Annotated in this window: 24 protein-coding genes (1 of these 24 running past the window's edge); 8 read left to right on the forward strand and 16 right to left on the reverse strand. The window is 75.3% G+C overall.

Annotated elements, in window-relative coordinates; all coding sequences use genetic code 11:
* Both AB0946_RS24430 and AB0946_RS24435 read left to right on the forward strand, forming a co-directional pair.
* The coding region (locus AB0946_RS24430) for a cbb3-type cytochrome c oxidase subunit I (RefSeq protein WP_366762780.1) at window positions 1-869 on the forward strand (869 nt) is incomplete at its 5' end.
* Window positions 866-1,201, forward strand: a complete 336-nt coding sequence (locus tag AB0946_RS24435; protein WP_366762782.1) for a hypothetical protein — start codon at window positions 866-868, stop codon at window positions 1,199-1,201. The genes AB0946_RS24430 and AB0946_RS24435, both read left to right, overlap by 4 nt.
* A 244-nt stretch (window positions 1,202-1,445) precedes the next feature.
* Here the strand turns inward: AB0946_RS24435 and AB0946_RS24440 are convergent, their stop codons facing one another.
* Window positions 1,446-2,468 carry an alcohol dehydrogenase gene (locus AB0946_RS24440; RefSeq protein WP_366762783.1) on the reverse strand — a complete coding sequence of 341 codons (1,023 nt, stop codon included), beginning with the start codon at window positions 2,466-2,468 and terminating at the stop codon, window positions 1,446-1,448.
* A 120-nt stretch (window positions 2,469-2,588) separates the two neighbouring features.
* Complete coding sequence (locus AB0946_RS24445; RefSeq protein WP_366762784.1) at window positions 2,589-3,251, reverse strand: TetR/AcrR family transcriptional regulator; 663 nt, start codon at window positions 3,249-3,251, stop codon at window positions 2,589-2,591.
* A 140-nt stretch (window positions 3,252-3,391) separates the two neighbouring features.
* Here AB0946_RS24445 and AB0946_RS24450 point away from each other — a divergent pair, with 140 nt between their 5' ends.
* On the forward strand, window positions 3,392-4,645 hold the full coding sequence (locus AB0946_RS24450; protein WP_366762785.1) for a YncE family protein: 1,254 nt from the start codon (window positions 3,392-3,394) through the stop codon (window positions 4,643-4,645).
* 104 nt (window positions 4,646-4,749) lie between these two features.
* Here AB0946_RS24450 and AB0946_RS24455 read toward each other — a convergent pair whose 3' ends face one another.
* The gene (locus AB0946_RS24455) at window positions 4,750-6,840 is read right to left on the reverse strand and encodes a translation factor GTPase family protein (protein ID WP_366762786.1); all 2,091 of its coding nucleotides are present in this window, start codon (window positions 6,838-6,840) and stop codon (window positions 4,750-4,752) included.
* A 182-nt stretch (window positions 6,841-7,022) separates the two neighbouring features.
* On the opposite strand from AB0946_RS24455, the gene AB0946_RS24460 reads away from it, so the two are divergent.
* Both AB0946_RS24460 and AB0946_RS24465 read left to right on the forward strand, forming a co-directional pair.
* Entirely contained in the window at window positions 7,023-8,129 is a 1,107-nt protein-coding gene (locus AB0946_RS24460; protein ID WP_366762787.1) for an XdhC family protein, read from the forward strand.
* A gap of 427 nt (window positions 8,130-8,556) precedes the next feature.
* Complete coding sequence (locus AB0946_RS24465) at window positions 8,557-11,358, forward strand: AAA family ATPase (RefSeq protein ID WP_366762788.1); 2,802 nt, start codon at window positions 8,557-8,559, stop codon at window positions 11,356-11,358.
* A gap of 77 nt (window positions 11,359-11,435) precedes the next feature.
* Here AB0946_RS24465 and AB0946_RS24470 read toward each other — a convergent pair whose 3' ends face one another.
* The 4 genes from AB0946_RS24470 to AB0946_RS24485 form a co-directional block, all read right to left on the reverse strand.
* Window positions 11,436-12,032: a GNAT family N-acetyltransferase gene (locus AB0946_RS24470; RefSeq protein ID WP_366762789.1), complete on the reverse strand. Its 597-nt coding sequence runs from the start codon at window positions 12,030-12,032 to the stop codon at window positions 11,436-11,438.
* 137 nt (window positions 12,033-12,169) lie between these two features.
* Complete coding sequence (locus tag AB0946_RS24475; protein ID WP_189816745.1) at window positions 12,170-12,670, reverse strand: metallophosphoesterase; 501 nt, start codon at window positions 12,668-12,670, stop codon at window positions 12,170-12,172.
* A gap of 9 nt (window positions 12,671-12,679) precedes the next feature.
* Window positions 12,680-13,690: an SDR family oxidoreductase gene (locus tag AB0946_RS24480; RefSeq protein ID WP_366762790.1), complete on the reverse strand. Its 1,011-nt coding sequence runs from the start codon at window positions 13,688-13,690 to the stop codon at window positions 12,680-12,682.
* A gap of 153 nt (window positions 13,691-13,843) precedes the next feature.
* Complete coding sequence (locus AB0946_RS24485; RefSeq protein ID WP_366762791.1) at window positions 13,844-16,879, reverse strand: FAD-linked oxidase C-terminal domain-containing protein; 3,036 nt, start codon at window positions 16,877-16,879, stop codon at window positions 13,844-13,846.
* 142 nt (window positions 16,880-17,021) lie between these two features.
* Between AB0946_RS24485 and AB0946_RS24490 the strand changes: the two genes are divergently transcribed.
* Genes AB0946_RS24490 through AB0946_RS24500 form a run of 3 tightly spaced genes read left to right on the forward strand, consistent with a single transcriptional unit; the run spans window position 17,022 to window position 19,442 of the window.
* Entirely contained in the window at window positions 17,022-17,459 is a 438-nt protein-coding gene (locus AB0946_RS24490) for a MarR family transcriptional regulator (protein WP_366762792.1), read from the forward strand.
* Window positions 17,456-18,850: an MFS transporter gene (locus AB0946_RS24495; protein ID WP_366762793.1), complete on the forward strand. Its 1,395-nt coding sequence runs from the start codon at window positions 17,456-17,458 to the stop codon at window positions 18,848-18,850. Before AB0946_RS24490 ends, AB0946_RS24495 begins: the two co-directional genes overlap by 4 nt.
* A 7-nt stretch (window positions 18,851-18,857) precedes the next feature.
* Complete coding sequence (locus AB0946_RS24500; protein WP_366762794.1) at window positions 18,858-19,442, forward strand: hydrolase; 585 nt, start codon at window positions 18,858-18,860, stop codon at window positions 19,440-19,442.
* Between the two features lie 76 nt (window positions 19,443-19,518).
* On the opposite strand, the gene rfbB is transcribed toward AB0946_RS24500, so the two are convergent.
* The 9 genes from rfbB to AB0946_RS24545 form a co-directional block, all read right to left on the reverse strand.
* Window positions 19,519-20,490, reverse strand: coding sequence for a dTDP-glucose 4,6-dehydratase (gene rfbB, locus AB0946_RS24505; RefSeq protein ID WP_366762795.1), 972 nt, complete (start codon window positions 20,488-20,490; stop codon window positions 19,519-19,521).
* Between the two features lie 50 nt (window positions 20,491-20,540).
* The gene (locus tag AB0946_RS24510) at window positions 20,541-20,726 is read right to left on the reverse strand and encodes a hypothetical protein (protein WP_366762796.1); all 186 of its coding nucleotides are present in this window, start codon (window positions 20,724-20,726) and stop codon (window positions 20,541-20,543) included.
* Between the two features lie 144 nt (window positions 20,727-20,870).
* Window positions 20,871-21,227, reverse strand: coding sequence for a DUF6479 family protein (locus AB0946_RS24515; RefSeq protein WP_366762951.1), 357 nt, complete (start codon window positions 21,225-21,227; stop codon window positions 20,871-20,873).
* A gap of 814 nt (window positions 21,228-22,041) precedes the next feature.
* Window positions 22,042-22,314: a hypothetical protein gene (locus AB0946_RS24520; RefSeq protein WP_171150451.1), complete on the reverse strand. Its 273-nt coding sequence runs from the start codon at window positions 22,312-22,314 to the stop codon at window positions 22,042-22,044.
* A gap of 81 nt (window positions 22,315-22,395) precedes the next feature.
* Window positions 22,396-24,843, reverse strand: a complete 2,448-nt coding sequence (locus tag AB0946_RS24525; RefSeq protein WP_366762797.1) for a SpoIIE family protein phosphatase — start codon at window positions 24,841-24,843, stop codon at window positions 22,396-22,398.
* Window positions 24,844-25,059: 216 nt separating this feature from the next.
* Window positions 25,060-25,635: a GNAT family N-acetyltransferase gene (locus AB0946_RS24530; RefSeq protein WP_366762798.1), complete on the reverse strand. Its 576-nt coding sequence runs from the start codon at window positions 25,633-25,635 to the stop codon at window positions 25,060-25,062.
* 128 nt (window positions 25,636-25,763) lie between these two features.
* Window positions 25,764-25,967, reverse strand: a complete 204-nt coding sequence (locus tag AB0946_RS24535; protein ID WP_171150454.1) for an MbtH family NRPS accessory protein — start codon at window positions 25,965-25,967, stop codon at window positions 25,764-25,766.
* Window positions 25,968-26,098: 131 nt separating this feature from the next.
* Window positions 26,099-46,012, reverse strand: coding sequence for a non-ribosomal peptide synthase/polyketide synthase (locus AB0946_RS24540; protein ID WP_366762799.1), 19,914 nt, complete (start codon window positions 46,010-46,012; stop codon window positions 26,099-26,101).
* 13 nt (window positions 46,013-46,025) lie between these two features.
* Window positions 46,026-57,671: the 3' portion of a non-ribosomal peptide synthase/polyketide synthase gene (locus AB0946_RS24545; RefSeq protein ID WP_366762800.1), read on the reverse strand. Its footprint extends 7,017 nt past the window's final position; the window shows 11,646 of its 18,663 coding nt (coding positions 7,018-18,663); its start codon lies off the right edge, out of view; it ends in the stop codon at window positions 46,026-46,028.

Raw genomic sequence — 57,671 nt, forward strand, 5'->3', positions numbered from 1 at the left:
TGCCCTTCTTCGGCATCATCAGCGAAGTGATCCCGGTGTTCTCCCGCAAGCCGATGTTCGGCTACATGGGCCTGATCGCCGCGACCATCGCCATCACCGGCCTGTCCGTGACCGTGTGGGCCCACCACATGTACGTCACCGGCGGTGTGCTGCTGCCGTTCTTCTCCTTCATGACGTTCCTGATCGCGGTGCCGACCGGGGTGAAGTTCTTCAACTGGATCGGCACGATGTGGAAGGGAAGTCTGTCCTTCGAGACGCCCATGCTGTGGGTGATGGGCTTTCTCGTCACCTTCGTCTTCGGCGGGCTGACCGGGGTCATGCTCGCCTCCCCGCCGATCGACCTCCACGTCTCCGACTCGTACTTCGTGGTGGCCCACTTCCACTACGTGGTCTTCGGCACGGTCGTCTTCGCGATGTTCTCCGGCTTCCACTTCTGGTGGCCGAAGTGGACCGGCAAGATGCTCGACGAGCGTCTCGGCAAGATCACCTTCTGGACGCTGTTCATCGGCTTCCACGGCACCTTCCTGGTCCAGCACTGGCTGGGAGCGGAGGGCATGCAGCGGCGGATCCCGGACTACCTCGCGGCCGAGGGGCTCACCACGCTCAACACGGTGTCCTCGGTCTTCTCGTTCCTGCTCGGCTCCTCCTTGCTGCCGTTCTTCTACAACGTCTGGAAGACGGCCAGGTACGGCAAGCCGGTCGAGACCGACGACCCGTGGGGCTACGGACGCTCGCTGGAGTGGGCGACCTCCTGCCCGCCGCCCCGGCACAACTTCGTCACGCTGCCGCGGATCCGCAGCGAGTCCCCGGCGTTCGACCTGCACCACCCCGGCGTCCCGTCCCCGGAGCGGGAGTTGACCGCGCGGTGACGGCGCACGACGAGCGGGACCTCGTCCGGCAGATCGAGGGCCATCTGCTGCTGGCCGCCGCACGGGAGGAGGGCCGTACCGCCGCCGTACGCCTCGGTTCCCGGCTCGGCTGGCTCACCGACAGCCAACGCGAAGACGTGCAGCGGCAGTTCGAGGACGCGTACCTGGCGCTGGCCCGGCTCTCGTGGCACCGCACGGCCGAGCGGGCGCAGGAGCTGCGGCAGGCGTACGAGTCACGCTACCGGGCGCTGCGCCGTCGGCTGCTGGCCTGCTGCGTGCTGGGCTGCGCGGTGCTCGCGGCGGCCCTGCTGGTGGTGTCCGCCGCCGTGTAGCACCGGCCGTCGGGGGTTCGGGCGCCGGCCGGGCCGGGGCTGCGCGCCGGGGTGCCGGCGGTGCGGGTCCCGGTCCGGTTCGACGCGGGCTTCCGGTGCGCCCGGCTGGTCTCCCCGGCCTTCGTACCGCCGCGCCGCCTGTCCGCGGGCCGCCCGGGCGCACGAGGTCCGGGACGCGGACGGCGCCGCGCCCGTGTTCGCCGCGCTGGACGGGCTGACCGGGTGACGGGCTGACGCCGGCCCGTCAGGCGGTGAGCACCATCCGGAAGCGGGCTTTGCCGGACAGCATCTTCTGGTACGCCTCGTCCGCGTCGTCCAGCGGCACGTTCTCGGTCATGGGGCGGATGCCGTGCAGCGCGCTGAAGGCCATGGTGTCCTCCACGTCCTGCGAGGTGCCGGACGGGTGGCCGCGCACCACGCGGCCGGCCATGAGCAGCTGGGTCGGGCTGATGCCGAGGGGTGCGGTGTCCGCGCCGATGACCACCAGTTCGCCGCGGTGGGCCAGGCCGTCCACGGTGGCCGTGATGGCATCGGAGTGCCCCGCGGTGGCCAGGACGACCTTGGCGCCGCCGAGGGATTGCAGCGCCTCGGCGACCGGGGTGCCGGAGGTGCTGTCGACGTAGTGGTGGGCGCCCAGTTGCGCGGCGAAGTCGGCTTTCGCCGCGCCCCGGGCGATCGCCACGGTCTCGAAGCCCATGGCCACGGCGTACTGCACGCCGAGGTGGCCGAGGCCGCCGATCCCGAGCACCGCGACCAGGTCACCGGGCCGTGCCGAGCTGCGCCGCAGCCCGTTGTACGTGGTCACGCCCGCGCAGGCCATCGGTCCGGCGTCGCTCGCGGAGAGCGCTTCGGGGATGCGGGCCAGGGCGTCGACGGGTGCGATCACCTTCTCGCCGAAGCCGCCGTCGTAGGCCCAGCCGGGAACCTTCAGGTTCGGGCACACGATGAAGTCGCCCTCGCGGCAGGGCCGGCAGTGGCCGCAGCTGCCGCCGAACCAGCCGACGGCCACCCGGTCGCCCTCCTGCCAGCCCCGCTCCCGCACGCCCTCGCCGAGTTCCTCCAGGCGCCCGGCGATCTCGTGCCCGGGGACTTCCGGGAACGACACGCCCGGTAGCCCGCCGCTCACGAAGAGGGCGTCGCTGTGGCAGACCCCGCACGCTTCCACGGCGATCCTGACCTGGCCGGGTCCGGGTGGCCGGACCTCGCGTTCGACCAGCTCGAAGGTGCCGTTCGGAGCGGTGACCTGTGCGGCTCGATAGGTACTCATGGCTCTCTCCGGGAACGGGTACGGCGTGTCCTCAGACCCAGCAGAGCAGCTCCGGCCCGATCCCGCGCGCCGAACGGACCGGCCCCGCCTCCTTGCGCCACGGCCCGGGGCGCCCGTGGCTCAGGGGCTCCCGGGGCGCCAGCCCTCCGGGCGGAGCATGCCGAGCAGCAGCCGGACCAGTTCGTCCACCACCTCGTCCAGTGTGGCGTCCACCCAGCCGGCGCTCCAGTCGTGCAGCAGGCCGTTGACGCTGCCGATGAAGGCCGTGGCCGCGAGGCGGTAGTCGCGCGGCGCCGCCTCCCCGCGGACGACGGCCGCGTCCGCCTCGGCGCGGATGAGGTCGATCCAGCGGGCCCGGCGGGCCAGGCGCTGCTCCTCCAGCCGGGGACTGACGCCGACGATCTCCACGAAGGCGATGCGGATGCGGCGCGGGTCACGGGTGACGCCGTGGGCGTAGGCCCGGAAGAGCACGGTGGCGCGCTCGGCGAGCGGCAGCCCGTCCGCGTCGGCGAGGGCGTCCAGGACGGCCTGTTCGGCCCAGCCGTTGACCTGGAGGTGGAGGGCGGCGAGGACGTCCTCCAGGGTGCGGAACTCCTCGTAGAACTGGCGTGTGGACAGGCCGGCGGCCTGGCTCAGCGCGGCGACCGTGGTGCCCCGGTAGCCGGGGGTGTCGCCGAACAGCCCCAGTGCCGCGTCCAGGAAGCGGCGGCGGCGCTCGGCCTGCCGTTCCTCGGCGGAGCGTCCGCCGTAGCGTCCCGTCGGCGCCCTGAGCCTGCCTTCCACGCGTCCCCCTCGGTCATTCCGCCGCTCCCCCAATCTTGTCGTGCACACATCTTGTCGAGAAGGCCATCCCTTCCTTACTTTTCAGTAAGTTCACTGTGAAAGCACCCGTGTTCAGATTCCCCCGAGGAAAGAGAGCCGTCATGGCTGCCTCCAGAACCAGGCACCTGTGCTCCGTGGCCGCCGCCCTCGTCCTGACCGTCGCCGCCCCGGCGACCGCCGCCTCCGCAAGCTCCGCCGCCCCCGCCGGGCTGCGCGAGGTGCTGTTCGTCGGCAACAACTGGGACGGCACGGCCGATGTCATCCGCTCCTCCGGCGACTTCGCGAAGATCGGCCGGATCAACGTCGTCCCGGACAAGGCCGCGCGGATGGCCGAGATCAACGCGGACCCGATCAAGTGGATCTACTTCCAGGCGATCCGCAACAGCGTCGGCGAGGGCCACGACCAGTTCGCCGACGACATGTACTCCACGCCCGACGGCAGGTCGGTGGTGGTGTCCCGGCCCAGTTTCGCGGACGTCGTCTCCCTGGACCTCGCCACCGGGAAGGTCAACTGGCGTTTCCCGGTGGCCGGTTACCGCGCCGACCACATGGCGGTCTCCCCGGACGGCACCCGGGTGGCGGTCTCCGCCTCGACCGCGAACACCGTGCACGTGCTGGACATCGACACCGGCAGGCAGCTCGGGTCCTTCGCGACCGGTGACAAGCCGCACGAGAACATCTTCACCAAGGACGGCAAGTACATCTGGAACATGTCCATCGGTGACGTCAACACCGACCTGGACAGCCCGGGCTGGGACTGGACCAAGGGCGACCGGCACATCACCGTCGTGGACGCGACGACGTACAAGCAGGTCAAGGTCATCGACATGCGGCAGCGGCTGGACGCGTTCGGGCTGAAGGACTTCTCCGACGCGGTCCGCCCGGCCGTGTTCTCCGCCGACGAGTCCAAGCTGTACTTCCAGGTGTCGTTCTTCAACGGCTTCCTGGAGTACGACGTCGCCACCGACAAGATCACCCGGATGAAGACCCTGCCGAAGAACCCGGCGACCAGCGAGGACCGCACCACCTGGGTCAACGACTCGCGTCACCACGGCATCTCGATGAACCCCGAGGGCACGAAGCTCTGCGTCGCGGGCACCATGGACGACTACGCGACCGTGGTCGACCGCGCCTCGCTCCAGGAGGGTCCGCTCGTCACGACGTCCAAGCCGTACTGGGCGACGGTCAGCGGCGACGGCAAGGACTGCATCGTCTCCGAGAGCGGCGCCGACCAGGTGACGGCGATCGACTTCGCCACCGGCAGGAAGGTGACGTCGGTCCCGGTCGGCGACCATCCGCAGCGCGTCCGGCTGGGGCACGTCCAGGCGGACTGGACCGGCCCCAGCGGGGGGTGACGCCGCACCGAGCCGTGGCCTCCGGGGCGTCCCCACTCACCTCGGAGGCCACACCCCTGCCGTCGGAAGCGCGCCGCCGCCCGTGCGGCGCGCGGTGCCAGGACTCACGAGCAGGTCGCCTGTGGGTCGGCCGACGGCCGGTCGGGGCGTTCCCCGGCCCTGCGCGTCACGTTGAGCAGGTACTCCTTCCGGTTCAACGGGTTGTGGTCGGTGCGCGGACGTTCGGGGACCGTGCCCCGGGTGACCGGCGCGTAGTGGTCGAAGGCCGTCTCCAGCTCGCCCTCGCCCCGGGTCAGTCCCGGCAGCCGCTGCTCCAGCGCGTGCACCCGGGCGGCCGGCACGGTTCCCTCCAGGACACAGGTGGTCCCGTGCGTACCGGTGGCCTCGGGCACGGCACCGAGCCGGGCCAGCACCGGCAGCAGCGCGCCGAGGGTGTCGGCCGGCGCCTCCAGGCGGAAGCGGTGCGCCGGCTCGTGCACCAGGGTGCCGGCCCGGCGCAGCGCCTCGGTCAGGACCAGCGGGGTCAGGCCCCGGAAGTCGTAGCCCGTGCTCGACATGCTCTTGTCGAAGCCCTGGTGCGCGTGACTCTGCCGGGGCGAGTAGCCGCAGTGGGTCATGGTGACCGTGCAGTCGACGACCTGCCAGCCGTGCAGTCCCTGGCCGAGCGTCTCCCGGACGGTGTCCTCGACCGCCTTGAAGAAGGCGTACGGCATCGAACCCAGCTCCACCTCCAGCCGGAACGCCACGCCCGTGCCGGGCGGGGCGGGGTCGACGCGCAGGCCGACCGTGGCGAGGAAGGGGTTGGCGTCCTTCTTGTTGAACTCGACGGCGTGCCCGGTGCCGGCCGGCCGCTCGACGCACAGGGTCGTCGTCTCGCGGAAGGTGACGGCCAGGCCGTACTCGTCGGCGAGGGTGGCCTGGACGACCTCCTTCTGCACCTCGCCGTAGAGCGACACGGAGGTCTCCCCGCGCAGCCCGTCGTGGCGGACGCCGATGAGCGGGTCCTGTTCGGCGAGCTGGGTGAGCGCGAGGTGCAGGGAGCGGCGGTCCGTGCCGGCGCCGGGTACGACGACCGTCTCCAGGGTGGGCGGCGCGAAGTGGTGCTCATACGACCGTCCCGGCGTGCCCAGCGCGTCACCGATCCGGATGCCGTCGAGGCCCCACACCTTCACGATCCGGCCCGCACCGGCGCTGTCCGCGCGCTTGTCCGTGCCGTGGTCGAAGACGGCGAGCGCGGTGACGCGGCCCTCGGTGGCACGGGCGCCTGCGGGGCGGGCTTCGCGGTCGGTGGTGGTCTCCCGGCGGCCGTTCGCTCCCCTGCCCGGGTCCTTGCCGCCGTCGCCGAAGGGGATGCGGTCACGGACGCGCAGGGTGCCGGAGAAGAGCCGGGCATAGGCCACCTTCTCCCCCGCCGGGCCCCGCTCCACCTTGAAGACGGTGCCCGAGAGGGGGCCGTCCGGGTCACCGGCGGCGGCGGGCAGCAGCCCCTGGATGCCGTCGACCAGCTCGGTCACACCGGCGCCCGTGATCGCGGAGCCGAAGTACACCGGGTGGACGGAGCCGTCCCGGGTCTGTGCCGCGAGCGCGCCGCGCAGCCGGGCCTCGGGGACCGCGCCGTCGAGGAGGGCGGCGAGCAGCACGTCGTCCCGGTCCGCCAGGGCCTCGTGCGCTGCCGGGCCGAGGCCGGGCAGGAAGCGGGCGGCACGCGTGCCGAGTCCCGCGGCGGTCCCCATGGGGACGAGCGGTACGGCGAGCCGTCGGGCCAGTTGGCGGAGCACCGCCGTGTCCCGGGCGCCGCGGCGGTCGATCTTGTTGACGAAGACCAGGGTGGGGATGCGCAGCCGGCGCAGGGTGCGCATCAGCACACGGGTCTGCGCCTGGACGCCTTCGACGGCGGAGACGACCAGGACGGCTCCGTCCAGCACGCCGAGCACCCGTTCCACCTCGGCGATGAAGTCCGGGTGACCGGGGGTGTCGATGAGGTTGACGGTGACGCGGTCGAGCGGGAAGGAGACGACGGCGGACTTGATGGTGATGCCGCGCCGCCGCTCCAGCGCGAGGGTGTCGGTGGTGGTGCTGCCGGCGTCGACGCTGCCGATCTCGTCGATCACTCCGGCGGTGTGCAGGAGCCGTTCGGTCAGGCTCGTCTTACCCGCGTCGACATGGGCGAGGATTCCCAGATTGAGCAATGGCACGAAGCGTCATGTCCTTGAGAGAGTGGGCGATTCCTTCCGGGCCGGACATGAACGGTGCGCGCATGATCGCTCCTGGTTCTCTCGGGAACTCGACCGGTGCAGTGCAGCAGAACGGCGGCCTCACCGCCAACGGATTAACGTTCAACCAGGTGCCGTGCCCGGTGCGAGCCGAGGAGCCGACGATGCGTGAGATTCTCGCCGTGCTGGACCGGTGGTACGCCGCCCGGGTGCCGTTCGGGCTGGCCACCGTCGTCGCGGTCAGCCGCAGCGCGCCGCGCGGGCCCGGCGCCGCGATGGCGGTCGGCCCGGACGGCGAGGTGGTCGGCAGTGTGTCCGGCGGCTGTGTGGAGGGCGCGGTGTTCGAGCTGGCCCAGGAGGCCGTCGAGAGCGGGGCGGCACGGCTGGAGACGTTCGGCTACAGCGACGAGGACGCCTTCGCGGTGGGGCTCACCTGCGGCGGCGAGATCACCGTGCTGGTACGGCCGGTGACCCCGGCCCGGGACCCGGCGTTCGGCGCGGTCGCCGCGTCCGTCGCGGGCGGCGAGCCGGTCACCGTGGCCACCGTGGTCGACGGGCCGGCGCCGTGCGGGTCGACGCTCGCGGTGTGGCCCCGCACGGCCGCCGGCACCCTGGGGACCCCGGGGCTCGACGCGGCCGTCGCCGCCGACGCGCGCGGCGAACTCGCCCTCGGCGTGACCGGCCTGCGGCACTACGGCCCGCACGGGGAGCGCCGCGAGGACACCGTCACGGTGTTCCTCCAGTCCTTCGCGCCGCCGCCGCGCATGCTGGTGTTCGGGGCCATCGACTACGCCGCCGCCGTGGCCCGGATCGGGGACTTCCTCGGTTACCGGGTCACCGTGTGCGACGCCCGGCCGGTGTTCGCCACCCCCCGCCGGTTCCCGGAAGGGTCGGAAGTCGTCGTGGACTGGCCGCACCGTTATCTGCGCGGCACGCACACCGACGAGCGGACGGTGATCTGCGTCCTGACCCATGACCCGAAGTTCGACGTGCCGGTGCTGCTGGAGGCGTTGCGGCGGCCGGCGGCGTACATCGGGGCGATGGGCAGCCGGCGCACCCACGACGACCGGCTCCGCCGCCTGATCGAGTCGGGCCTCACCGACCGGGAACTGTCCCGCCTGCGCTCCCCCCTCGGCCTGGACCTCGGCGCCCGTACGCCGGAGGAGGTGGCGGTGTCGGTGGCGGCGGAGATCGTGGCCCTGAGGTGGGGCGGCACCGGGTCACCGCTGAGCGCGACGAGGGGGGCGATCCATCCCCGGCGAGTGGGGTGACCGTTCCTGCCGGGGGGCACGCACTGGGCATGCCGCTCGCCCTGCGGCAGGGCCGCCGTCTGCTGACGTACAGCTCGGTGCCGGTGACGAAGCCGCTCTCGGCGAGGAGCAGGCCGCCGCAGCTCGGCGGCCTGCTCCTCGCCGGGCGCCAGTCCCCAGGTACGCGCCAGGGCGCGGACGGCCGCCTTGGAAATCGGCCCGGGACTCGGCTTCTGAGTCGGCTCGGCCGGCGGGCGGGCCCCGGCGCGCGATGGGGGCGGAAGGGATCGGCACCAGCGGAACGGGCGCGTCGCATTTGTTACCCTCAACCTGATCCACCAGCACGTATGCGCATTGATAACGTCATCAAACGGGGGAAGCGGATGGCGCTCGCCGCGAGGTTTTTGACACCGAGGGACCCGCTCCGGTCGACGGGGGAGGACACTCGGTGAGCTTCGACGACCTGCCGCTGACGAGTGCCGCCGGGCCCTTGGTGGGACGGGACCGGGACCTGGAACTCGTCTCGGGCTTCCTGGCTCACACGGGCTTCGGCGGGGCCCTGCTGCTGCGCGGGGACCCGGGCGTGGGCAAGACCGTGGTCCTGGACGCCCTCGCGCGGTCCGCGGCGGACACCGGCACCTGCGTCCTGCGTATCGCCGGCGTCCAGTTCGAGGCGGACGTCAGCTACGCGGCACTCAACCAGGCGTTCCTTCCGCTCCGGCACGTCCTCGACACCCTCGACGGCACACACCGGGAAGCCCTCCGGGTCGCGCTCGGCTTCGGTGCCGGTCAGCCCCCGGAACGCCTGGTCGTCCTCAACGCCGCGCTGGCCCTGTTGCAGGCCGCGGCCTCCAGGAGCCCGGTGCTGATCATCGTCGACGATCTCCCCTGGGTCGACCGGGCCAGCGCCGCGGTCTTCGGCTTCGTCGCCCGGCGGCTTTCCGGTACCCGCATCAGGTTCCTCGCCGCGATGCGCCCCGGCGCCGACAGCTTCTTCGAGAGCGGCGGCCTGCCGACGTACGAGCTGTCGCCGCTGGACACGCAATCGGCGACCCGTCTGATCGACGCGCGCTTCCCCCACCTGGCCCGCCAGGTCCGGCGGCGCGTGCTGCACACCGCGCAGGGCAATCCCCTGGCCCTGCTGGAACTCCCCCGTGCCCTGCGGGCGAGCCAGCGCGCGGCGCTCGAAACCCTGCCGTCCGTCCTGCCGCTCGGCCAACGCCTGCAGTCCCTGTTCATGTCCCGGGTCCGCGGCCTCCCCACCGCCACGCGCAGGCTGCTGCTGCTGGCCGCCCTGGAAGGCAGCGGTGAGATCGGTGTCCTGTGCGGTGCGGCGCGGGAATGGGACGGCAACGCCGACCTGGAAGACCTCGCGCCCGCCGAGCAGGACCAGCTCGTGCGCCTGCACGAGGACAGCCGCCGGCTGGTGTTCCACCATCCGCTGATCCGGTCGGCCGTGGTCGAGGCCGCCACCAGCAGCAGCCGGCGCTCGGCCCACCGCGCTCTGGCGCAGGTGCTGGGCGGCCGGCCCGAATCCCAGGCCTGGCACCTGGGAGAGGCGACGATCGAACCCGACGAGCAGGTGGCCGCCCGGCTGGAAGAGGCGGCGCACCGCGTCCTGGACCGCGGGGACGCCGTGGCCGCGATCGCGGCGCTCACCCGGGCCGCGGACCTCAGTCCGCTGGGCGCGGACCGCGCCCGCCGGCTCGCGGAAGCCGCGTACATCGGTGCCGAGGCGACCGGTGCGCTGCGCAGCGCCTCGAAACTGCTGGAGAACGCGCGACGGGCCGACCCGGACCACGGCAGGTCGCTGCACTCCGCCGCCGCCACGGTCCAGCTCCTGTTGAACGGCGACGGTGACGTGACCACGGCTCACCGTCTCCTCGTCGGTGCCATCGAAGAGGGAACGCACGGCTACGACGCCGGCAACGCCGCCCTCATCGACGCGCTGCACCTCCTCTCGCTGCTGTGCATCTACGGGGCCAGGGCGGAACTGTGGGCCCCGTTCCACGCCGCGCTCGCCCGGCTGCGTCCCGCACCACCGGCGCTGCTGTCCATCCTCGGGCAGCTGTACTCGGACCCCGCTCGCACCGGGCCGGCGACGCTGCGGCGGTTCGACCGCATCATCCACGGCATCACGGAAGAAACCGATCCCGCCCGGATCGTGCGCGTCGGAACCGCGGCGGTCTACACGGACCGCCTGTCCGCCCTGCGCGCACCGTCCTGGCGTGTCGTCCAGCAGGGCCGGAACGGCGGTCCGGTACGCCGGCACCTGGGTGTCCTGCTCCACCTCGGCCTCGACGGCTACCACACGGGCAGATGGGACGAGGCCATCGAGCTGGCCGACGAGGGACTCGCGCTGTGCACGGACTCCGGGTACAGCTTCTTCTCCTGGTACTTCCACTTCAGCAAGGGACTGGTGTCGGCGTCCCGCGGCGACATCGACACCGCCCTCATGCTCGCCGACCGGATGACGGACTGGGCGTCCCCGCGCGGCTTGCGGTCGGTCGTCCAGTACGCCCATCACGTCCGCGTCCTCACACACGGCGCGACCGGGGATTTCGAAGCGGTCTTCCGTCACGCCGACGCGATCAGCCCGGCGGGCAGCCTGGAGCCGTACGCGCAGCCCTCGGTGTGGGTGTTCTTCGACCTCGTGGAGTCGGCCCTGCGCACCGGCCGTCAGGCGGAGGCGAGGGCACACGTGCGCGCCGTACGCGCGTCCACCGTCAAGGCGCTGTCCCCCCGGCTGGCGCTGCTGGCGGGCGGCGCGGCGGGCCTCGTGGCGGAGGACGACGAGGTGGCGGAACGATTCTTCAACGAGGCGCTGTCCGCTTCGGGTGTCGACGAGTGGCCCTTCGACCGGGCACGCGTGCAGCTCGCCCGGGGCGCGCGGCTGCGCCGTGCCGGGGCGGTGTCGCAGGCCGAGGGCCCGCTCAGGTCCGCGCACGGCACCTTCCGGCGGCTGGGCGCCCGCCCTTGGGCCGCGCGGGCGGCACAGGAGTTGCGCGCCGTCGGTTCGACGGTGGCGGACACGAACGACCAGCGGGGGACGGACCTCACCCCGCGGGAACGCGAGATCGCGGAGCTGGCCGCGTCCGGGCTGACGAACAAGCAGATCGCCGAGAGGTTCTTCATCTCGCACCGCACCGTCGGCGCCCACCTGTACCAGATCTATCCCAAGCTGGGGGTCACCTCCCGGGCGGCTCTCAGGGACGCGCTCTCCGCGGACCCTGCCCGACACGCGCCCTAGGGTCTTTCATCTGGATCGTGCCGGGCTCGCGGGCCCTGGCACCGCGCCCTGATCCGGCCTGCTCCGGACGAAAGACCCTAGTCGGGGTCCCCGGCCACGCGCGCGTGCAGATGCTGGTCGTGCCAGCCGTCGGCGTGCAGGAGGGCGCTGCGCTGGGTGCCCTCGTAGCCGAATCCGGCCTTCTCGGCGACCCGGCAGGACGCCGGGTTGGCGACGGAGTGGCACAGGATCAGCCGGTGCAGACCGAGGTCGTCCAGGGCCCACCGGCTCAGCCGGCGTGCCGCCCGGACGGCGAGGCCCGTTCCGCGCGCCGCGGGCAGCACCCAGTACAGGAGTTCGGCGGTGCCGGCGGCGAGGTCGACGCCGTTCAGTCCGGCGAGGCCGACGGGCGCGCCGCCTTGCGGGGCGATGGCCCAGACGACTCCGGTCTCGGCCCGCCGGCGCGCGTGCAGGCGCTCGATGCGGGCCCTGGCCTCCGCGCGGTCGGCGACCGAGAAGAGGTTCCACCTGCTGATGTCCGGGTCCCGCCCGGCGGCGAGCAGGGCGTCCGCGTCGGCGTCGGTCAGCTGCCAGGGCCGCAGCTCAAGTCCACCGGCCAGCGGCAGGACGGGCTGGCCGGGCTCGGCGAGGCGGCCCGGGGGCACGACGGCGGGTATGCCTGAGCTGGAGATCATCGACGCATCCTGCCACAGCCGGTGATCACCGGTGGGTCTGCCGGGACGGCGGGCCGAGCGGTGTGCCGCCGCGGCCCGCCGTCCCGGCAGACCCCGACCGGCGCCACCGGCGGAAACCACCGGCTGCCGCCCGGCGGCTACCGTCGCGGCAGCCGGTGCAGGGTCACCTCGGTGAGGGCTCCGTCGGCGACCGTGGCCGTGAGGTACGTGCAGTGGGGCTGGCGGCGGCGGTCCGTCGGGGAGCCGGGGTTGAGCAGCCGCAGGCCGCCGGGGGCGGTGGTGTCCCAGGGGATGTGACTGTGCCCGAAGACCAGGACGTCCAGGTCGGGGAAGCGGGCGGCGCAGCGGGCCTCGCGGCCCTGGGCGGGACCGGTCTCGTGGACGACCCCGAAGCGCAGGCCGCCCAGGTCGGCGTGGGCCACCTCGGGGAGCCGGGCGCGCAGTTCGGGGCCGTCGTTGTTGCCGTACACCCCGACCAGCCGGCGGCTGCGGCTCTCCAGCAGGTCGAGGGTGGCGGTGTCGACCCAGTCCCCGGCGTGGAACACGACGTCCGCGCGCGGGAGTTCGGCGAGCAGCTGCTCCGGCAGCGCCTTGGCGCGCTTGGGCAGGTGCGTGTCGGACATGAGCAGCAGGCGCACCTCGCCAGCTTATGCGGAGGAGGAGGTGAGGCGGCGGATGCCGCGTACGGTGCCCAGCAGCGCGGCGCCCGCGCCGAGGGCGGTGACGGCGGGGTGCCGGACCAGGGTCTCCTGCCAGGAGCGGGCGTGGGCGGTGTCGTCGAAGGAGCCGTGGGCGCCCTGGTCGTCGGCGGGCTCGCGGTCCACCGGCTCGAAGAGGTTGTCCAGGCCGGCGGGCGGGATGCGGTCGGTCTGCTGGGAGTCGAAGCCGGTACGGGCCAGGTAGCGGTCGAGCAGCGCCGGGACGAACCGGTTGGCCCAGATGGTGGCGACGGTGGACGCGCCGACGTAGTACTGCTTGCGGCCCGGATGGCCGGCGGCGTACAGCACGCCCCGCGCGGCCACCTCGGGCTGGTAGATCGGCGGGACCGGCATGGGGTGCTTGGCCAGACGGGAGCGGACCCATTCGAACTGGGGTGTGTTGACGGCGGGCATCTGCACGACGGTGACGCGCACGTTGCTGCCGCGGTGCAGCAGTTCCGTGCGCAGCGAGGAGGTGAAGCCGTTGATGGCGTGCTTGGCTCCGCAGTACGCCGACTGCAGGGGGATCGACCGTTCTCCGAGCGCGGAGCCGACCTGCACGATCGTGCCCTGGTCGCGGGGGAGCATGCGCTTCAGGGCGGACCGGGTGCCGTTGACGAAGCCGAGGTAGGTCACCTCGGTGATCCGCCGGTACTCCTCGGGGGTGATCTCCTCGAACGGCGCGAACACGCTGGCGAAGGCGCAGTTGATCCAGGTGTCGATGGGGCCGAACTCCTTCTCCGCGGCCTCGGCGACGGCCTCCGTCTGGGCCGGGTCGGCGACGTCGGCGGGCTGTACGAGCGGCCGTCCGCCGAGCGCCGCGACCTCGTCGGCCGCCGCCTCCAGGCCGCCCTCGCCGCGCGCGACCAGGACGACGTCGGCGCCGCGCCTGGCGTACAGGCGGGCGGTGGCGCGGCCGATGCCGGCGCTGGCGCCGGTGATGACGACGGTGGGGGGCATGTTCCTCTCCTCCTGCGTACGCGGTGTCTGTCAGTGCGCCCGGCAGGGCGCCGCCCGCTTCTCCACGGGGGCCGGGCCGAGGCCGGGGGTGCCGGCGGGGACGGCGGTGTGCGGGGGCCCTTCGGCCGGCAGGGCGCTCATGGTCACCCGCTGTCACCTCCTCAGCCTGCGCAGTCCGGTCACCGCGCCCAGGGAGAGGGCGGCCAGGGAGGCGGCCGTCGCCCAGCGGGCCGTGCGGGACGGTTCGGCGGGGCGGTCGGCGAGCCGCTCCGGGTGGTCGCCGGGCAGGTTGCCGTCGAGGGCGAGCGCGAGGACCTCGGCGAGGTGCAGGGCGCGGCGGCCGGTGCCGCCCTGCTCGATCTGGGTGCGGCAGCTGAAGCCGTCGGCGAGGACCAGGCTGTCCGGGGCGGCCCCGCGCACGGCGGGCAGGACGCCCAGTTCCGCGACGGCCATGGACACCTCGTGGTGGCCGCGCTCGAAGCCGAAGTTGCCGGCCAGGCCGCAGCAGCCCTCGTCGAGCACCTCGGCGTCGAGGTCGGCGCGGCGCATCAGTTCCCGGTCGGCGTCGAACTTCATGATGGCGTGCTGGTGGCAGTGGGTCTGCACGGTCGCCCGCCGGGCGAGCCGCGGGGGCCGCCAGCCGTCGGGGGCGTGGTGGACGAGCTGTTCGGCGAAGGTGCGCGTCTGGGCGGCGAGCCGTTCCACGTCCTGGTCGCCCGGCATCAGCTCGGGGGCGTCGGCGCGGAAGACGGCCGTGCAGGAGGGCTCCAGGCCGATCACCGGGGTGCCGGCCTCCAGGTAGGGGCGCAGCACGTCGAGGGTGTGGCGCAGCACCCGCTTGGCGGTGGGCAGTTGTCCGGTGGAGATCCAGGTGAGGCCGCAGCACACCGGCTCGGTCGGGACGGCGATCCGGAAGCCGGCGTCCTCCAGGACCCGCACGGCGGAGATCGCGATCGCGGGGTGGAAGTAGGTGCTGAAGGTGTCGGGCCAGAGCACGAGGGTGCGCGGGTCGGCCGGGTCGGGTTCGTCCCGGTCGCGGGCCCGCCACCACTGGAGGAAGGACCGCACGGCGAACACCGGGGCCCGGCGGGCCTCGTCGATCCCGGCGAGCCGTTTGCCCAGGGACGCGAGGCCGGGCGCGTGCAGCGCGGAGTTGACCAGTGAGGGGGCGGTCCGGGAGAGCCGGGCCCACAGCGGCAGCCAGCCCATGGAGTAGTGGGCCATGGGGCGCAGCCGTCCCTCGTAGTGGTGGGACATGAACTCGGCCTTGAGGGTGGCCATGTCGACGCCGGTCGGGCAGTCGGACTTGCAGCCCTTGCAGGCCAGGCAGAGGTCGAGGGCGTCACGTACGGCGGTGGAGCGCCAGCCGTCCTTCACGGCGGAGTCGGCGTGCCCGTCGAGCATCTCGAACAGCAGCCGGGCCCGGCCGCGGGTGGAGTGTTCCTCCTCCCTGGTGGCCCGGTAGGAGGGACACATGACGCCGCCGGAGTGGCCGCGGCAGTTGCCGATGCCGACGCAGCGCATCACGGCGCGGTCGAAGGAGTGGTCGTCCTCGGGGTAGCCGAAGTGGGTCTCCGGGGTTGCGGGCCGCCAGGCGGGGCCGAGCCTCAGCTGCCCGTCGACGGGGTGGGGGTGGACGACCTTGCCGGGGTTCATCCGGTTGCCGGGGTCGAAGAGGGCCTTCAGTTCGCCGAACGCGGTGACGAGCCGTTCGCCGAACATCCGGGTGAGCAGTTCGCCCCGGGACTGGCCGTCGCCGTGCTCGCCGGAGAGGGAGCCGCCGTAGGAGGCGACGAGATCGGCGGCCCGCTCCACGAACCGCCGGAAGTCTGCCACGCCCTGGGCGTCGCGCAGTCCGAAGGGGACGCGGGTGTGCACGCACCCCTGGCCGAAGTGCCCGTACAGGGACGGGTGGTCGTAGTCGAACTCGGTGAACAGGTCCTTCAGGTCGCGCAGGTAGTCGCCGAGCCGTTCGGGCGGTACGGCGGAGTCCTCCCAGCCCTCCCAGGTCTCCCGGTCGTCCGGCGGGCGCGCGGTCACGCCGAGTCCCGCCTCGCGGGCCCTGAGCATCTTCTGCTCGCGTTCGGGGTTGTCGGAGAAGGCGACGTTCGCGTCCTTCTCACCGCGGCCGATGGCCCGCAGCAGCGCGTGCGCCTGCTCGTCGACGTCCTCCTGGCTGTCGCCGCTGTACTGCACCATCAGCCAGCTGTCGCCCTCGGGCAGGACGGCGAGCGAGTCCAGGTAGGCGCCCTCCTCGCGCATCAGCTGGGCCATGCGTCCGTCCAGGGCCTCCAGCTGGCTGGGCGAGCAGTGCTCCAGCAGGCGGGAGACGTCGTCGCCGGCGGCGCAGATGTCGTCGTAGCCGAGGACGAGCAGCGACTGGTACGGCGGCACGGGCACGAGGTCGAGTTCGGCGCGCAGGACGGTCACGAGGGTGCCTTCGCTGCCGACGAGCGCCTTGGCGACGTCGAAGCCGTTCTCGGGCAGCAGGGAGTCCAGGTTGTAGCCGGAGACTCGGCGGGGGATTTGGGGGTAGCCGCGGCGGATGTCGGCCAGGTACGCGGTGGCGATGTGTTCGAGGCCGGCGTAGATCTCGCCGAGCCGGCCGCCGCCGGCGATGATCCGGGCGCGTTCGTCGGGCGGGGTGGGACCGACCCAGGCGCGCTGTCCGTCGTAGGTGAGGATCTCCAGGCGCCGGACGTTGTCGACGGTCTTGCCGTAGGCCTGCGCGGAGGCGCCGCAGGAGTTGTTGCCGATCATGCCGCCGATCGCGCAGTGGCTGTGGGTGGACGGTTTGGGGCCGAACTGGAGCCGGTGGCGGGCGAGGTGCCGGTTGAGTTCGTCCAGGACGATGCCCGGCTCCACCACGCAGGTGCGCCGGTCGGGGTCGACGGAGAGCACACCGGTGCAGTACTTGCTCCAGTCGATCACCACGGCGGTGTTGGTGGACTGTCCGGCCAGGCTGGTGCCGCCGCCGCGGGAGAGGACGGGGGCGTCGAAGCGCGCGCACACCGAGACCGCCCGGGCGCCCGCCTCCACGGTGCGGGGTACGACGACGCCCAGCGGGACCTGCCGGTAGTTCGAACCGTCCGTGACGTAGGCGCCGCGGCTGCCCGCGTCGAAGCGGACCTCGCCGTCCACCTCGGCGCTCAGGGCCGCCTCCAGGCCGGACCTGTCCGGAGGGGTCATCTGCGCTCCTCGATTCGCTCCGTGCACGGCGGTGTGCCGGGCTGCCGCGCCGTCCGAGGTCCGTGAGTACCCCGGCAAATAGACAGTCAAAACTGAACAGTCCCAACTGGACAGTCCGTGCTGTCGGTCCTACTCTGACGGCATGGCCGACATCTCCGATTCCGCCGCCCGCGCCGCACGCGACCTGCGCGTGGTGTTCAGCAGACTGCGGCGCCGTATCCGCGAGGTCGCGCGGGACGCCGACCTCAGCCCGTCGCAGGAGTCGGCGCTCACCCTGGTCGGCAAGCACGGCGCGGCCACCGCGAGCGCGCTCGCCGCCGCCGAGGGGGTGCGCCCGCAGTCCATGGCCACCACGCTGGCCGCCCTGGAGCAGCACGGGCTGGTCCGCCGTGCCCCGGACCCCGACGACGGCCGCCGCCAGCTGGTCACCCTGACCGACGCCGGCCGGGCCCGGGTCGAGGGCAACCGGCAGGCGCGCGAGGAGTGGCTGGCCCGCGCCTTCCAGGACCGCTACACCGAGGAGGAGCGGCAGACCGTCCTCGCGGCACTGGAGCTGATGGAACGGCTGTCCCGGCCGTGACACCGAGGCTCACCGCGCGCGGCCGGGCCGCCGGCCCCTCCCCCGCCGGGTTCGACCGCCGGCTCATCCCCCCGATGCTCCTCGGCTCGGTCCTGAACCCCGTCAACTCCTCGATGATCGCCGTGGCGCTCGTGCCGATCGGCGTGGCGTTCGGCGCCCCGCCCGCCGAGACGGTGTGGCTGGTCTCCGCGCTCTATGTGGCCACCGCGGTCGGCCAGCCCGTCATCGGCCGCCTGGTGGACATGTACGGCCCGCGCCGGCTCTACCTCGCCGGTACGGCCCTGGTCGGCGCCGCCGGTCTGCTCGGCGCGCTCGCCCCCTCGCTCGGCGTGCTGATCGCGGCCCGGGTGCTGCTGGGCCTCGGCACGTCGGCGGCGTACCCGGCGGCGATGCGGCTGACCCGCGCCGAGGCCGAACGCACCGGGCAGGACAGCCCGGCGGGCGTGCTGACCGCGCTCGCGGTGGCCAACCAGACGGTGGCCGTCGTCGGGCCCGCGCTCGGCGGGCTGCTGATCCAACTGGGCGGCTGGCGTACCGTGTTCACCGTCAACGTGCCGCTGTCGGCGGCCTGTCTGGTGCTCGGCGCGCTGCGGCTGCCCCGGTCCGTGACCCGGCGGCGCGGCCTGGACGTGCCCGGCATGGCGCTGTTCGCCGTCCTGCTGGTCGCGCTGATGCTGTTCCTGATGGAGCCGCGGGCCGGGCGCTGGTACCTGCCGGTGCTGTCCGCCGCGGCCGCCGCCGGCTTCGCGCTGCGCGAGCTGCGGGTGCCGGACCCGTTCATCGACCTGCGCGTCCTCGGCGGGAACGGCCCGCTCCTCGCCACCTACGTGCGCCAGCTGCTCGGCTACACCACCGCCTACGCCTTCATGTACGGCTACACGCAGTGGCTGGAGCAGGGCCGCGGGCTCGGCGCCTCCACGGCCGGGCTCGCACTGCTGCCGCTGTCGGCGGCGGCGCTCACCGCCTCCGCGCTGACCGGGCGCCGGGAGGCGGTGCGCGCCAAGCTGATCACCGGCTCCGTCCTCCAGCTCGTGGGCTGCGCGGTGCTGCTCGTGATCGGCGACCACAGCCCCCTCTGGCTGCTGCTCGCGGTCGGTGTGCTGCTCGGCGTCCCGCAGGGGCTGATCGGCCTGGCCGCGCAGACCGCGCTGTACCGGCAGGCCGAGCCGGAGCGGATCGCCTCCGCGGCCGGGCTGCTGCGGACCTTCATGTACCTCGGCGCGCTGGGCGCGTCCGCCGCCACCGCGGCGTTCTACCCGCACCGCGCCGACACGGCCGGGCTGCACGGCCTGGCCCTGTTCATGCTCGCCGGCTCCGCACTGCTGCTGGCGACGACCCTGCCCGACCGGTCCCTCGGCCGGCCGGGCACCCGAGACACCCGAAAGGCCTGACCGACCCATGTCGCTCACCACGCTCGACCCCCGTACCGCCCTCGTCGCGATCGACCTCCAGAACGGCATCGTGGCCATGCCCACCCAGCCGTACCCGGGCGCCGAGGTCGTCTCCCGCACGTCCGCGCTCGCCGACGCCTTCCGCTCCCACGGGCTGCCCGTGGTCCTGGTCCGGGTCTCCTTCGCGCCCGACGGGGCGGACGCCGTCCCCGGCCGCACCGAGCGCCAGCCGCGCGGGCTCGCCTTCCCGGAGGGCTGGGACGTCGTCGTCGACGACCTCTCCGGGCACCCCGGCGACATCCGTGTCACCAAGCACAACTGGAGCGCCTTCCACGGCACCGACCTGGACGTCCAGCTCCGCCGCCGGGGCATCACGCAGATCGTGCTGACCGGCATCGCCACCAGCATCGGCGTCGAGTCCACCGCCCGCGACGCCTATGCGCACGGCTACCACGTCACCCTCGCCACGGACGCCATGGCCGACGCGGACGCGGAGGCGCACGCGAACAGCGTCGAGCGCATCTTCCCGCGGCTCGGCGAGAGCGGCACGACGGAGGAGATCCTGGAACTGCTGGCCAAGACCCACGCGTGACCCGCCGGGCCGGGCGCCGTCCCCCGGACCGGGGTCCCCCGCACCGGGGGTGAGGGCCGCGGCGGACTGCGCCCGCTCAGCGGGCGGTGCGCCGCTTGAGCGGCTCCCACCAGGACCGGTGGGCGCGGTACCAGGCCACCGTCTCGGCGAGGCCCGTGGTGAAGTCGCGGCGCGGCCGGTAGCCCAGTTCGTCGCGGGCCTTGCTCCAGTCGAGCGAGTAGCGCAGGTCGTGGCCCTTGCGGTCGGGCACGTGCACCACCTGCTCCCAGCCCGCCCCGCACGCCTCCAGCAGCAGACCGGTCAGCTCCTTGTTGGTCAGCTCCGTGCCGCCGCCGAGGTGGTAGACCTCGCCGGGGCGGCCCTGGGTGCGGACCAGGTCGATGCCGTGGCAGTGGTCGTCGACGTGCAGCCAGTCGCGGACGTGGTTCCCGTCGCCGTACAGCGGGACGGGCAGGCCGTCGAGGAGGTTGGTCACGAAGAGCGGGATCACCTTCTCCGGGAACTGGCGCGGCCCGTAGTTGTTGGAGCAGCGGGTGATCCGGACGTCCAGGCCGTGGGTGCGGTGGTGGGCGAGCGCGACGAGGTCGGCGGAGGCCTTCGACGCGGCGTACGGCGAGTTCGGCGCGAGCGGCTGGGTCTCGGACCAGGACCCGGTCCGCAGGGAGCCGTAGACCTCGTCGGTGGAGACGAGCACGAAGGGGCCGGTGCCGTGCCGCAGGGCCGCGTCCAGCAGGGTCTGGGTGCCGAGCACATTGGTGCGGACGAACTCCCCGGCCTGCTCGATCGACCGGTCGACGTGCGACTCCGCGGCGAAGTGCACCACCTGGTCGGCGTCCGCCATCAGTTCCCCGACCAGGCCGGCGTCGCAGACGTCCCCCTGCACGAAGTCCAGCCGGGGGTGGCCGACGGGAAGGTTGGTGAGCGTGCCCGCGTAGGTGAGCTTGTCGAGCACGGTGACGCGGGGTGCGTCCGGCGCATCGCCGGCGAGGAGCCCGCGGACGTAGTGGGAGCCGATGAAGCCGGCGGCGCCGGTGACGAGCAGGTTCATGACCGGAGTATGACCGCGGAGCGTGACGGCGTCCGCTCTCCCCCGGCGGTTCAGTCCTCGCCGCGCACGATGTTGTCCTCGGGGCCCGGGCCCTGCCGCTGTGCGGAGGCGCGGTCCAGGACGGCGGGCACGCAGGTGCGCACTCCCCGGTTCCGCCGGCGGCGGGCCTCGGCCCAGCCGGTCTCGGTGTCGGGTACGGCCGGTTTCTCGCTGGCATGCGCGGTCACGTCGTTCATCTTCCTTCTGCGTCCCGCTCGCCGCGGGCGCCGTTCGCCGGACCGCCCGGGGCCCGGGGTGAGCTGTGTGCCCGGCCGGGTCCCCGGGCCGGGCGGCCCGCAAACACGGCGGCGCCGCGCACCGGATCGCGTACGGCCGCCGGGTCAGGTACGGCCGCCTCCGCCACCGCCGAAGGACCCGCTGGACCCGGGCGACCAGCGGGGGCGGCGCTGGTCGTCGGCGCGCTTGGTGCCGACGTTGCCGAGCTGGTGGGGGGTCAGGCGCTCGCCCTCGTCGGCGGCCCGGGGCACCTCGTCGGGCTCGCGGACCTCGTGGGTCTCGTACACCGGCCCGGACGGCGGCATCTTCGGCTGCTCCTCGGGTCGCGGCGGTGCCGGCTCCCGCTCGCGCACCTTGAAGCCCAGCCGGAAGGCCCAGATGAGTCCTGCGACGCAGGCCACTCCGGCGATCAGGATCAAGGCGTAACCGAAGACCTGGGCACCGGTGGCCGCTTCGTACATGGCGTTGTCCATGACCACCGGGTACCCGGCGCGGCGCGACGGATGCGCGGGCCCACCCGAACGGGCAGGCCGGCGGCCCAACGGCCCCGTCCGGCCGGGGCCGGGTCACCCGTGAACGGCGGGCAGGCGCGGTCGAGGGTCCGGGCCAGGCGCGGCCCTGGGCCGTGGGAAAGGTACTGCCGGATCCTGGCCCGTGGCGGCGCTCGGTCGTGGGGAGGCGCGGCCGTCGGTCGTGGGGAGGCGCGGCCCCCGAGCCCGGGCAGAGGCGACCGCGCGTCCTGGGCAGGCGCGGACGTGGTTCCCGGCCGGGTGCAGAAGTGGAACCCGGTCAGAGGCGACCGCGGGGTTCCCGGGCAGGTACGGCCGCGGAACCCGGCCGGACGCGGCCCCGGACCCCGGCCAGACGCGTCCGCGGGTTCCCGGGCAGGTACGGACGTGGTTCCCGGCCGGACGCAGGAGTGGAACCCGGTCAGAGGCGACCGCGGGTTCCTGGACGGGTACGGCCGCGGACCCCGGCCAGACGCGGCCCTGGACCCCGGCCAGACGCGTCCGTGGGTCCCGGCAAGGCGCGGACGCGGATCTTGGCCAGGTGCTGCCGTGGACCATGACCGGGCCCGGGCCCCGGCCCAAGGGCACGACCAGGCCCGGCTGCGGCGCACGACGAGGCCCGCGGCCCAGGGGAACGACCAGCTCCCGCCCGGCCTACGACCAGCCCCGACCGCACGGACGACCAACCCTGACCACATGGCACGACCAACCCCAACCACGGCACGACCAGGCCGGGCCGCCACGCACGGCCAGGTCCGGCCGTCGATCAGTCCGTTTCCTCCGTCGCCGCGCGTTCCACCTCCGCCTCGACCTCGGCCCGGGGCCGGCCGGTCTGCCGGGCGTACTCGCTGACCGCCGTCTGCACTTCGCGGGCGAGGTCCCGCCAGGCCCGCAGGGCGGTCTCGTAGGTACCCGACTGGGCGCCGGTCATCCGCCGCTCGGCCGGCGGACCGTAGGCGTCCCGCAGTTCCTGCACCTGCGCGTGGGCGGCGGCGGCCGCGCGCTGCTTGGCGACCAGTTCTTCGAAGGTGTGCGACACGCCAACCGACCCTAGGCAGGTCCGGGCCGCGTGCCCACCGCGACCTGCCGGGATCGCCGCCACCCGCACCCGAGTGGCGGGTCAGCGGCCGGGTACGAGATCCGCCCAGACCTGTTTGCCGCCGCTGACCGGGACCGTGCCCCAGGCCGCCGACACCGCCTCCACCAGCAGGATGCCCCGGCCGCCGGTGGCTTCCCAGCCGATGCTAGTGGGCTTGACGGGGCTGCGCGGGGAGGTGTCGGCGACGGCGAGCCGCAGCCGGTGGTTGACCAGGCTGAGGTCGAGCCGTACCTGGCCGCCGGTGTGCACCAGGGCGTTGGTGACGAGTTCGGACACGACCAGCAGGGCCGCGTCGATCGTGTCCCGGGACAGCCCCCAGGCGCGCAGGGTGCGCCGGGTGAAGCGGCGGGCGTGCCGGACCGCCTCCGGCACCCGCCACACCGTCCAGCTCTCCCGGAGCGGCCGTACGGCCAGTCCGTCGTAGCGCATGAGCAGCAGCGCAACGTCGTCGTCGCGGTGGGCGCCGGTGAGCAGGGCGTCGGCGACCAGGCCGAGGTGGGCGGGGTCGGCGGCGGCCAGTTCGCGGGCCAGCCGGTCCATGCCGGCGTCGAGGTCGGTGTCCGGGGACTCCACCAGGCCGTCGGTGGTCAGCGCGATCACGGTGCCGGGCTGGAGCCGCAGCGGGGTCATCGGGAACTCGGCCTGGGCGAGGACCCCCAGCGGTGGGCCGCCCTCCGCCTGTACGATCTCGGCGGTGCCGTCCGGGTGGCGCAGCACCGGTTGCACGTGCCCGGCGCGGACGCACCAGGCGGTGCCCTGCTCCACGTCGACGTCGACGTAGGCGCAGGTGGCGAAGAGGTCGGTCTCCATGTCCAGCAGCAGCCGGTTGGCGTGCGCGACGACGACGTCCGGGGGGTGGCCCTCGGCGGCGTAGGCGCGCAGCGCGGTGCGCATCTGGCCCATCAGGGTGGCGGCGCCCGCGTTGTGGCCCTGGACGTCGCCGATCACCAGGGCCACGTGGTTGTCCGCCAGCGGGATCACGTCGTACCAGTCGCCGCCCACCTCCAGGCCGGCCGTGGTGGGCAGGTAGCGGGCGACGGCGACCGCGCCGGGCAGCCGGGGCAGCCGGCGGGGCAGCAGGGTGCGCTGGAGCATGCCGACGAGTTCGTGCTCGGCGTCGAAGGCGTGGGCGCGCAGCAGGGCCTGGCCGGTCAGGCCGGCGCAGGCGGTGAGCAGGGCGCGTTCGTCGGGGGCGAAGTCGTGCGGGCGGTCCCAGCCGACCAGGCAGGCGCCGGCCATGCGGCTGCCGGCAGGCAGCGGCAGCACGGCGAGGCCGCCCGGCCCGACCTCGGCGAGGGCGGGCTCCAGCGGTGAGCCGGCGGGCCAGATCCTGGCGCGGCCCTCGCGCAGCGCGGCGGCCAGCGTGGGCATGGCACGCACCGGCGCGTCGGGCCATTCGGTGCGCCACTCGCTGCGCCACACCTCGGGCCAGGCCTCGGGTTCGGGCGGGTCGAGGACGGTGACGACCAGCCGGTCGTTCTCCAGTTCGGCCAGGGCGATCCGGTCGGCCCGCAGCGGCTTGCGCAGGGCGGCCACGACGGCCTGGCCGACGTCCTTGACGGTGCCGGCGGTGGCGAGGGCGGCGGCGAGGCGCTGCACGCGGGCGACGTCGGTGACGTCGGAGCGCATGCTGGAGGCGTCGGCGACGGTGCCGACGAGCCGGGCGGAGCGGCCCTCGCCGCCGGGCAGCAGCCGGCCGCGCAGCCGCAGCCACCTGGGCGGACCGGAGGGCTGAAGAATGCGGAACTCCAGCTCGCGGTCGCCGATGGACATGTGGTCCGCCTCGACCACCGACATCAGCGCGGGCAGGTCCTCCGGCACCGCGCGGCCGAGCAGGGTTTCCACGCGGCCGTCGAAGCCCTCCCGGTCGACGCCGAACAGCCGCAGGATCGCCTCGCCGACCTCCACCCGGCCGGTGTCCATGATCAGGCTGAAGGCGTCCTCGGGCAGCTCGCCGGTGTCCCGGGCGACGGCCGGGGCGGGTACGGCCACGGCACGGGCGATCAGCTCCAGGCTGGTCCGGTCGTCGGTCCCGAAGCCGCCCGGGTGCTCTCCGACGGCCAGCAGACAGCCGCCGCCCGCCGGGCCGAGCGGCAGGACGGCCAGGGAGAAGTCCGGGGACGGGGTACGGCGGGAGTCCGGGCCGGCGGCCAGTTCGGCGGGGCCGAGCCAGCGCGGGAGTCCGGTGCGGTGCGTCTCGGCGACCGGGGAGGTGCCGGCGGCCGGGTAGCAGTCCCGCAGGCCGTACAGGGTGCGGGGCAGACCGGCCGACTCGGCGAGGCAGAGCTCCGTGGCGTCGTGGCCGGGCGTGTACACCCCGGCGAAGGACGCACCGGCGAACACGAGCGCCTGTTCGAGCACCCGGCGGAGCCGGTCGGGGGTGGCCGGCGACGCCATCAGCGACGCGAGGGCGGCTTCGGCACGCTGCGGCGCCGTTCTCGTCCCGCTGATCGCAGCGCCCTCACTCACCACGTCGCCATTACAGCGCGTATGAGCCGCCTGCGCAGCCCCTGTGAACCGCGCCGGACGGACGCCGCCCGGCCGGCCCGGGCGGAGGGGGCGGACGAGGGAGGCCGGTTGCGGTGCCTCCCCCGCCGCCGGGCCCGCCGGTCAGGACGCCGGCCGGGGCGCCCGCGGGCAGCGGTCCGGCGGGAGCGGCGTCGGCCCGTCAGGTGGCGCCGAGGGTCACACGGGATCCTCCACGGCCGTCGCCGCGCCCGCCGCCTCGGGGACCGCCGGCTCCCCCGGCTCCTTGGTGGAGATCACCACCAGCTTGGTCACCGTGCCGTCGTCCCCCACCACGTCGCGGACGTGGCGGAAGCCCAGGCGGCGGCACATGGCGAGGCTGGCGGTGTTGTCGGCGCCGACCATGCCGTACGCCTCGCCGAGTCCGAGATTGTCGGCGGCGTGGCGGAGCAGCCCGCGTACCGCCTCGCCGCCCAGTCCGCGCCCCCAGTGCCCGGGGGCGAGCGCGGTGACGAGTTCGTGGCCGTCGACGTTGCCGGTGGGCTTGACCTCCGCGTGGCCGACGTACACGCCCGCGTGCCACAGGCCCCACACGTCGAAGCGGCGCTGGGGGTAGACGTCGGTGAGGATGGCGCGGAACAGCTCGCGGATCTGCTGTTCGGGCACGCGTTCCTGGCCCATCCAGCGGCACACCTCCTCGTCGCGCAGCAGGGCGACGAAGGCGTCCTCGTGTTCGGGCCGGTAGGGGAGGAACTCCAGGCGTTCGGTGTGCAGGACGGGGGTCACGGACGTCATGACGGACTCCTCGGGAGTGATGCGGTGCGGCGGGTGCCGGGCGACCGGCGACGCGTGGGGGGAGGAGTGGGGGGAGGCGCCGGGCCGCCCTGTGGGGGGCGGCCCGGCGTGTCGGTGGGCGCGCGGCGTCAGGCGCCGGCGTTCTCCATGCGCTCGCGCAGGCTCTTGGGCCGCATGTCGGTCCAGACCTCGTCGACGTACGCGGAGCACTCGGCCTCGGTGCCCTCCTTGCCGACGGGCTCCCAGCCGGCGGGCACCTCGATGTCGGCGGGCCAGAGGGAGTACTGCTCCTCGTCGTTGCGCAGCACCTGGTAGCGGGTGTTCTCGTCCATGTCGGTCTCCTCGGGGATCGGGTCGGGATGGGCCGGGATGGGTCGGGGGCGTGCGGTCGGGGCGCGGGGTGCGCGCGGCCCGTACCGGGGGGTGCTGCGCCGGTACGGGGCCTCGCGGGGCCGGAAGTGCGTCACCGGCCTCCCCTGGCGTGCCGGGCGAGGTGCCGCAGGGCCTCGGCGAACTCCTCGGCCACCCGGCGCACGGTCGCGGTGTCGTGGACGCCGGGCCGGTGGTGCCAGGTGAAGGCGAGCCGGCCGTGCTGCACCGCGCCCACCACCTCCAGCAGGTGGGAGCCGGGGTCCCGGGGGTCGTGGTCCTGCCCGAGGGAGCCGTGCTCGGCGCGGACCAGGCCGCCCGACGCGGTCTCGGGGCGGGCGTCCCACTGACCGAGGTAGTTGAACACCACCTGGCTGTGCGCGCCGGCGCCGAGGCGTTCGCGGACCTCGGGCGGCCCGAAGGTGCGCAGCGCGCCGAAGCCGATGCCGTTGCCGGGTACGGCTCGCAGCTGGCGGCGCACCGACTTCACCAGGGACCGCCAGTCGCGGTCGGGGCCGAGGTCGCCGGGGTCGGGCACCTGGACCGCGACCGGGTACACGGTGGTGAACCAGCCGACGGTGCGGGACAGGTCGACCCCGTCCAGCAGGTCCTCGCGGCCGTGGCCCTCCAGGTCCAGGCGGACCCGGTCGCGTCCGGTCCAGCGGGCCAGCGCCAGGGTGAGGGCGGTGAGCAGCACGTCGTTGACCCGGGTGCGGTAGGCGGTGGGTGCCGAGCGCAGCAGGGCCGTGGTGTCCTCCTCGCCGAGTTCCACGCTGACGGTGGCGGCCGGTCCGGGGGCGGGGGGTGCGGGTGGCGCGGGCTCGGTGTCCACCGCCTGCTCCCAGTACGGCAGTTCGTGGTCGAGTCCGCCTTCGGCGACGTACGCGGCCAGCCCCCTCGACCACGCGCGGAAGCTGGTGCCGCGCTCCCCCAGCGTGACCGTTCCGCCCTGGCGGGCCTGCTGGTAGGCGGTTTCCAGGTCGTCACGCAGGATGCGCCAGGAGACGGCGTCCACCACCAGGTGGTGGGCGACGAGGAGGAGGAACGCGGGCCGGCCGGGCTCCCCGGTGAACAGGGCCGCGCGTAGTTGCGGGCCCCGGGCCAGGTCGAAGCCGGCGTGCAGTTCGTCGGCGGCCTTGGCCATGGCGGCGTCGGCGTCCTCGGCGGACAGCCCGGTCAGGTCGTGGCGGACGAGGATGCCGGGGCCGGCGGCGGGCGGCGGGTTGAACTGGTGCCAGCCGTCGGCGTCCCGGGTGAACCGCATGCGCAGCGCGTCGTGGTGTTCCAGCAGCGCGTCCAGGGCGGTGCGCAGCGCCCGCGGGTCGGGGGTGCCGTCGAGTTCCAGCAGGGCCGACTGGTTGAAGTGGTGGTGCGCGGCGCGCGGGGTGGTCAGGAACCACTCCTGGATCGGGGTCAGCGGCACCTCGCCGGTGACCGGGCCGTCCCCGGACCGCCGGGGCGCGGCGCGGACCACGGTGGCGAGTGCGGCCACGGTCTGGTGCGTGAACAGGTCGCGGGTCGCCACGTGCAGGCCGTCGCGGCGCAGCCGGGAGACGACCTGCATGCTCAGGATGGAGTCGCCGCCGAGCGCGAAGAAGTTGTCGTCGGCGCCGACCTCGTCGATGCCCAGCACATCGGCCCAGATGCGGGCGATCCGGCGTTCGGTGTCGGTACGCGGCGCGGTCTTCGGGCCGTCCGCGTGCCGCGCGGGCCCGGGTGCGGGCAGGGCCCGCCGGTCCGTCTTGCCGTTCGGGGTGAGCGGCAGCCGGTCGAGCGGCACGAAGACGGACGGCACCATGTGCGGGGGCAGCAGCCCGGCTAGGTGCAGCCGCAACTCCCCGACGGGCAGCCGCGGCTCGCCTGCGGCCGGCCGGTCGGCGGCCAGCGCGTCCACCGCGTGCCCGTCCGCCGGAACCACGTAGGCGACCAGCCGGGACGGTGCGTCCGGCGTCTCCCCCGCGCGTACGGCCACGACCGCGTCCCGCACCAGCGGGCTGCGCCGCAGCGCACTCTCGATCTCGCCGGGCTCGATGCGGAAGCCGCGCAGCTTGACCTGGTCGTCGGCGCGTCCGGCGAACCGGAGCCGGCCGTCGGCGGTCCAGCGGACCAGGTCCCCGGTGCGGTACATCCGCTCCCCCGGCGCGCCGAACGGGTCGGGGACGAACCGCTGGGCCGTGAGTCCCGGCCGGCCCAGGTAGCCGCGGGCGAGCCCGGGCCCGGCGAGGTACAGCTCGCCGGTCACACCGGGCGGTACGGGACGCAGGGCGGCGTCGAGCACGCGGACGCCGATGCTTCCGGCGGGGCGCCCGATGGACGGGGCGCCGGTGCCGGGCGTGAGCGGGCCGGTCCAGGTGGCGACGACGGTGGCCTCGGTCGGCCCGTAGGAGTTGATCATCCTCCGGCCGGGGGCCCAGGTGTCGACCAGGTCGGCCGGGCACGCCTCGGCGCCCACGATGAGCGTGCGCAGGTGGGGCAGGGCGGCGGCGGTCTCCGCCGGGATGGTGGCCAGCGCCGCCGGGGGGATCAGGGCGTGGCTGACGCGGCGCTCGGCGAGCACCTCCGCCAGCCGCTCCCCGACCAGCGGTCCCTCCTCGCCGGTGACCAGCGCGGCCCCGCTGAGCAGGGAGACGCACAGCTCCAGCACGGAGGCGTCGAAGCTGGGCGAGGCGAACTGCAGGACCCGGTCGCCGGGGCCGGCCGCGTACTGCTCGGCGGCCGCGGCGGCGAAGGAGGCGAGGCCCCGGTGGGTGACCACCACGCCCTTCGGGGTGCCGGTGGATCCGGAGGTGTAGATGACGTAGGCGGGGTGGGCGGGGGTGAGGGGCGCGGTGCGGTCGGTGTCCGTGGGTGCGGTGTCCGGTCCGTCGGCGGCCCACACCTGGGCCGGGTCGGCGAGGACGAGGTGGGCGCCCGCGTCCCGGGTCATGAACTCCCTGCGCTGCGGCGGGTAGGCGGGGTCGACGGGCAGGAAGGCGCCCCCGGCCTTGGCGACCGCGAGCTGGGCCACGACCGTCGCCGCCGAGCGGGGCAGCGCCAGGGCGACCACGCGCTCCGGTCCGACGCCGTCCCGGACGAGCCGGTGGGCCAGCCGGTTCGCCGCCCGGTCCACCTCCGCGTAGGTCAGCTCCCGGTCGCCGTCGAGCAGCGCGACCGCGTCCGGGGTGCGGGCCGCCTGCCGCTCGAACAGGGCGGGCAGGGTCGTCTCGGGCACCGGGCGGAAGGTGCCGCGGCCCTGGTCCAGCAGGGTCTTCAGCTCGTCGCCTGAGGCCAGCGGCAGGGCGCCGAGCGGACGGTCCGGGTCCTCGGCGACGGCGTGCAGCAGGGTGCCGAGCTGTCCGGCCATCCGGTCGGCGGTGGCCGGGTCGAACAGGTCGGTGTTGTAGGTGAGCAGGCCGTGCAGGGCTCCGTCGCCGGTCTCGGCGAACTCCAGGGTGAGGTCGAACGCGGCCTGCTCGGACTCCGGTTCGACGTCGGTGACGTCCAGGCCGGGCAGGTCGAGGCCGGCGGACGGGGTGTTCTGCAGGACGACCATGACCTGGAAGAGGGGGCTGCGGCTGGTGTCGCGGACCGGGTCCACCGCGTCCACGACCCTTTCGAACGGCACGTCCTGGTGGGCGAAGGCGTCGAGGACGGTCTGCCGTACGGCGGTGAGGAACCCGGTGAACGGCTCCTGCGCGCCGGCCCGGGAGCGCAGCACCAGGGTGTTGACGAAGAACCCGACGAGCCCTTGCGTCTCGGGCCGTTCGCGGCCTGAGGCGACGGTGCCCACGGTGATGTCCTCGGCGCCGGAGAGCCGGGCGAGGTAGGCCTGGGCGGCGGCGACGAGCGTGGTGAACAGGGTGGTGCCGTGGTCGCGGGCGAGCCGGGTCAGCCGCCGGACGGCCTGCGCGGGCACCACCAGCCGGGTGGTCGCGCCGGCGCTGGTGCGTACCGGCGGCCGGGGCCGGTCGGTGGGCAGTTCCAGCGGCTGGGTGTCCGCCAACTGCCGTTTCCAGTAGGCGAGGTGCTCGTCGGCACCGGCGTCCCCGGTGCCGCGCTGCCAGCGCGCGTAGTCGGAGTACTGCACCGGCAGCGCGGGCAACGCGGCGTGTTCGGCGCCTAGTTGTGCGCGGTAGAGGTGGGCGAGGTCGCCGAGCAGGACGGAGGTGGACCAGCCGTCGGTGACGATGTGGTGCAGCGTGAGGGTGAACACGTGGTCCTTCTCGGCGAGCCGGACCAGACCGGTGCGCAGCAGCGGGCCCTGACGCAGGTCGAAGGGGCGGGAGCGTTCCTCGGCGAGCAGTCCCCGCAGGGCGGCCTCGGGGTCGGCGGTGCGTGACAGGTCGCGCACGGGCAGCGGCACCTCCTCGGGCGGGTGGACGCGCTGGACGCCGTGCCCGTCGACGCTGTCGAAGGTGGTGCGCAGCGACTCGTGCCGGGCCGCCAGGGCGGTCAGGGCGGCGCGGAGGGCACCGGTGTCCAGGTCGCCGCGCAGCCGGAGGGCGAGCGCGGTGACGTACTCGGCGCCACCGGGGGCGAACTCCTCCAGGAACCACAGGCGTTGCTGGGCGTACGACATCGGCGCGGCCCCGTCCCGGCCGGCCGGGGTGATGGCCGACCGGCCGGTGCCCCGCCGGGCGTCGAGCAGCCGGGCCAGTCCCGCCGGGGTGGGGTGGGTGAACACCGCGCGCGGGGTGACGTCGGTGTCGAAGGTCTCGGCGAGCCGGGAGGCGAGCCGGATGCTGAGGATGGAGTCGCCGCCGAGCTGGAAGAAGTCGTCCTCCACACCGGGCGGTTCGCTGCCCAGCACCTCGCCGAAGACGGCCGCCGTGCGGCGCTCGGCCTCGGTGCGGGGCTCGACCCGGGTACGGCCCGGCAGCGCATCGGGTGCGGGCAGGGCCGCGCGGTCCACCTTGCCGTTGCGGCTGAGCGGGAGGGCGGCGAGCGGGACGACGGCACCGGGGACGAGGTAGTCGGGCAGGGTGCGGGCGGCGAACTCCCGCAGCTCCTCGGCGTCCCGCCCGGCCGGTCCGACGACGTAGGCCACGAGCCTCCTGGCACCGGGCCGGTCCTCGCGGGCCAGCACGGCCACGTCCACGACGCCCGGGTGGGCGGCGAGGGCGGCCTCGACCTCGCCGGGCTCCACCCGGAAGCCCCGGATCTTCACCTGGTCGTCGGCGCGGCCCAGGAACTCGACGGTGCCGTCCGGCCGTCGCCGGGCCAGGTCGCCGGTGCGGTACATCCGGGTGCCGGGCGGGCCGCAGGGGTCGGCGAGGAAGCGGGCCGCGGTGTCGCCGGGGCGGCCCAGGTAGCCGCGGGCGACGCCCTCCCCGGCCACGTACAGCTCACCGGGGCAGCCCGGCGGTACGGGCCGCAGCCGGGCGTCGAGGACGTGCACCCGCATGTCGTCCAGCGGGTGGCCGATGGGGACGGTGCCGGGCACGGCCGCCGGGTCGGTGAGGGCGCAGGAGGTCGCGAAGGTGGTGGTCTCGGTGGGGCCGTAGCCGTCGACGACGGTCAGGCCGGGGCACGCGGCCAGCACCCGGCGCACGGCCTGGGCGGGGACGACGTCACCGCCGGTCCACACCTGCTCCAGACCCCGGAAGCAGTCGGGGGCGTCCTGCGCGAGCAGCCGGAACAGTCCGGCGGTCAGCCACAGCGCCGTCAGCTCGCCGTCGCCGGCCAGCCGGCGCACCAGGGCCGCGTCGACGCCGCCGGCCGGGGCCACGACGACGCGGCCGCCGTTCAGCAGCGGCGCCCACACCTCGAAGGTCGCGGCGTCGAACGCCACCGGCGAATGCAGCAGCACCCGCGCGCACGCGCCGTCGGCGAAGCGGCTGTCGGTGGCGAGTGCCGCCACGTCCCGGTGCCGTACGGCGACCGCCTTGGGGCGGCCGGTGGAGCCGGAGGTGAACATCACGTACGCCAGCCGGTCGGGGTCGGCGGCCGGTATCCGCTGCGGCTCCGTGCCGCCGCCGGTGCGGGCGGCGGTCACCTCGGCCGGGGTGAGCCGGACGGTCGCGCCCGCCTGGGCGAGCAAGGTGCGGCGGCGCTCCTCGGGCGCCCGCGTGTCGACGGGGACGTAGGCGCCGCCGGCCATGAGCACGGCGAGCTGGGCGACGACGAGTTCGGCGGAGCGGTCCATGAGCAGCGCCACCCGGTCCTCGGCCGCCAGCCCGCCGGCCACCAGCCGGGCGGCCAGTGCGGTCGCCCAGTCCGCCAGTTCACGGTACGTCAGCTCGCGCGCGCCGTCGCGGACCGCGACCGCGTCCGGGGTGCGGCGGGCCTGCTCGGCGAACAGGTCCACCGGGCTGCGCGGCGCGGCCCGGCGGGCGGTGGTGTTCCATGCGGCCAGCAGGTCGCGGTCGCCGGGGGTGAACAGGTCCAGGGCGGCCAGGTCGGTGTCGAACCCGTCGGCGAGGGCGGTGAGCAGGGCCGCCAGCCGGCCGGCGGCGCGCTCGGCGGTCGCGGGGTCGAACAGGGCGGGGTCGTAGGCCAGGTCGAAGGCGAGCCGTTCGGCGAGGTGGGCGCGGAGGCACCAGGGGAAGGTGGTGGCGTCGTCGGCGCGCACCTCCTCGACACGGACGCCGGTGCGGGCCGTGGCCGACTCGTCCACGGGGTAGTTCTCGAACACCACCATGCTGTCGAACAGCGGTTCTCCGGGCGGGACTTCGCTGACGGCCTGGATGCGGGGCAGGGCGAGGAAGTCGAAGCGGCGGGCGTCGCTCTGCCGGTCCTGGAGCCCGCGCAGCCACGGCAGCACGGGTCCGGCGGGGACGCGGACACGGGCCGGCACGGTGTTGATGAACATGCCGATCATGCCTTCGACGCCGGGCAGTTCGGCCGGGCGGCCGGACACCGTGGTGCCGAACACCACGTCGTCCCGGCCGCTGGAGCGGGCCAGCAGCAGCGCCCAGGCGCCCTCCACGACGGTGTTGACGGTGAGCCCGGCGCGGGCGGCGCCCTCCCGCAGCCGGTGCGAGACCCGCGCGTCCAGCGCGTGGTGGACGGCGGCGGCGGAGCGGGCGCGGTGGGCCTCGGCGGGCGTGCGGTCGTACGGCAGCGGGGTGCGGGCGGTGAAGCCGGCCAGGGCGTCGGCCCAGTACCGCTCGGCGGCCCGCTCGTCCTGGTCGCGCAGCCAGTGCAGGAAGTCCGCGAAGGGCCGCCGTACCGGGGGCGCGGGGTCGGGGCCGCCGGTGAGGGCGGCGTAGCGTTCGCACACCTCGGTGAGGAGCTGCCCGGTGCTCCAGCCGTCCAGGACGATGTGGTGCGTCGACCAGAGCAGCAGCACCTCGTCGCCGGGCAGGGCGGCGAGGGTGAGGCGGGTCAGCGGCACGGTGGTGAGGTCCATGCCCGCCGCGCGGTCCTCGGCGAGCAGCCGCTCGGTGGCCTCCGCGCGCCGCTCGGGGGTCGGTGCCCGCCAGTCGAGATGGGTGACGGGCAGCTCGGCGTGCCGGTGGACCACCTGGACCGGGTGGGGCAGGCCCTGCCAGTGCACGCTGCTGCGCAGCACCGGGGTGCGGTCGGCGACCTGCTGCCAGGCGGCGGCGAACGCGCGCGGGTCGGCCACGCCGGACAGGCGTACGGCCGTACGGTCGAAGTAGGCGTGCTCGGTGTCCACGAGGCCGTGGAAGAGCATGCCGGACTGGAGCGGGGTGAGCGGCAGGACGTCCTCGACGTGCCGGCCGGTGCCGACGAGCCGGTCCAGCTGGTCCTGGTGGAGACCGGCGAGCGGGAAGTCGGAGGGCGTACGGCCGCCCGTGCCGGGTCGGGCGCAGTGCGCCACGATGTCCCGGAGGGCCGCGAGGGTCTCGTCGGCGAGCCGGCGGACGGTGGCCTCGTCGTAGACGGCCGCCGGGTAGGTCCAGCCGAGTTCGAGGCGGCCCCGCTGGACCACTCCGGTGACGTCCAGCAGGTAGGGGCGGGGTTCGTCGGGGTCGGTGTCCCGGCCGGCCGGGGGCAGGGAGCCGCGCAGCAGCCCGCCGGTGCCGTCCGCGTCCCACTGGCCGTGGTAGTTGAAGCCGACCCGCGGTGCCGGGGCGCCGGTGAGGGGGCTGCCGGGCACGAGGTGGCGCAGGGCGCCGTGGCTCAGGCCGCGCAGCGGTACCGCGCGCAGCTGCTCCTTGACCGAGCGGAGGGTGTCGTGCCAGCCGGCGTCCGGGCCGACGCGCAGCGCGAGCGGGAACTCGGCGGTGAACCAGCCGACGGTCCGCGCCAGGTCGACGTCCGCGAACAGGTCCTCCCGGCCGTGTCCCTCCACCCCGAGCAGGACGGTGTCGCGCCCGCACCAGCGGGCCAGGGTGCGGCCGAGGGCGCTGAGCAGGACGTCGTTGACCTGGGTGCGGTAGACCTCCGGGACCTGGCGCAGCAGGGCGTCGGTCGTCTCCGCGTCCAGGGTGACGGTCAGGGTGGCGGCGGTGCGGTGGGTGTTGGGGCCGGGCCGTCCGGCGGGCAGCTCGGCCGGGGCCGCGGCGGCGCGCGTCCAGTACGGCAGGTCCGCGTCCAGGGCGCCGGAGCGGGTGTGCCGGTCGAGCCGGGCGGCCCAGGTGCCGTAGGAGGTGCCCGTGGCGGGCAGTTCGCAGGGCCGGCCGGCGGCGGCCGCCGCGTGGGCGGTCTCCAGGTCGGCGAGCAGGATGCGCCAGGACACGCCGTCGATCACCAGGTGGTGGGCGGTGATCACGAGTTGGCCCGTCCGCCGGGGGCCCCGGTCGAAGAAGAGGACGCGGACGACCCGGCCCTCGACGGGGTCGAGCGCGGTCTGGGCCTCCTCCGTGAGCCGCTGGACCTCGCTCTCCAGTGCCGTGTCGTCCAGCCCGGTGGCGTCGTGCCGGGTGAAGACGCCGTCCGGGGCCTCGGGCAGCACCTCCTGGCGCCAGCCGTCGGCGGTGCGGCGGAAGCGGGTGCGCAGGGCGGCGTGGTGGCGGACGAGGGCGTCGGCGGCGGTGCGCAGCGCCGGCCCGTCCGTGCCGGCGGCGAGTTCCAGGCGCTGGGTCATGGTGAACCGGAGCCGCTGCCCGGGATCGCGGCCGTCGAGGTACCAGTGCTGGATCGGGGTCAGCGGCGCCTCGCCGGTCTCCTCCGCGGCGGCGGGAGCGGGCGCCGACTCCGTGACGCGCAGGGCGAGTTCGGCGACCGTCTGGTGGCGGAAGACGTCCTTGGTGGTGAGGGCGAGTCCGTCCTGCCGGGCGCGGGAGACGATCTGGATGCTGAGGATGGAGTCGCCGCCGAGCGCGAAGAAGTTGTCGCGCGCGCCGACCCGTTCGACGCCGAGCACCTGAGCCCAGATCGCGGCGAGGCGTTCCTCGGTGCCGGGCCGGGGGGCGACGTACGGGGTGGTGCTGTCGGGCTGCGCGGGCGGTGCGGGCAGGGCGCGCCGGTCGGTCTTGCCGCTGGTGGTGCGGGGGATGCGGGCCAGCGGGACGAACGCCGCGGGCACCATGTGGCCGGGCAGGGTACGGCGCAGGGCGAGGCGCAGGTCGTCGGCGGACGGCGTCCGGCCGGCGGACGGCACCACATAGCCGACGAGCATGGGGCGGCCGGCGTGGTCGCGCACGGCGACCGCGGCGTCGGCGACGTCCGGGTGGGCCAGGAGGGCGGCCTCGACCTCGCCGGGCTCGATGCGGAACCCGCGGATCTTGACCTGCTCGTCCACCCGGCCCAGGAACTCCAGCAGCCCGTCCCGGTCCCAGCGGACCCGGTCCCCGGTGCGGTACATCCGCTCCCCCGGCGCCCCGAAGGGGTCGGCGAGGAAGCGGGCGGCGGTGAGCCCGGGCCGGTTGAGATAGCCGCGGGCCACCTGGGCGCCGGCCAGGTACAGCTCGCCGGGGACGCCGGGCGGCACCGGCCGCAGGGCGCCGTCGAGGACGTAGGCGCGCAGGTTGCCGCCGGGGCGGCCGATGACCGGGCGGTCGGGCCGGTCGGCGAAGCGGCCGTAGACGGCGTCGACGGTGCACTCGGTGGGGCCGTACATGTTGTACACGGTCACGCCCGACCGCTCCTCGGCCCGGACGAGTGCGCGCCAGTCGGCGGGGGTGACGGCCTCGCCGCCGACGAGCAGCAGGCGGGGGTGGTGGCGGCCGGGGGCGAGCAGGCCGGCGGCGGTCAGTTCGCGCAGGAACGACGGGGTGACGTTCACCAGGTCGAGACGGTGCGCGGCGACCTGGGCGCAGAAGGCCTGCGGGTCCAGGCGTACGTCCTCGTCGACGAGGTGGACCTCGTGGCCGAGGGCGAGGAGCAGCGGCCCTTCCCAGGAGGTGTCGAAGGAGAAGGAGGCGCTGAGCGCGGCCCGCAGCCGCCGCCCGCCGCCGGTGTGCGGGGCGAGCAGTCCCGCCCGGTGGTCGTGGCACAGGTTGACGAGCTGCCGGTGCTCGACGGCGACGCCCTTGGGGCGGCCGGTGGAGCCGGAGGTGTAGACGATGTAGGCGGTGTGCTCGGGCCGCAGGGGCCGGACCCGGTCGGCGTCGGCCGGGTCGTGGGCGGGGAGCCGGTCCCAGGGCACCTCGTCGAGGCCGGTCAGCAGGGTGTGCGGCCGGGCGTCGGCGAGCAGGAGGTCCACCCGCTCCTCGGGGAGTCCGGGGTCCAGGCAGAGCAGGGTCGCGCCCGCCTTGAGGACCGCGAGCACCGCCACCACCAGGCCGGAGGTGCGCGGCAGCCGTACGGCGACCACGTCCTCGGGGCCCGCGCCCCGGGCGATGAGGTGGTGGGCCAGCCGGTTGGCGCGCTCGTTCAGCGCGGCGAAGTCCAGGGTGGTGTCGCGGGCCACCAGCGCGGTGTGGTGCGGGCTGCGGGCGGCCCGCTCCTCGAACAGGGCCGGGAAGGTGGTGTCCGGCTCGGGCAGCCGGGCGCCCTGCCCGTACCGCAGCACCTGGCGCCGTTCGCCGTCGGTCATCAGCGGCAGCCGGCCCACGGCCCGGTCCGGGTCCCCGGCGGCGGCCTCCAGCAGGACACGCAGCCGGGCGGCCAGGCGTTCGGCGGTGCCGGCGTCGAAGAGCCCGGTGTTGTACTCCAGGTAGCCGGTGAGTCCGCCGTCGGTCTCCGTGAAGTCGAAGGCGAGGTCGAAGGTGGCGTTGCGGACCGGCGGGGTGACCGGCTCCACCGCCAGGCCGGGCAGCCGGGGAGGTGCGGCGCCGAGGTTGTGCAGGGCGACCATGACCTGGAAGAGCGGGGTGCGGCTGGTGTCCCGCTCGGGCTGGAGGGCGTCCACCACGCGTTCGAAGGGCACCTCCTGGTGGGCGAACGCCTCCAGGACGGTGTCGCGCACCTCGCCCAGCAGCTCCCGGAAGGACAGACCGGGACGGACCCGGGCGCGCAGCACCAGCGTGTTGACGAACATGCCGACCACGTCGTGCAGTTCGGGCCGTTCCCGGCCGGCGGTGACGGTGCCGACGGTGACGTCCTCCTGGCCGGCCCAGCGGGCGAGCAGGACCTGGCAGGCGGCCACGAGTGTCATGTAGAGGGTGGCGTCGGCCTCCCGGCCCCGCTCGCGCAGCCGCTCGGTGAGCGCGGCGGGCAGGGTGAAGGTCACCAGGGCGCCGTCGCGGGTGCGGACGGCCGGGCGGGGCCGGTCGGTGGGCAGCTCCAGCGGGGTGACGCCGTCCAGGGCGGTGCGCCAGTAGTCCAGTTCGGCTTCGGCCCGTTCGGCGCGGGCGCGCTGCCAGGAGGCGTAGTCGGCGTAGCGGACCGGCAGGGCGGGCAGGTCGGGACGGCGGTCCTCCAGTGCCGCCGCGTACAGTTCGCCCAGGTCCCGGGCGAGCACGCCGGCGGACCAGCCGTCCGTGACGATGTGGTGCAGGGCGAGGACGAGGACGTGCTCGTCGGCGGCGCACCGGACCAGGCGGATGCGGAACAGCGGCCCGGTGGCCAGGTCGAAGGGGGTGGCGGCCTCGCGCTCCAGGAGGGCGTCCAGGGCGCTGTCCGCGCCGGCGGTCTCCGCGAGGTCGTCGACCCGCAGGTCCACGGGGTGCGCGGGGCGGACCGACTGCCGGGCTCGGCCGTCCTGTTCGGTGAACGTGGTGCGCAGGGACTCGTGCCGGGCGACCAGTCCGTCCAGGGCGGCGCGCAGCGCCGGGGTGTCGAGCGCGCCGCGCAGCCGCAGCACGGACAGGGTCGTGTACTCGGTGCTGTCCGGCTCGAACCGGTCGAGGAACCACAGGCGTTGCTGGGCGTACGACAGGGGTGCCGGGGTGTCCGGGCCGGTGGCCGGGATGCCGTCGGCGGTGCTTCCGTCCCGGGGCTCGCCCAGCGCCGCCGCGAGGGCGGACAGCGTGGGGTGGGTGAACAGCAGCCGGGGCGAGACGTCCGTGCCGAAGGCGGCCCGCAGCCGGGAGGTGACGCGGACGGCGAGGATGGAGTCGCCGCCGAGGGCGAAGAAGTCGTCGTCGGCGCCGACCTCCCCGGCGTCCAGGACGTCCGCCCACGCGGCGGCGACCAGCCGTTCGGCCGGGGTGCGCGGCGGGGTCCGGGTGCCGTCGGCGGCGAAGCCGTCGGGGCCGGGTGCGGGCAGGGCGCGCCGGTCGAGCTTGCCGTTGACGGTGAGCGGCAGCGCGGCCATCGGCACGTACGCGGCCGGCACCATGTGCGCGGGCAGCAGCCCCTCCAGATGCGCGCGGAGTTCGGCGGCGGACGGCGGCGGCAGGGCGCGGTCGCCGCTGCCGGTGCCGACGACGTGGGCGACCAGCCGGCGGGTGCCGGCGGAGTCCTCGTACACGCCGACGGTGGCCGTGCCCACGCCCGGGTGGCGGTGCAGTGCGGCCTCGATCTCCCCGGGCTCGATGCGGTAACCGCGGATCTTCACCTGCTGGTCGGCGCGGCCCAGGTACTCCAGGGTGCCGTCGGCCCGCCAGCGGGCCCGGTCGCCGGTGCGGTACATGCGGGTGCCGGGCCGGCCGAACGGGTCCGCGGGGAAGCGGGTCGCGGTGAGGCCGGGCCGGTTGAGGTAGCCGCGGGCCAGGCCCTCGCCGGCGACGAACAGCTCGCCGACGGCGCCGGGCGGCACCGGCCGCAGCGCGTCGTCCAGGACGTACAGCCGCAGGTCGGGGATGCCGGTGCCGATGGGGCTCGCGGTGCCGTCGCGGGCCGCGCGGCGGTCCAGCGCGGCGTAGGTGACGTGCACGGTCGTCTCCGTGATGCCGTACATGTTCACCAGGCGGGGCGCGGTGTCCGGGTGGCGGGCGTACCAGTCGCCGAGCCGGGCCACGTCCAGCGCCTCGCCGCCGAAGACCACCGTGCGCAGCGCCAGCCGGGCGCTCACGTCCGGCAGTTCGGCGTCGGCGCGGATCAGCGGGTAGAAGGCGGAGGGGGTCTGGTTGAGGACGGTGACCCGCTCGTCGGCGAGCAGGCGCAGGAAGTCCTCCGGGGAGCGGGCGGTGTCCTCGGGGACGACGACGAGCCGGCCGCCGTGCAGCAGCGGGCCCCACAGCTCCCACACCGAGAAGTCGAAGGCGTAGGAGTGGAACAGGGTCCACACGTCGTCGGGTCCGAACCCGAACCAGGGCCGGGTGCGGGTGAACAGCCGGACCACGTTGGCGTGCGGGACGACGACGCCCTTGGGCCGGCCGGTGGAGCCGGAGGTGAAGATGGCGTACGCGGGGCTCTCGGGCAGCGCGCGGCGGACCGGGCCGGCGGCCGGGCGGCGGGCCAGGTCGGCGCGGACACCGGGGTCGTCCAGCCGCAGGAGGGGCACAGCCGTGTCGACGGCGGTGCCGGTGGTGGTCACCAGGGTCACCGGGGCGGCGTCGGCGAGGAGGTCCCGGACGCGTTCGGCGGGCAGCGCGGGGTCGATGGGCAGGTAGGCGGCGCCGGTCTTGAGGACGGCGAGGACGGCCACGACGAGGTCGGTGGAGCGGGGCAGCGCGAGCGCCACGAACGTCTCGGGCCCGGCGCCGAGTTCGGCGAGCCGGTGGGCGAGCCGGCCGGAGCGCTCGTCCAGGGTGGCGTAGTCGAGCCGGTCGTCGCCGCAGGCGACGGCCTCGGCGTGGGGGGTGCGGGCGGCCTGGGCGGTGAAGAGGGCGTCCAGGGTGTCGGCGGGCCGGCCCTCCTCGGTGCCGTTCCAGCCGGCCAGCATCCGGCGCCGCTCCTCTGCGGTCGTCCAGGCGAGCGCGCGCACGGGCCGGTCCGGGTCGTCGGCCAGCTCGGTGAGCAGCAGGCACAGCCGGCCGGCGAGGGCGCGCACGGTCGCGGCGTCGAACAGTTCGGGGTCGTAGGCGAGGTCGAAGCCGAACCGGTCGCCCTGGTAGGCGCGCAGCACGAGGGCGTAGTTGGTGGCGTCGCGGGCGGACACGTCCGCCAGGCGTATGCCGGTGCCGGCCGAACGGGTCTGGTCGAAGGGGTAGTTCTCGAAGGCCACCATGCTGTCGAACAGGGGGCTGCCGGCGGGTACGTCGCTCAGCGAGGTCAGCTCGGCGAGGGACACCGCGGCGTACCGCCGTGCGTCGGCCTGCGCCTCCTGGAGCTCCCGGAGCCAGGCGGTGGCGGTACGGCCGCCGTCCACGCGGACGCGGGTGGGCAGGGTGTTGATGAACATGCCGACCATCGACTCGACGCCGGGCAGGTCGTCGGGGCGTCCGGAGACGGTGGTCCCGAACAGCACGTCCCGCTCGGCGCCGTAGCGGGACAGCAGCAGCGCCCAGGCGCCCTGCACCACGGTGCCGAGGGTGAGTCCGGCCGCGCGGGCGGTGCGCGCCAGCCGGGCCGAGACCTCCGCGGAGAGCCCGGCCGTGTGCACGCCCGCGGAGCGGGTCTCGTGGCCGGGGCGGCGGACGCGGTCGGCGGGCAGCGGGGTGGGGGTGGCGAATCCGGCGAGGACCGTCCGCCAGTGCGCGCGTGCGGCCTCGGTGTCCTGGCCGGCCAGCCAGCGCACGTAGTCGGCGAACGGCCGCCGCGGCGCGGGCCGGTGCTCGGCGCCGGTGGTGAGCGCCGTGTACTCCTCGAAGACGTCGGTGAGCACCTGGGCCAGGCTCCAGCCGTCCAGGATCAGATGGTGGGACGTCCACAGCAGCTGGAGCCGGTCCCCGGGCAGCCGGACGAGGGTGAGCCGCATCAACGGGGCCGTGCCGAGGTCCAGGCCGCGCGCGAGGTCGTCGGCGCGCAGCCGGTCCAGCCGCTCGGCCCGCTCCCCCGCCTCCAGCTGCCGCCAGTCCACCTGCTCCACGGGCACGGTGACGCGGCGGTGCACGACCTGGAGCGGCACCGGCACGTCCTCCCACACCACCGAGGTGCGCAGCGCGGGGGTGCGGTCGGTCACGCGCTGCCAGGCCAGGGCGAGGGCGTCGGGGTCGCTCACCCCTTCGAGCAGGAGTGCGGCCTGGTCGAGGTACACGTCGTCCGGTCCGCCGACCAGCCGGTGGAAGAGCATGCCCTCCTGGAGCGGGGTGAGCGGCAGCAGGTCCTCCACGTCCCGGCCGTCGCCGGCCAGGCGGTCGACGCCGGCCTGGTCCAGCCGGGCCAGCGGGAAGTCGGAGGGGGTACGGCCGCCCGCGCCGGGCCGGGCGCAGTGCTCGGCGACGGCGGCGAGCGCCCGCACCATGCCGTCCGCCAGCCGCCGTACGGTGCCGGCCCGGTGCACCTGGTCGCTGTAGTGCCAGGTGATCTCCAGCTCGCCGTCGGCGACCAGGGCGGAGACGTCCAGGAGGTGGTCCAGCGGCGCGCCGGGGTCCATGTCCCGGCCGGGCACGTCGGCGACGGGTGCGAAGTCCCCGCCGGCGGGCGCCTCCCACTGGCCGTGGTAGGTGAAGCAGACCTGGGGCAGCGGGAGTTCGCCGAGGGCTCTCGCCTCGGGCCGGGGCGAGCCGAGGTGGCCCAGGGCCTGGTAGCCGAGACCGCGGCGGGGCACGGCGCGCAGCCGCTCCTTGACGGCCTTGAGGGTGGCCCCCCAGTCCCGCGGACCCGCCGGGGTCAGGGTGACCGGGTACTGGGTGGTGAACCAGCCGACCGTGCGCGACAGGTCGGCGCCCTCGGCCAGTTCCTCCTCCCGGCCGTGGCCCTCCAGGGCGACGGTCACCCGGTCCTCGCCCGTCCAGTCGGCCAGCACCCGAGCCAGCGCGCTCAGCAGCACGTCGTTGACCTGGGTGCGGTAGACGCCCGGCACCCGCCGCAGCAGGGCCTCGGTGGTGGCCCGGTCCACCCGGGTGCGGACGGTGCGCACCGACCCGGCGAGCGGGGTGCCGGGCAGGTCGACGGGGAGCGGGGTGCGCGGCGGCGCGGTCTCCCGCGTCCAGTGGGGCAGGTCGTCGTCCAGGTCACCGGCCCGTACCCGCTCGGCGAGCTCGCGCGCCCAGTCGGCGAACGGGGTGTGCTCGGGCTCCAGCCGGGGTTCGTCCCCGGCCGCGGCCTGCCGGTAGGCCTGTGCCAGGTCGGTGAGCAGCACCCGCCAGGAGACGCTGTCGACGGCCAGGTGGTGGGCGGTGAGGAACAGGCGCGGGCGCTCCTCGCCGGTGAGCAGGGCCGCGCGCAGCAGGGCCCCGGTGGCCGGGTCCAGGGCGGCGCGGGCGGCGTCGGCGGCCTCGGCGGGCGGGGTGCCCGGGCCGTGGCGGGTCAGCAGTCCGGTGGCCGGGCCGGTCCCGGGGTGCTGCCGCCAGGTGTCCCCGGTGCGGGTGAAGCGGGCGCGCAGCGCGGGGTGTGCCTGCGCCACGGCGTCCAGGGCCCGTCGCAGTGCCGGTTCGTCGAGGTCCTGGGGCAGGTCGAGCAGCATCGACATGCTGAAGTGCCGCAGCGGGCCGTGCGTGGCGAAGAACCACTCCTGGACCGGCGTGAGCGGGGCGGGCCCGTCCTCGCGCGGGCGCCGGGGCGCGGGCAGGCCGGGGGTGCGGCGGGCCGCGGCGGCGGCCAGGTCGGCGACCGTCTGGTGCCGGAAGACGTCCTGCGAGCCGATCCCGAGGCCCGCCGCGCGGGCCCGGGAGACGGCCTGGATGCTCAGGATCGAGTCGCCGCCCAGCTCGAAGAAGTTGTCCGTGACGCCGACCCGGTCCACGCCGAGCACCTCGGCCCACACGGCGGACAGGGTCTCCTCGTCCGGCGTACGGGGAGCGACGTACTCCCGCTCCGCGACGGTGGCCTCGGGCGCGGGCAGGGCACGCCGGTCCAGTTTGCCGCTGGTGGTCAGCGGCAGCGCGTCCAGCGGGGTGAAGGAGGACGGCACCAGCGCGTCGGGCAGCACCCGGCGCAGGGCCGCGCGCAGGTCGGCGGGGACGGGCCGGGGCGCGCCGGGCGCGGGGACGACGTAGGCGGCGAGGCGGGTGTGGCCGTGCGCGTCGGGTACGGCGGCGACCGCGGCGGCGGCGATGCCGGGCAGCGCGAGCAGGGCGGCCTCGATCTCGCCGGGCTCGATGCGGTGGCCGCGCACCTTGACCTGGTCGTCGGCGCGTCCGAGGTAGTCCAGGCGGCCGTCGGGGGTCCAGCGGGCCAGGTCGCCGGTGCGGTACATGCGGGTGCCGGGCGGCCCGTAGGGGTCGGCGAGGAAGCGGGCGGCGGTCAGGCCGGGGCGGCCGGTGTAGCCCCGGGCCAGCTGGGGGCCGGCGAGGTACAGTTCGCCGCCGACACCGGGCGGCACCGGCTGGAGCCGGTCGTCCAGCACGTAGGCCCGCACCCCGGGCAGGGGGCGGCCGACCAGGGGGCGGTCGCCGGCGATGCGGCAGGACAGCGCGTCGACCGTGCACTCGGTGGGGCCGTAGAAGTTGTGGGCGGTCACGTCGGGGTGGGCGGCCAGTTCACGCCAGAGCGCGGGCCCGACCGCCTCGCCGCCGAGCATGAGGACCCGGGGGCGGTGCCGGGGGTCGGTGAGCAGCCCGGCGGGCAGCAGCTGGCGCAGGTAGGACGGGGTGACGTCGAGGAAGTCGACGCGGTTGTCGACGACGTACGCGACCAGGGCGGCCGGGTCCATCCGGGTCGTCTCGTCGACCAGGTGCAGCGGGTGGCCGTCGGCCAGCAGCAGCACGCCTTCGAGGGAGGTGTCGAAGGAGAAGGACGCGGTGAGCGCGACCCGCAGCGGGCCGCCGCCCGCCTCGGCGACGAACCCGGCCCGGTGCGCGGCCAGCAGGTGCGCCGCCGAGCGGTGGGACACGGCGACGCCCTTGGGGCGGCCGGTGGAGCCGGAGGTGTGGATGACGTACGCGAGGTGCCCGGGGTCCAGCGGCGCGCGCCGGTCGGCGTCGGTGGGGTCGGTGTCCGGGGCGCTCGCGGGTACGGCGCGCAGCGCGGCCTCGTCCAGGAGCAGGGCCGGGCGGGTGTCGTCCAGCAGGTACCGGACGCGTTCCTCGGGCAGGGCCGGGTCCAGCGGCAGGTAGCCGGCGCCGGACTTCCAGACGGCGAGGATCGCGGTGATCATGTCGGCGGTGCGCGGCAGCCGCAGCGCGACCAGTCGTTCGGGGCCGGCGCCGAGCGCGATGAGGTGGTGGGCGAGCCGGTTGGCGCGGGCGTTGAGGGTGGCGTAGTCCAGCCGTTCGCCGCCCGCGACGAGGGCGAGGGCGCCTGGGGTGCGGGCCGCGCGGCGCTCGAAGATCTCCGGGTGGGTGAGGTCGTCCACGGGGTGCCGCGGTCCGGTGCTCCACTCCTGGACGACACGCCGTGTCTCGTCCTCGGACAGCAGCGGCAGGGCGCCCAGCGGGCGGTCCGGTGCCTCGGCCGCGCCCTCCAGCAGGCGCAGCAGCTGACCGGCGAGCCGCTCGGCCGTGGCCGGGTCGAACAGGTCGGTGCGGTACTCCAGCAGACCGGCGAGGCCCGCGCCGTCGGGCACGAACTCGATGCTCAGGTCGAAGGTGGCCGCCTGCCGGGGCACGGTGACCGGGGTGGTGGCGAGGCCGTGCGGGGCGGTCGCGGCGGGCGGGTCGGGGTGCAGCAGGACCATCACGTCGAACAGCGGGTTGCGGCCCGCCTCGCGGGGTGCGCCGACCGCCTCCACGATCCGCTCGAACGGCGTGTCGCCGTGGGCGAAGGCGTCGTTGACCGTGCCGGCCGTCCTGGCGAGCAGGTCGCGGAAGGAACCGGACGCGTCCACCGGGGTGCGCAGGACGACGGTGTTCACGAAGAAGCCGACGGTCCGTTCGAGGTCGGTGCGGGACCGGCCGGGGGTGAGGGAGCCGACCGTGATGTCGTCCTGGCCGGACCAGCGGGCCAGCAGGGCCTGGGTGGCGGCGACCAGGACGGTGTGCAGGGTGCTGTGCTGTTCTGCGGCGAGGTCGCGCAGCCGCGCGGTGAGGGGGGCGGGGACGGCGAAGGTGTGGACGGCGCCCGCGCCCGCCTCCTCGCCGCGCCGGGGCCGGTCCAGGGGCAGTTCGGGTGCCACCGCTCCCGCCAGCTGCCGTCTCCAGTGGTCCAGATGGCGTTCGAGGCGGGGACCGGAGAGCTGTTCGCGCTGCCACACCGCGAAGTCCGGGTACTGCGTGGCCACCGGGGGCAGGTCCGGCCGGGCGCCGCGCGCGAGGGCGTCGTAGGCGGTGCACAGCTCGTCCAGGACCACGCCCACCGACCAGCCGTCCGTGACGATGTGATGGGCCGTCAGCAGCAGGACGTGCGAGGTGGCGGACTCGCGCAGCAGCAGGGCGCGCAGCAGCGGCCCGTGCCGCAGGTCGAAGGGGCGGGAGTACTCCGCGAGCAGGTCGGCGTCCAGGTCGCCGGTGTCCCGCTCCGGCAGCGGCACCGGACCCGCCGGGCGGACGCGCTGCACCGGCAGGCCGTCGGTCTCCTCGAACGTGGTGCGCAGGGCCTCGTGCCGGGCGACGACGGCGGCGAGCGCCCCGCCCAGCGCCGCGTGGTCCAGCGCGCCGGTGAGACGGAGGGCGACGGCGCTGTTGTAGCGGGCGTCGCCGGGGCTCAGCCGGTCCAGGAACCACAGCCGCTGCTGCGCGGACGACAGCGGCAGCGGGCGGTCCCGGTCGGCGCGCGGGATGGCCTGCCGGGCGGCCGGGGCCGCGCCGCCGGCCCGTCCGGCGAGCCGCCGCCGCAGCGCCTCCCGCAGTTCCTCGGGCAGCGCCTCGGCACGGTCCCGCTTGGAGGGCCGCGCGGAACCGGAGGGGTTCGAAGGGGTCGAAGACGTCATGGTCGTCGGATCCTCACCGTTCGTGGTCGTGGCCGCCGGCAGCGGCGTCTTCGGCGTCGGCTTCGTAGGGGCGGTTCGCGGGGCCGTCGCCGTGGGCGGCGCCCTCCAGCTCACTCAGCACCTGTTCCTCCACGAGGTCGGCCAGGGCGGCGACCGTCCGGGAGACCAGGACGTCGCGGGGGGTGAGCGTGACGCCGAAGGCGTCGTTGGCGCGGGAGGCGACGAGCAGGGCGCGCAGGGAGTCGCCGCCGAGCTCGAACCAGTCGTCCTCGGCGCCCACGGACGTCTGGAGGACCTCCTCCCACAGGGCCGCCAGCGCCTCCTCGGTGGGCGTGCGCGGTGCGACGTACCCGGACGGTGCCCGCTCCTCGGCCGGCGCCGGGGCGGGCAGGGCGGCCCGGTCGGTCTTGCCGTTCTCGGTGAGCGGGAAGCGGTCCAGCACCACGAACGCCGAGGGCACCATGGGGGCGGGCAGGGTCCGGGCGGCCAGCTCACGGAGTCCGGCGGCGGTGGGCGGTTCGGCGCCCGGGGCCCTGAGCAGGTGGGCGACCAGCCGGGGCAGGCCCGGTTCGTCCTCGCGTACGGTCACCACGGCGTCCAGCACGCCCGGATGGCGGACCAGGGTGGCCTCGACCTCGCCCGCCTCGATGCGGTGGCCGCGCAGTTTCAGCTGGTGGTCGGTGCGGCCCAGGTAGTGCAGTTCGCCCGCGCTGTCGCGGCGCACGAGGTCGCCGGTGCGGTACATGCGGGTGCCGGGCGGCCCGAACGGGTCGGCGCGGAACCGGTCGGCGGTCAGCCCGGGCCGGCCGAGGTAGCCGCGGGCCAGCGCCGGCCCCGACAGCCAGAGTTCACCGGTGACGCCGTCGGGGACGGGCCGCAGCCGGGCGTCGAGGACGTAGGCGCGGGTGGCGGGCAGCGGGCGGCCGATGGGCGGTGCCGCGCCGTCCGCCTCCAGGGGCGCCGACCAGGTGGCGACGACCGTGGCCTCGGTGGGGCCGTAGGAGTTGACCATGCGGTGGTGCGGGGCCCAGCGGGCGACGAGTTCGGCCCCGCACGCGTCGGCGCCGACGATCAGCGTCTTCAGGTCGGGCAGGGTGCCGGGCGTGCCGTCGGGCAGGGTGGCGAGCGCGGCCGGCGGCAGCAGGGTGTGCGTGACGCGTCCGGCCCGCAGGACGTCGGCCAGCTGGGCGCCGAGCAGCGGTCCCGGCGGGGGGACGACGAGCCGGGCGCCGTGCGGCAGGGACATGCACAGCTCCAGCACGGAGGCGTCGAAGCTGGGCGTGGCGAAGGCCAGCACCCGGTCGCCCGCGCCCACCCGGTAGTGGGCGGCCTCGGCGGCGCAGAACGCGGCGAGCCCGCGGTGGGTGACGACGACGCCCTTGGGGGTGCCGGTGGAGCCGGAGGTGTAGATGACGTAGGCCGGGTCGTCCAGGTCGAGCGGGCGGGTCCGGTCGGCGTCGGCCGGCCGGTGTCCCGGCACGTCGTCCGGCGGGGCGGCGAGCAGGTCCGCGACCTCCTTGGCGTCGAGGGTGAGGGCGGGGGCCGCGTCGCGCAGCATCAGGGCGATCCGCTCCTCCGGGTAGGCGGGGTCGACGGGCAGGAACGCGGCGCCCGCCTTGGTCACGGCGAGCTGGGCCAGCACCATGTCCGCCGAGCGGGGCAGCAGCAGCGCGACGAGGTCGCCGGGGCCGGCGCCCCGGGCGATGAGCCGGTGGGCGAGCCGGTTGGCCCGCGCCTCGGCCTCCGCGAAGGTGAGGAGCGTGCCCGGCGCGTCGAGCGCGGGCGCGCTGGGCCACCGGTCGACGGCGGTTTCCACCAGCGCGGGCAGGGTGGCGGCGGGCACCGGGCCGAGCGCCGGGCGGGCCGGGCCGCGCAGCAGCCGGTCGCGCTGCTCGGGCGGCAGTACGTCGAGGTCGTCCAGGCGGGCGGTGCCGTCCGAGGCGGCCAGGGCGTGCAGGGTGTGCAGCAGCTGTCCGGCCAGGGACTCGGCGGTGGCCGTATCGAAGTACCGGGGGTCGTAGCCGAGTTCGACGGCCAGCCGGTCGCCGGGCGAGACGACCACGGTGAGCGGGTAGTTGGTGGCCTCCCGGGCGTCCAGGTCCCGCAGGGCGAGTCCGTGCGCACCGGCGGTCGCGTCGCCGACCGGGTAGTTCTCGAAGACCACCAGGCTGTCGAACAGCGCCGTGCCGGGGGGCAGTTCGCCGAGGGTGTGCAGCGTGTTGAGGGGCAGGTGGTCGTGGCGGCGGTCCTCGGCCCGGGCCTCCTGCACCGCGCGCAGCCAGCCGGCGCAGTCGGCGGCGCCGTCGACCGCGGTGCGGGCGGGCAGCGTGGTGATGAACAGTCCGGTGATGCCGTCGGCGCCCGGCAGGTCGGCGGGCCGCCCGGAGACGGTCGTGCCGAAGCACACCTCCCGTTCCCCGCTCCACCGGGCCAGCAGCAGCGCCCAGGCGCCCTGCACCACGGTGTTGAGGGTGAGCCGGTGCCGGCGGGCGAACTCCTTCAGCAGCCGGGTCCGTCCGGTGTCGAGCCGCTGCGACAGCCAGGTCCCGGAGCGGGCCGTGGTGCCCGGGGCGGGCCTGCGGTCGTAGGGCAGCGGGGTCGGCGTGCCGAAGCCGGCCAGGACACCGCGCCAGTGGTCCAGCGCCGGGCCGGTGTCGCGGGCGGCCAGCCAGCCCGCGTAGTCCGCGAACGGCCTGCGCTCGGGCAGCCGGGGCGGCTCGCCCCGGGTGAGGGCGGCGTGCGCGTTCATGACGTCGGACAGGACGTGGAAGACGCTCCAGCCGTCCAGCAGGACGTGGTGGAAGGTCCACACCACGCGCACCGCGTCGGGGCCGAGCCGGACCAGGGCGAGCCGCAGCAGCGGGGCCCGGTCCAGGGCGACGCCCCGGGCCCGCTCGTCGGCGAGCAGGCGCTCCAGTTCCGCGTCCCGCCGGTCCGCCGGGAGTCCGCTCCAGTCGAGTTCGGTGACCGGCAGGGTCACGCTCCGGTGGACGACCTGGAGCGGCACGGGGACGCCGTGCAGGGCGACGGACGTGCGCAGCACGGGTGTGCGGTCGACGACGTGCCGCCAGGCCGCGGCCAGGGTGCCCGGGTCGCGGGCGCCGTCCGCCACGAAGGTGATCTGCTCGACGTAGAGGCCGTTTTCGGCGTCGTCGAGGCCGTGCATCACCATGCCGGTCTGGGTGGGCGTGAGCGGATACACGTCCGCGACGTCCGCTCCGCTGCCGACGAGCCGGTCGACGGCCGCCTGGTCCAGCGGTGCGAGCGGGAAGTCGGAGGGGGTGCGGCCGCCGGCGCCGGGCTCGGCGCAGTGGCGGACGATCGCGCGGAGTTCGTCGGCCAGTTCGGCCGCCAGCCGGGCGACGGTCTCGCGCCGGTGCACCTGCCGTGAGTAGGACCAGGTGAACTCCAGCCGGTCGTCGGCGACCCGGCCGAGGACGTCGAGGAGGTACGGGCGCTCCGCAGAGCGGTCCATGCCGCCGGTGAGGCCGCCGTGGGGCGCGTGCAGCAGGCCGCCGGGGACCGGCGTACCGTCCTGCCGGCCCAGGTAGTTGAAGCAGACCGGCGGCAGGTCGGGCAGCCCGGCTCCGGCCGTGGGACGCAGGAAGCGCAGGGCGCCGTAGCCGAGTCCGCCGTGCGGTACGGCCCGCAGGTTCTCCTTGACGGTCTTCAGCGCGGTGCCGGTGCCGGCGTCCCGGGGCACGTCCAGGGCGACCGGGTACATCGCGGTGAACCAGCCGACGGTCCGGGCGAGGTCGGCGTCCTCGAACAGCTCCTCGCGGCCGTGGCCCTCCAGGGTCACCGCCACCCGGTCCCGGCCGGTCCAGCGGGCCAGGACCCGGCCCAGCGCGCACAGCAGGACGTCGTTGACGCGGGTGCGGTACACGTCCGGCACGTCCTGGAGCAGCCGGCGTGTCTCCTCGGCGTCCAGTCCCGCGGTGACGCTGTCCTCGTCGGCGACGGTGTTCGCGCCGCCGGGGTGGTCGGCGGGCAGCGCGGCGGGGGCGTCCAGGGCCTGCCAGTGGGCGAGTTCGCCGTCGAAGCCGCCCGCCTCGGTGTGCGCGGCGAGCCGCCGGGCCCAGTCCCGGAAGGAGGTGCTCTTGGCGCCGAGATCGGGCCGCTCGCCGTCCCGCAGGGCGCGGTGGGCGTGCTCCAGGTCCTCCAGGACCAGCCGCCAGGACACGGCGTCCACGACCAGGTGGTGGGCGGCCAGCAGCAGCACCGGCCGGCCCCCGCCGTCGTCCGGCAGGCACAGCGCGGCCCGCAGCAGCGGCCCGCCGGCCAGGTCGAACCCGGCGCCGAGCGCGTCGGCCACCTCCTGCGGCGCGGTCCCCCGGTGCACCTCCAGGTGGACCTCCTCCCCCGGCGCGGCGCCGTACTGCCGCCACCGCCCGTCGCCGCCCGGCTCGAAGCGCAGCCGCAGCGCGTCGTGGTGCTCCAGTACGGCGGCCAGGGCGGCCCGCAGCAGATCCTCGTCCGGTTCCGCGGCCAGCTCGAAGCCGACCGTCTGGCTGAAGTGGGCGGGGTCGCCGGTGAGGGTGCCGAGGAGCCAGTGCTGTACGGGGGTGAGCGGGGCGTCGCCGGTCACCGGGCCCTGCTCGGCGACGGTGGCCGCGGCGCCGCGGCCCTGTCCGTCCGGCGCACGTTCGGCGACGGCGGCCAGGCCGGCGAGGGTCTGGTGGGTGAACAGGTGCCGGGGGGTCAGGACGAGCCCGGCCCGGCGGGCGGCCGAGACGACCTGGATGCCGAGGACGGAATCGCCGCCGAGGGTGAAGTAGTTGTCGTCGGCGCCGACTTCGGGCACGCCGAGCACCTTCGACCAGATGTCCGCGAGGATGCGCTCGGCCTCGGTGCGCGGTGGCCGGCCCGTCTCACCGGTGGCCGTGGCGGCCCACTCGGGCGCGGGCAGCGCCCGCCGGTCGAGCTTGCCGGTGGCCCCGAGGGGCAGCCGCTCCAGCGGGACGACGAGGGCGGGCACCAGGTGGTCGGGGAGGCTGCGGGCGAGGAAGGCACGCAGTTCGGCGGGGTCCGGCAGGGCCGCCTCGCGGGGCACCGCGTACCCGACCAGGCGGCGGTGGCCCGCGTCCTCCACCACCCGGGCCGCTGCCGCCGCCACGGCCGGGTGGCGGGCCAGCGCGGCCTCCACCTCGCCGAGTTCGATGCGGAAGCCCCGCACCTTGACCTGGTCGTCGCCGCGGCCGAGGTAGACGAGGTCGCCGTCGGCCGTCCAGCGCACCAGGTCGCCGGTGCGGTACATGCGGCTGCCGGGCGGCCCGAACGGGTCGGGCAGGAAGCGGCTCGCGGTCAGACCCGGCCGGCGCAGGTAGCCGCGGGCGACGCCGGTTCCGGCCAGGAACAGTTCGCCGGGGGCCCCGACGGGCACCGGGCGCATCCGCTCGTCCAGGACGTAGGCGCGGGCGCCGCCGAGCGGCCGGCCGATCGGCGGGTCGCGGTCGGGGTCGGCCGGGTCGCAGGTGAAGGCGGTGGCGTAGACGGTGGCCTCGGTGGGGCCGTAGATGTTGCGCACCTGGCTGCCGGGGACGGCGTCGCGGACCCGGCGCACGGTCCGGGCGGGCAGCCCCTCCCCCGCCAGGACGACGGTGTCCGCGGTGATGCGCACGGCGTCCTCCGCGAGCAGCCGGTCCAGGGCCGACGGCACCGCGCTGAGCAGTCCGGCCCGCCAGGGTCCGGGACGTTCGGCGAGGGCCAGCAGGTCGCGGACGACCTCCACGCAGCCGCCGGACAGCAGGGGCGAGAAGATCTCGAACACCGACACGTCGAAGTTGAGCGAGGTCGAGGCCACCACGTGTGCCAGGCCCCGGCCGGTGAACTCGGCCGCCGCCCAGTCGGTCAGGGCCAGCACGGACGCGTGGCTGACGACGACGCCCTTGGGCCGGCCGGTGGAACCGGAGGTGTGGATGACGTAGGCGGGGTGTCCGGGCAGCAGCGGGCCGCGCCGCTCGCCGTCACCGACCGGGGTGTCCGGCACGTCGGCACCGGGACCCGCGTCCAGCAGGATGCGGGTGAACGGCCCCTCGGGCAGCCGGCCGGCGGTCTGCGTGGCCGTGACGACGGCGTCGGGGCGTACGTCCTCGAAGAGGAACGCGACGCGCTCGGCCGGGTACTGGGGGTCGACCGGGAGATAGGCCGCGCCGCTCTTCAGCACGGCGAGGAGCGCCACGACCAGGTCGGCGGTGCGGGGCAGGCACAGGGCGACGAAGCGTTCGGGTCCGGCGCCGGCGGCGATGAGCCGCCGGGCCAGCCGGCTGGAGCGCGCGTCGAGTTCGCGGTAGGTGAGGCAGGTGTCGCCGTGGCGGACGGCCGGGGCGTCCGGGGTGCGTTCGGCCTGGCGCCGGAACGCCCCGGGCAGCGTGTCGCGCGGTGCCTCGGCGGTCCGGCCGCCGAACCGGCCGGCCAGCGCCCGCCCCGCGGCCGGGTCCAGCAGCGGCAGGTCGGCCAGGCGGCGGCCGGGGTCGTCGGCCATGCCGGTCAGCAGGGTGCGCAGGCTCTCGCCGAGCCCTTCCACCGTGCGGGTGTCGAACGCGGCCGGGTCGTAGTCCAGGTGCACGGTCAGGGTGTCCCCGGGCTCGACGACCACGCTGAGCGGGTAGCTGGTCGGCTCCAGGTCCCGCTCCTGCTCCATGGCCAGGCCGTACCGGGCCGGCGCGCCCTCGTCGAAGGGGTAGTTCTCGAAGACGACGATGGAGTCGAACAGGCCGGTGCCGCCGGGCACGTCGCTCCAGGACTGCACCTGGGCCAGCGAGACGAAGTCGTGTCGCCTGGCCTCGGACTGGGCGGCCTGGAGGTCGCGCAGCCAGTCCAGCAGCGGGCGCCGCCCGTCGACGCGGGCCCGGGTGGGCAGGGTGTTGATGAACAGGCCGACCATCGTGGTGACGCCCGGCAGGTCGGCGGGCCGTCCGGAGACGGTCGTACCGAACACGACGTCGTCGCCGCCCCCGTAGCGGGACAGCAGCAGCGCCCAGGCGCCCTGGAGGACCGTGTTGAGGGTCAGCCCGGCCCGCTGGGCGGTGTCCCGCAGGCGCGCCGAGACGTCCGGGGAGAGGGTCATCCGCACCGACCCGGAGGAGGTGGCGCGGTGGGCCTCGGCGGGCCGCCGGTCGCGGGGAAGCTCGGTGGGCGCCTGGAACCCGGCGAGCGCCTCCCGCCAGTACTGTTCGGCCCGGCCGGTGTCCCGCCCGGCCAGCAGGCGCACATGGTCGGCGAAGGGCCGGCGCTCGGGCACCTGCGGGCGGCGCCCGGAGACGAGGGCCGCGTACCGCTCGCACACCTCGTCGAAGACCTGGGCCGCGCTCCAGCCGTCGAGCAGGACGTGGTGGAACGTCCACAGCACGCGGACCCGGTCCGGTGCCAGCCGGATCAGCGTCAGCCGCATCAGGGGCGCGGTGCCCAGGTCGATGCCGGCCCGCCGGTCCTCGGCGACCAGCCGGTCCAGCTCGCGCGCCTCGCGGTCGGCGGGCCACCCGGTCCAGTCGAGGTGGGTGACGGGCACGGTGGCGCGGTGCCGGACGACCTGGAGCGGTTCCCGGGTCTCCTGCCACACCAGCCCGGTGCGCAGCACCGTGTTGGCGTCGGCGGTGTGCTGCCACGCCTCGGCGAGCACGTGCGGGTCGGTGACGCCGGACAGCACCAGCTGCACCTGGTTGACGTAGGTGCGGCCGGCCGGCTCGAGCAGGCTGTGGAAGAGCATGCCCGCCTGCATCGGCGTCAGCGGGTAGATGTCGGCGACGTCCCGGCCGTCCCCTGCGATCCGGTCCACGGCGGCCTGTTCGAGGCGGGCCAGCGGGAAGTCCGAGGGGGTACGGCCGCCCGCGTCCGGGCGGGCGCAGTGGGCGACGATGTCACCGAGGGCCCGCAGCATGCCCTCGGCGAGCGCGGTGACGGTCTCCTCCCGGTGCCGTCCGGCGCTGTAGTACCAGGTGATCTCCAGCCGGTCGTCCTCGACCCGGGCCACGACGTCCAGCAGGTGCGGCCGCTCGGTGCCGGGCGCCTCCGCGCCGCCGAGGCCGCCGGGCACGGCCCCGATCAGGGTGCCGCCCTCGGCGGACCAGTCGAAGCGGCCCAGGTAGTTGAAGCTGATACCGGGCGTGGGGGTGCCGGTGAGCCGTGCGTCGCGGGCCAGGTGGCGCAGGACGCCGTAACCGAGTCCCCGGTCGGGTACGGCCCGCAGCTGCTCCTTCACCGACTTCAGGGCGGTGCCCCAGTCCCCGGCCGGGACGGTGAGGGCGACCGGGTGGAGCGAGGTGAACCAGCCGACCGTGCGGGACAGGTCGACGTCCTCGAACAGCTGGTCCTCGCGGCCGTGGCCCTCCAGGCCGACGGCGACGGTGGCGCGTCCGGTCCAGTCGGCGAGGACCCGGCCCAGCGCGGTGAGCAGGACGTCGTCGACGCGGGTGCGGTAGACGCCGGGGACGCGGCGCAGGAGGGCGTCGGTGCGGTCGCGGTCCAGCCGTACGGTCACCTCCCGGGTGCCGGCCGTGGTGGTGCCGCCGTCGCCGTCCACGGGCAGCGGGCCGGCGCAGGCCCGGGCGGCCTCCTCCCAGTGGGCGCGGCCGGCGGCGAAGACGTCGGCGTGCTCGCGCAGCCGGCGGGCCCACTCCTGTGCGGAGGTGGTGCGGGCGGGCAGCCGTACGGGCTGTCCGGACGCGGCCTGCCGGTAGGCGGTCTCCAGGTCCTCCAGCAGGATCCGCCAGGAGACCCCGTCGACCACCAGGTGGTGGGCGATCAGCAGCAGCCGGGCGGGGCGGGGGCCGTCGGCGGTGAAGAGGCGGGCGGTGAACAACGGGCCCGTGTCCAGGCGGAGTCCGGCGTGGGCCGCCGCCGTGACGAGTTCCTCGGCGCGGGCGTCGTGGACCTGGAGCAGGCCGGGGACCGGGCTGTCGGCGGCGGCGACGTCCTGGCGCCAGCCGCCACCGTCGGGCACGAACCGCGCGCGCAGGGCGTCGTGGTGGGTCCACAGCGCGGTCAGGGCGCGGCGCAGGGCGTCCTCGTCCACCGGGCCTGCCGTCTCGATGACGACGGACTGGTTGAAGAAGTCGGGGTGCGCGGGGCGGGGGTCCAGGAACCAGTGCTGGATGGGGGTGAGCTCCGCCGGACCGGCGACCGGCCCGGTACCGGCGACGGCGGGCGCGGCACCGTCGCCGGCGGCGGCCAGTTCGGCCACCGTGGGGTGCCGGAAGAGATCGCGCGGGCTGAGCGTGAGCCCCGCGGCCCGGGCCCGGGAGACCACCTGGATGCTGAGGATGGAGTCACCGCCCAGCATGAAGAAGTTGTCGTCGACGCCGACCTGTTCGAGGCCGAGCAGCTCGGCCCAGATCCCGGCGAGGACGCGCTCGGTCTCGGTGCGCGGTGCCCGGTGGGCCCGCTCGCCGCCCGCCGACCAGTCGGGTGCGGGCAGCCGCCGCCGGTCGACCTTGCCGTTGGCGGTCAGCGGCAGCTCGGGCACGGTGACGAACGCGGCGGGCAGCATGTAGTCGGGCAGTGCGGCCGAGAGGTGGGCGCGCAGCTCGGCGGCGGACGGCACCTCGGCGTCCCCGGCCGGCACGAGGTGGGCGGCAAGCCGTTTGCGCCCGGCGTCCTCGTACAGGGAGACGACGGCCTCCGCGACGCCGGGGTGGGCGGTGAGGCGGGCCTCGATCTCGGCGGGTTCGACGCGGAAGCCGCGGATCTTGATCTGGTCGTCCGCGCGGCCGACGAAGTGCAGCTCGCCGTCGGCGCTCCAGCGCACGATGTCGCCGGTGCGGTACATCCGGGTGCCGGGCGGGCCGAAGGGGTCGGCGACATAGCGGGCGGCGGTCGCCCCGGGCCGGCCCGCGTAGCCCCGCGCCAGTCCGGCGCCGGCGACGTACAACTCGCCGGGAACGCCGGGCGGTTGCGGCTGGAGGGACGCGTCCAGGACGTACACGCGGGTGTTGTCCAGCGGGCGTCCGATGGGCAGGACGGCGGGCAGCGGGTCGCCGGAGCGGAAGGCGCGGCGGGTGGCGAAGGTGGTGGTCTCGGTGGGGCCGTAGCCGTCCACGACGGTCAGTCCGGGGCAGGCGTCCAGCACCCGGCGCACGACCGCGCCCGGTACGGCCTCGCCGCCGGTCCACACCTCGCGGGCTCCGCGCAGGCAGCCGGGGTCCTCCTGGGCCAGCAGGCGGAACAGCCCCGCCGTCAGCCACAGGCAGGTGACACCCTGCTCCCCGACGGCACGGCGGACCACGGTGGCGTCCAGGTCGGTGGGCGGGGCGAGCACGGCCGTACCGCCGCGCAGCAGCGGCACCCACACCTCGTAGGTGGCGGCGTCGAAGGCGTGCGGCGAGTGCACGAGGACCCGGTCGTGCCCGGCGAACGCCCGGTCCAGGGCGAGCGCGGCGACGTCGCGCTGACGCACCGCGACGCCCTTGGGGGTTCCGGTGGAGCCGGACGTGAACATCAGGTACTGGACGTTGTCCGGGTGGACGGTGTGGGCGGGGGCCGTGGGGCGGTCGGTGCCGGAGGTGTCGTCCACGCGCAGGACGCCGTCGCCGGGCAGCGCCTCCCGGGCCGTCTCCTCCCACCCGGCGTCGGTGAGCAGCAGCCCGGCCCCGGCCTCGGCGAGCGTCCGGCGCAGCCGCTCGACGGGGGCCCGGCCGTCCAGCGGCACGTACACCCCGCCGGTGCGGACGAGCGCCAGCTGGGTGACGATCAGCTCCACGCGGCGGTCCATGAGCACCCCGACCGGGCACTCCGGGCGTACGCCCAGCCCTGCCAGCCGGGCCGCCAGCTCCGCTGCCCGGGCGTCGAGTTCGCGGTACGTCAGGCGCTCGGCACCGGCCTCCACGGCGACCGCGCCGGGAGTACGGCGCACCTGCGCGGCGAAGAGGTCCGCGACGGTGGCGTCGGGCAGAGGGGTGGCGGTGTCGTTCCAGGCGCGCAGCACCTGTGCGCGGCGGTCGGCGGTGAGCAGCGGGAGCCGGGCGGGCGGACGGGCCGGGCCGGTGGGCATCCCGGTGAGCAGGACGGTCAGGTACTCGGCCATCCGCTCGGCGGTCGCCGCGTCGAACAGCTCGGGGTCGTAGCCGAGGCGCAGGGTCAGCCCGGTGCCCGGGTAGGCGGTGAGACTCAGCGGGTAGTTGGTGGTCTCGATGCCCTCCAGGCCGCTCAGGCGCAGTCCGTGGGCGGCGGCGAGGTCGTCGTCCACCGGATAGTTCTCGAAGACGACGATGCTGTCGAACAGGCCGACCCGCTCGGGAAGTTCGGTGAACGCCCGCATCCGGGTCAGCGGCAGGTGGTCGAAGCGCCGGTCCTCGCTCTGGTCCTGTTGCAGCGTGCGCAGCCAGCCGAGCAGGGTGCCGGTCTCCGGGACGGTGACGCGGGTGGGCAGGGTGGTGATGAACAGGCCGGTCATGGCCTCGGCGCCGGGCAGCTCGGGCGGCCGTCCGGACACGGTGGTGCCGAACACCACCTCGTCCCGGCCCGACTGCCGGGCCAGCAGCAGTGCCCAGGCGCCCTGCACCAGGGTGTTCAGGGTCAGCCCGGAGGTCCGGGCCAGTTCCTCCAGCGCCCGGCTGGTGGCCGCGGGCAGCGTGACCCGGACGGCGTGCGTGGACTCGGCGCGGTGGGCCTCGCGCGGTTCACGGTCGTACGGCAGCGGGGTGGCCTCGGTCAGGCCGGACAG

This window comes from Streptomyces sp. NPDC046870 (assembly GCF_040704595.1).
Taxonomy (GTDB): Bacteria; Actinomycetota; Actinomycetes; order Streptomycetales; family Streptomycetaceae; genus Streptomyces; species Streptomyces argyrophylli.

Coding starts and splice junctions, on each gene's coding strand:
- rfbB (WP_366762795.1), bottom strand. CDS start 20,490: ATGAACCTGCTCGTCACCGGCGCCGCCGGCTTCATCGGCTCCCACTAC.
- AB0946_RS24530 (WP_366762798.1), bottom strand. CDS start 25,635: ATGACGTCCGTGACCCCCGTCCTGCACACCGAACGCCTGGAGTTCCTC.
- AB0946_RS24480 (WP_366762790.1), bottom strand. CDS start 13,690: ATGCCCCCCACCGTCGTCATCACCGGCGCCAGCGCCGGCATCGGCCGC.
- AB0946_RS24540 (WP_366762799.1), bottom strand. CDS start 46,012: ATGACGTCTTCGACCCCTTCGAACCCCTCCGGTTCCGCGCGGCCCTCC.
- AB0946_RS24460 (WP_366762787.1), top strand. CDS start 7,023: ATGCGTGAGATTCTCGCCGTGCTGGACCGGTGGTACGCCGCCCGGGTG.
- AB0946_RS24535 (WP_171150454.1), bottom strand. CDS start 25,967: ATGGACGAGAACACCCGCTACCAGGTGCTGCGCAACGACGAGGAGCAG.
- AB0946_RS24440 (WP_366762783.1), bottom strand. CDS start 2,468: ATGAGTACCTATCGAGCCGCACAGGTCACCGCTCCGAACGGCACCTTC.
- AB0946_RS24490 (WP_366762792.1), top strand. CDS start 17,022: ATGGCCGACATCTCCGATTCCGCCGCCCGCGCCGCACGCGACCTGCGC.
- AB0946_RS24500 (WP_366762794.1), top strand. CDS start 18,858: ATGTCGCTCACCACGCTCGACCCCCGTACCGCCCTCGTCGCGATCGAC.
- AB0946_RS24510 (WP_366762796.1), bottom strand. CDS start 20,726: ATGAACGACGTGACCGCGCATGCCAGCGAGAAACCGGCCGTACCCGAC.
- AB0946_RS24450 (WP_366762785.1), top strand. CDS start 3,392: ATGGCTGCCTCCAGAACCAGGCACCTGTGCTCCGTGGCCGCCGCCCTC.
- AB0946_RS24485 (WP_366762791.1), bottom strand. CDS start 16,879: ATGACCCCTCCGGACAGGTCCGGCCTGGAGGCGGCCCTGAGCGCCGAG.
- AB0946_RS24470 (WP_366762789.1), bottom strand. CDS start 12,032: ATGATCTCCAGCTCAGGCATACCCGCCGTCGTGCCCCCGGGCCGCCTC.
- AB0946_RS24515 (WP_366762951.1), bottom strand. CDS start 21,227: ATGTACGAAGCGGCCACCGGTGCCCAGGTCTTCGGTTACGCCTTGATC.